General features: G+C 66.4%; 38 protein-coding genes (2 of these 38 cut by a window edge). 30 read left to right on the plus strand and 8 right to left on the minus strand.

Annotation, left to right across the window (positions count from 1 at the left end):
* Together F1640_RS16480 and F1640_RS16485 are read right to left on the minus strand one after the other, a co-directional pair.
* Window positions 1-942, minus strand: the 5' portion of a protein-coding gene (locus F1640_RS16480; protein ID WP_194920159.1) for a hypothetical protein. Its footprint begins 558 nt before the window's first position; 942 of the gene's 1,500 nt are visible here — the first part of the coding sequence; it begins with the start codon at window positions 940-942; its stop codon lies off the left edge, out of view.
* Window positions 943-1,070: 128 nt separating this feature from the next.
* Window positions 1,071-3,239, minus strand: a complete 2,169-nt coding sequence (locus tag F1640_RS16485; protein WP_194920160.1) for a primosomal protein N' — start codon at window positions 3,237-3,239, stop codon at window positions 1,071-1,073.
* Between the two features lie 126 nt (window positions 3,240-3,365).
* On the opposite strand from F1640_RS16485, the gene fsa reads away from it, so the two are divergent.
* The 20 genes from fsa to F1640_RS16585 all read left to right on the plus strand — a co-directional run bounded on the left by fsa (window position 3,366) and on the right by F1640_RS16585 (window position 42,492).
* Window positions 3,366-4,019: a fructose-6-phosphate aldolase gene (gene fsa, locus F1640_RS16490; RefSeq protein ID WP_124807997.1), complete on the plus strand. Its 654-nt coding sequence runs from the start codon at window positions 3,366-3,368 to the stop codon at window positions 4,017-4,019.
* Between the two features lie 64 nt (window positions 4,020-4,083).
* Window positions 4,084-5,901: a cobaltochelatase subunit CobT gene (gene cobT / locus F1640_RS16495; protein ID WP_194920165.1), complete on the plus strand. Its 1,818-nt coding sequence runs from the start codon at window positions 4,084-4,086 to the stop codon at window positions 5,899-5,901.
* Between the two features lie 32 nt (window positions 5,902-5,933).
* A complete protein-coding gene (locus F1640_RS16500) occupies window positions 5,934-6,638 on the plus strand; it encodes a nitroreductase (protein ID WP_194920167.1) in 705 nt (234 codons plus the stop codon).
* A 194-nt stretch (window positions 6,639-6,832) separates the two neighbouring features.
* On the plus strand, window positions 6,833-10,009 hold the full coding sequence (locus tag F1640_RS16505) for a CHAT domain-containing tetratricopeptide repeat protein (protein ID WP_194920169.1): 3,177 nt from the start codon (window positions 6,833-6,835) through the stop codon (window positions 10,007-10,009).
* 28 nt (window positions 10,010-10,037) lie between these two features.
* A complete protein-coding gene (locus F1640_RS16510) occupies window positions 10,038-12,059 on the plus strand; it encodes an adenylate/guanylate cyclase domain-containing protein (RefSeq protein ID WP_124808057.1) in 2,022 nt (673 codons plus the stop codon).
* A complete protein-coding gene (locus tag F1640_RS16515) occupies window positions 12,052-12,813 on the plus strand; it encodes a hypothetical protein (RefSeq protein ID WP_194920170.1) in 762 nt (253 codons plus the stop codon). Before F1640_RS16510 ends, F1640_RS16515 begins: the two co-directional genes overlap by 8 nt.
* Window positions 12,810-13,652, plus strand: a complete 843-nt coding sequence (locus F1640_RS16520) for a hypothetical protein (protein WP_194920172.1) — start codon at window positions 12,810-12,812, stop codon at window positions 13,650-13,652. Before F1640_RS16515 ends, F1640_RS16520 begins: the two co-directional genes overlap by 4 nt.
* A 116-nt stretch (window positions 13,653-13,768) precedes the next feature.
* Window positions 13,769-14,752, plus strand: coding sequence for a ShlB/FhaC/HecB family hemolysin secretion/activation protein (locus F1640_RS16525; protein ID WP_194920174.1), 984 nt, complete (start codon window positions 13,769-13,771; stop codon window positions 14,750-14,752).
* Between the two features lie 15 nt (window positions 14,753-14,767).
* Window positions 14,768-15,628, plus strand: coding sequence for a ShlB/FhaC/HecB family hemolysin secretion/activation protein (locus F1640_RS16530; RefSeq protein WP_194920176.1), 861 nt, complete (start codon window positions 14,768-14,770; stop codon window positions 15,626-15,628).
* Window positions 15,629-15,663: 35 nt separating this feature from the next.
* Window positions 15,664-23,883: a hypothetical protein gene (locus tag F1640_RS16535; protein WP_194920177.1), complete on the plus strand. Its 8,220-nt coding sequence runs from the start codon at window positions 15,664-15,666 to the stop codon at window positions 23,881-23,883.
* 76 nt (window positions 23,884-23,959) lie between these two features.
* Window positions 23,960-25,429: a cysteine--tRNA ligase gene (gene cysS, locus F1640_RS16540; protein WP_194920179.1), complete on the plus strand. Its 1,470-nt coding sequence runs from the start codon at window positions 23,960-23,962 to the stop codon at window positions 25,427-25,429.
* Between the two features lie 140 nt (window positions 25,430-25,569).
* The gene (locus tag F1640_RS16545) at window positions 25,570-26,508 is read left to right on the plus strand and encodes a D-2-hydroxyacid dehydrogenase (protein WP_194920181.1); all 939 of its coding nucleotides are present in this window, start codon (window positions 25,570-25,572) and stop codon (window positions 26,506-26,508) included.
* A gap of 436 nt (window positions 26,509-26,944) precedes the next feature.
* Window positions 26,945-28,609, plus strand: a complete 1,665-nt coding sequence (locus F1640_RS16550) for an acetolactate synthase large subunit (RefSeq protein ID WP_194920183.1) — start codon at window positions 26,945-26,947, stop codon at window positions 28,607-28,609.
* A 111-nt stretch (window positions 28,610-28,720) separates the two neighbouring features.
* A complete protein-coding gene (locus F1640_RS16555; RefSeq protein ID WP_124807986.1) occupies window positions 28,721-30,157 on the plus strand; it encodes an aldehyde dehydrogenase family protein in 1,437 nt (478 codons plus the stop codon).
* Between the two features lie 163 nt (window positions 30,158-30,320).
* Entirely contained in the window at window positions 30,321-31,361 is a 1,041-nt protein-coding gene (locus F1640_RS16560) for a mannose-1-phosphate guanylyltransferase (RefSeq protein WP_194920185.1), read from the plus strand.
* 50 nt (window positions 31,362-31,411) lie between these two features.
* Window positions 31,412-32,215 (plus strand): class I mannose-6-phosphate isomerase, encoded by an 804-nt coding sequence (locus tag F1640_RS16565; protein WP_255530393.1) that lies wholly within the window; start codon window positions 31,412-31,414, stop codon window positions 32,213-32,215.
* A 272-nt stretch (window positions 32,216-32,487) separates the two neighbouring features.
* On the plus strand, window positions 32,488-33,813 hold the full coding sequence (locus tag F1640_RS16570; RefSeq protein WP_255530581.1) for a cytochrome c family protein: 1,326 nt from the start codon (window positions 32,488-32,490) through the stop codon (window positions 33,811-33,813).
* Window positions 33,814-33,830: 17 nt separating this feature from the next.
* A complete protein-coding gene (locus F1640_RS16575; RefSeq protein ID WP_375336205.1) occupies window positions 33,831-35,846 on the plus strand; it encodes a heme-binding protein in 2,016 nt (671 codons plus the stop codon).
* A 98-nt stretch (window positions 35,847-35,944) separates the two neighbouring features.
* On the plus strand, window positions 35,945-37,873 hold the full coding sequence (locus tag F1640_RS16580; protein ID WP_255530582.1) for a hypothetical protein: 1,929 nt from the start codon (window positions 35,945-35,947) through the stop codon (window positions 37,871-37,873).
* Entirely contained in the window at window positions 37,873-42,492 is a 4,620-nt protein-coding gene (locus F1640_RS16585; RefSeq protein ID WP_194920190.1) for a multiheme c-type cytochrome, read from the plus strand. Before F1640_RS16580 ends, F1640_RS16585 begins: the two co-directional genes overlap by 1 nt.
* Window positions 42,493-42,582: 90 nt before the next feature.
* Here the strand turns inward: F1640_RS16585 and F1640_RS16590 are convergent, their stop codons facing one another.
* The gene (locus F1640_RS16590) at window positions 42,583-42,963 is read right to left on the minus strand and encodes a hypothetical protein (protein WP_255530394.1); all 381 of its coding nucleotides are present in this window, start codon (window positions 42,961-42,963) and stop codon (window positions 42,583-42,585) included.
* Entirely contained in the window at window positions 42,947-43,150 is a 204-nt protein-coding gene (locus F1640_RS16595) for a hypothetical protein (RefSeq protein WP_194920192.1), read from the minus strand. The genes F1640_RS16590 and F1640_RS16595 overlap by 17 nt, the downstream gene beginning before the upstream one ends.
* A gap of 95 nt (window positions 43,151-43,245) precedes the next feature.
* Between F1640_RS16595 and F1640_RS16600 the strand changes: the two genes are divergently transcribed.
* Window positions 43,246-43,923: a S24 family peptidase gene (locus tag F1640_RS16600; protein ID WP_194920194.1), complete on the plus strand. Its 678-nt coding sequence runs from the start codon at window positions 43,246-43,248 to the stop codon at window positions 43,921-43,923.
* 70 nt (window positions 43,924-43,993) lie between these two features.
* The gene (locus F1640_RS16605) at window positions 43,994-44,662 is read left to right on the plus strand and encodes an MBL fold metallo-hydrolase (protein WP_194920196.1); all 669 of its coding nucleotides are present in this window, start codon (window positions 43,994-43,996) and stop codon (window positions 44,660-44,662) included.
* 44 nt (window positions 44,663-44,706) lie between these two features.
* On the opposite strand, the gene F1640_RS16610 is transcribed toward F1640_RS16605, so the two are convergent.
* Window positions 44,707-45,096: an MAPEG family protein gene (locus F1640_RS16610; RefSeq protein WP_124807978.1), complete on the minus strand. Its 390-nt coding sequence runs from the start codon at window positions 45,094-45,096 to the stop codon at window positions 44,707-44,709.
* 214 nt (window positions 45,097-45,310) lie between these two features.
* Here F1640_RS16610 and rpmF point away from each other — a divergent pair, with 214 nt between their 5' ends.
* The 5 genes from rpmF to F1640_RS16635 all read left to right on the plus strand — a co-directional run bounded on the left by rpmF (window position 45,311) and on the right by F1640_RS16635 (window position 48,419).
* Complete coding sequence (gene rpmF, locus F1640_RS16615) at window positions 45,311-45,490, plus strand: 50S ribosomal protein L32 (RefSeq protein ID WP_124807977.1); 180 nt, start codon at window positions 45,311-45,313, stop codon at window positions 45,488-45,490.
* 27 nt (window positions 45,491-45,517) lie between these two features.
* On the plus strand, window positions 45,518-46,600 hold the full coding sequence (gene plsX, locus F1640_RS16620; protein ID WP_124807976.1) for a phosphate acyltransferase PlsX: 1,083 nt from the start codon (window positions 45,518-45,520) through the stop codon (window positions 46,598-46,600).
* Complete coding sequence (locus F1640_RS16625) at window positions 46,600-47,574, plus strand: beta-ketoacyl-ACP synthase III (RefSeq protein ID WP_190287121.1); 975 nt, start codon at window positions 46,600-46,602, stop codon at window positions 47,572-47,574. Before plsX ends, F1640_RS16625 begins: the two co-directional genes overlap by 1 nt.
* Window positions 47,575-47,682: 108 nt before the next feature.
* The gene (locus tag F1640_RS16630; protein WP_124807974.1) at window positions 47,683-47,982 is read left to right on the plus strand and encodes an integration host factor subunit alpha; all 300 of its coding nucleotides are present in this window, start codon (window positions 47,683-47,685) and stop codon (window positions 47,980-47,982) included.
* Window positions 47,979-48,419, plus strand: a complete 441-nt coding sequence (locus tag F1640_RS16635) for a MerR family transcriptional regulator (RefSeq protein WP_194920197.1) — start codon at window positions 47,979-47,981, stop codon at window positions 48,417-48,419. Before F1640_RS16630 ends, F1640_RS16635 begins: the two co-directional genes overlap by 4 nt.
* On the opposite strand, the gene F1640_RS16640 is transcribed toward F1640_RS16635, so the two are convergent.
* The gene (locus tag F1640_RS16640) at window positions 48,416-48,961 is read right to left on the minus strand and encodes a histidine phosphatase family protein (RefSeq protein ID WP_124807972.1); all 546 of its coding nucleotides are present in this window, start codon (window positions 48,959-48,961) and stop codon (window positions 48,416-48,418) included. The two genes, F1640_RS16635 and F1640_RS16640, sit on opposite strands and share 4 nt — an antisense overlap.
* On the minus strand, window positions 48,958-51,750 hold the full coding sequence (locus F1640_RS16645; protein ID WP_194920199.1) for an ATP-dependent DNA helicase: 2,793 nt from the start codon (window positions 51,748-51,750) through the stop codon (window positions 48,958-48,960). The genes F1640_RS16640 and F1640_RS16645 overlap by 4 nt, the downstream gene beginning before the upstream one ends.
* Before the next feature lie 267 nt (window positions 51,751-52,017).
* Between F1640_RS16645 and F1640_RS16650 the strand changes: the two genes are divergently transcribed.
* Together F1640_RS16650 and F1640_RS16655 are read left to right on the plus strand one after the other, a co-directional pair.
* Window positions 52,018-52,845, plus strand: a complete 828-nt coding sequence (locus tag F1640_RS16650) for a flagellin (RefSeq protein ID WP_124807970.1) — start codon at window positions 52,018-52,020, stop codon at window positions 52,843-52,845.
* A gap of 170 nt (window positions 52,846-53,015) precedes the next feature.
* Complete coding sequence (locus tag F1640_RS16655; protein ID WP_125955030.1) at window positions 53,016-54,641, plus strand: lysine--tRNA ligase; 1,626 nt, start codon at window positions 53,016-53,018, stop codon at window positions 54,639-54,641.
* A gap of 35 nt (window positions 54,642-54,676) precedes the next feature.
* Here the strand turns inward: F1640_RS16655 and F1640_RS16660 are convergent, their stop codons facing one another.
* A complete protein-coding gene (locus F1640_RS16660) occupies window positions 54,677-56,587 on the minus strand; it encodes a DUF885 family protein (RefSeq protein WP_255530395.1) in 1,911 nt (636 codons plus the stop codon).
* 994 nt (window positions 56,588-57,581) lie between these two features.
* Here F1640_RS16660 and F1640_RS16665 point away from each other — a divergent pair.
* Window positions 57,582-57,671, plus strand: partial view of a winged helix DNA-binding protein gene (locus F1640_RS16665; protein ID WP_124807966.1) — the start only. Its footprint extends 273 nt past the window's final position; 90 of the gene's 363 nt are visible here — the first part of the coding sequence; it begins with the start codon at window positions 57,582-57,584; the stop codon falls past the right edge of the window.

Consider the following 57,671-nt stretch of genomic DNA (forward strand, 5'->3'; position numbering starts at 1 on the left):
GAACCAAGCCGACGCGGAAGTGGGGTTGGCCTGCGCGATCAGGGCCAGTGGTTCGACCGCCGAAGCGGCATCGTCGCCGGCCCGGCGCATCAGGCGATAGGGGATGAGCTGCGTTTCCACCGCGTCCAGTTGCTCGATGGCCGGTTCGGGGGCGTCCGAAGCGGGCATATCGAACCTGTAGTAGGTCAGCCGTCCCGACCGGTACTTGTCGAGATCCTTGTCCAACTGGGCCAGATCGCCAAACGCCTGCTGCGCGGCCTCGGGGAGCGCCGTTCCGGTGTTGAGCAGGTTCAGGTAGGCATCCATCTGGCCTTTACGCTTCGTGCCGACCACCAGCATGTGGGTCAGCAGCCACGACCGGCCATAGCGGAAGTCCAGCTGTTCAGCGTTGCCGCTGAACGACGATTCGCCCAGAATCGACGTGATCGGCACCGGTGTGCTCATGAACAGTCCGTAGGCGCGGTACTTCGGCGGGCGGCCGATTTCGTACCCGCCCTTGGCCGGGAATTCCACGGTCGCCAGCAGTTCGGCAAAGCCTTCGGTGAACCACGCGGGATAGGCGCTGACGAAGTTGTGCAGCATGAAATAGTGCGTGTATTCGTGAAAAAGCGTGGAATCACGGTCCAGATCCAGTTCGTTGCTGGCGCCTTCCCGGTTGGAGAGGATGATGCTGCCCTCGGTGTCCGGCTTGTAGAAACCCGCGGCGGTCTTGGACCCTCCCATCAGCTTGGCGACGTTTTCCTGCGAGCGCAGGATGTATATGTCGATCGGCGGGGTATCGGGGTCGAATATCGCCTTGTAGCGATCGTTGAGAACCGTCTCGAACTTCTGCGCCTTTTGCGCGAGCACTCGCAGCGCCTTGGGATCGCCATCGCCGTACATCACGAAATGCGCTGTACGGGCGCGATACCAGGCCGCCGCGTGCGAAGGCACTGTTCCCATTAGCAGCAGTCCGGACGCCAAAACCGCCAACCTTGTGATCCCAATGCGCATTCGCCTTGTTTCCCCCGCCAAGATCGCGGCAAGTTTCACAAGGTTTCAGCCGTTTGCAACGGGCTTTTCGATCGGATTTAGACGAAGCTGTAAGGATCGATGTCCACGGCCACGCGCACGCCTTGCGGGAAGCGCAACGGGTCCAGCCAGGCACGGATCACGCGCTGCAATTCGGTGGAGCGGCGCGCGTTGACAAGCAGGCGGTAGCGATAGCGTCCGCGCAGCAGCGAAAGCGGGGCCGGGGCGGGGCCAAGGATCATCACGTCGGGGAGCTCCGGACGGGTGCCGCCGATCGCGCGCGCCGCCTCGCGCGCTTCGGCCTCTTCCTCGCTCGAGACGATGATCGCCGCCCAGCGCCCGAACGGGGGTGCGCCGGCGTCGCGGCGCGCTTCGGTCTCGGCGGCGTAGAAAGCGTCGCGGTCGCCGCTGGCCAGTGCCTCGATCACGGGCGCCTCGGGATGGCGGGTCTGGATCAGGACTTCGCCCGGCTTCTCGCCGCGCCCGGCCCGCCCGGCAACTTGCGCGATCTGCTGATAGGTGCGCTCCGCCGCGCGCAGATCACCGCCTTCCAGGCCCATGTCGGCATCGATCACCCCAACCAGCGTCAGGTCGGGGAAGTGATAGCCCTTGGTCACGAGCTGCGTGCCGACGATCACGTCGATCGCCTTGTTCGATGCCTGCTCCACGAATTCGGCGGCCTTGGCAGGACTTGTCAACGTGTCTGAAGTTACCAGTGCAACCCGCGCCTGGGGAAGGATTTCCGCCACCTCGTCGGCGATGCGTTCCACGCCCGGCCCGCAGGCGACAAGGCAGTCCGGCTCGCCGCATTCGGGGCATTTGTCGGGCGTCGGCACTTCGTGCCCGCAGTGGTGGCAGGCCAGCCGGCGCGACAGGCGGTGCTCTACCAGCCAGGCGGAACAGTTCGGGCACTGGAAGCGATAGCCGCAGTTGCGGCACAGCGTGAGCGGGGCGTAGCCGCGCCGGTTGAGGAACAGCAGCGACTGTTCGCCCTTTTCCAGCCGGTCCTTCAGCGCTTCCACCAGCGCAGGCGCAAGCCAGTGGCCGCGCGGCGGCTGCTGTTCGCGCAGATCGACCACTGCGATATCGGGCAGCGACGCTCCGCCGAATCGATCGGGCAGCACCACCCGCTCGTAGCGGCCGGCTTCGGCCATCTGCAGGCTTTCGAGCGCGGGGGTGGCGCTGGCGAGGATCACCGGCACGCTTTCGAACCGGGCGCGCATCACCGCCACGTCGCGCGCGTTGTAGCGCACACCATCGTCCTGCTTGAACGAGATTTCGTGCGCCTCGTCGACGACGATCAGTCCAAGTCGCGCAAAGGGCAGGAACAGCGCGGAGCGCGCGCCCACCACAACGCGCGCGTCACCCCCCGCGATGGCGCGCCAGGCGCGACGGCGCTCGGAGGACTTGAGCGAGGAATGCCAGGTGACTGGCGCGGCGCCGAAGCGCGCCTCGAAGCGCTTGAGGAAACTTTCGGTCAGCGCGATTTCGGGCAGCAGCACCAGCACTTGCTGCCGCTTGCCGATCGCGCGGGCGATGGCTTCGAAATAGGTTTCGGTCTTGCCCGAACCGGTCACGCCATCGAGCAGAAACGGACGGAAGGCATGCTCTTCCACCGCCGCGACGAACTTGGCTGCCGCCTCGCGCTGCTGGTCCGAAAGATCCGGCACGGCATGGCGCGGATCGGGCGCGGGGTAGGCGCGGTCGCTGTCCACCAGCACGGATTCGAGCAGCCCGGCATTGACCATCCCGCGCAGGACGCCGTCGGAAACGCCGGCGATCTCCGACAGTTCGCGGATCGTCGCCTGCTGGTCGATCAGCAGGTCCAGCGCCTGCGCGCGTTGCGGAGTGAGCCGTCCAGTCGGTTCCCGCCCGGTCAGGCGGTATTCGGTGACGGTGCCGCCGCCCCGCAGCGCTGCCGTGCTCGAGAGCGCCATGCGCGCAACCGAAGCGATCGGAGCGAGGTAATAGTCGGCGCACCATTCGATCAGCCGGCGGAGCGGCGCAGGCAGGGGCGGCACCGGCAGCACGGCGAGAAGCGGCCGCAGCTTCGAATCGGGAACCTCGGTGCCGGGCAGCCGCTCTGCCTCCCACACCACGCCGATGATCTGGCGCGGGCCGAGCGGCGCGACCACTACCGAGCCCGGCTCCACCGCCATGCCATCGGGCACGCGGTAGTCCAGCGGGCCGAGGGCGGCGTTGAAGACGAGGCAGCGGACGCGGTTCATTCGTGGATGGTTATATGGGGCGGATCGTGCACGGGCAAAGGGGCGCAGCCTCTGGCATGGGGATACACTTGCGCCCGCCACGCGCTATAGGCGTGAGGGAATCACTTTCCGGTCAGGACCACACCCATGAAGTTCTTCGTCGATACTGCCGATACCGCCGAAATCGCCGACCTCGCCGCCACCGGCCTGCTCGACGGCGTGACCACGAATCCTTCGTTGATTGCCAAATCCGGCAGGGATTTCATAGAGGTTACGAAGGAAATCTGCGGTCTTGTCGAAGGCCCGGTCTCGGCCGAAGTGGTCGCGCTCGATCACGAAGGCATGATGCGCGAGGCGGAAATCCTGCGGAAGATCGCCGACAACGTGTGCATCAAGGTGCCGCTGACGATCGACGGGTTGAAGACCTGCAAGAAGCTGACCGGCGATGGCACGATGGTCAACGTCACGCTGTGCTTCTCGGCCAACCAGGCCCTGCTTGCGGCCAAGGCCGGGGCGAGCTTCATCTCGCCCTTCGTCGGCCGGCATGACGATAACGGCTTCGACGGCATGGAACTGATCCGCGATATCCGCCTGATCTACGACAACTACGCCTTCGCCACCGAGATTCTCGTCGCCTCGATCCGCCATGGCGTGCATGTGCTGGAATCCGCCAAGATCGGCGCGGACGTGATCACCGCCCCGCCCGCGGTCATCAAGGGCCTGTTCAAGCACGTGCTGACCGACAAGGGCATCGAAGGCTTCCTTGCCGACTGGGCAAAGACCGGCCAGAAGATCGGCTGAACCGGGAAATGACGCCGCGCGCCTGCCGGGATGGGCGCGCGGCCACTGAAAGAACGCAAAGACCTTGGCCGAAGAAACGCCCCTCGATCAGTTCCGCTCCGTCCTTGCCGGCACCGCCCGCGTGGTGTCGGACGATCCGGAAGTGGACGTCGCTTGGACGGCGGATGCGCCCAGCCAGTCCGGCGCGCATTTCCGCCTGCCTATGCCGGGTCGATCGCTGCCCGCCGCGCAGGTGGCCGAGGCGCGGGGTTTCGCCGATGCCATGGCGTTGCGGCTGCGCCATCACGATCCCGTGCTGCATCAGCGCGGCGCGCCGAACGAGGCGGTAGCGCGGGCGTGCTACGACGCGGTCGAGCAGGTCCGGTATGAGGCGCTGGGGTCGGACGGCTATGCCGGGATGCGCGGCAATCTGGACGCCGCGCTGGCCATGCGGATGGCGTCCGATCCCATCGCGCGCGCGGCCAAGCCCGATGATGTGCCCTTGCAGGCAGCGGTCGCGCTGTTGCTGCGCGAACGGCTGACCGGCCAGCCGATTCCCGCCAGCGCGCAGCTCGGTACCTCGATGGTGCGCAGCTGGATCGAACAGCGCGTGGGCGGCGACTTCGATGCGCTGGCCGCCGCGCTCGAAGACCAGAAAGCGTTCCAGCATCTCACGCTGGACATGCTCCAGCATCTCGAACTGACCCAGGCCGCCAATCCCGACCAGCCCGAGACCGAGGAGGACGAGGGCGAGGATCAGGAAAACGATCGCGAGGACGAGCAGGACAATTCGGAGAGCGACGCCGAGAGCCAGCCGGTCGAGGCCGCGGGCGAGACGACGGAGGGCGACGAGGAAACCGATACCGAGCAGGACATCGAAAGTCCCGAGGACGCGGCCGACGCCGACATGGCCGACGAGGGCGAGGAAGGCATGCTGCCGACGCGCCCGAACCGGCCGTGGACCGACCTGCCCGATGATTTCGACTACAAGGCCTTCACCACCGTCTACGACGAAGTGGTCTCCGCGACGGACCTGTGCGACGAGGAGGAGCTGACCCGCCTGCGCGCCTACCTCGACACCCAGCTCAAGGGGTTGCAGGGCGTCGTCACACGGCTTGCCAACCGGCTTCAGCGCCGGCTGATGGCCCAGCAGAACCGTTCGTGGGATTTCGACCAGGAAGAAGGCTTGCTCGATGCCGCGCGGCTGGCGCGCGTCGTGATCTCGCCGGGGCAGTCGCTGTCCTACAAGGTGGAGCGCGATGTCGAGTTCAAGGATACCGTCGTCACCCTGCTGATCGACAATTCCGGCTCGATGCGCGGGCGGCCGATCTCGATCGCGGCGATCAGCGCAGACATCATGGCGCGCACGCTGGAACGCTGCGGGGTGAAGACGGAGATTCTCGGCTTCACCACCCGCGCCTGGAAGGGCGGGCAATCGCGCGAGGCGTGGCTGGCCGCCGGGCGGCAGGCGAATCCCGGCCGTCTCAACGATTTGCGGCATATTATTTACAAGAAGGCTGATGAACCGTGGCGGCGGGCCCGGCGCAACCTTGGCCTGATGATGCGTGAAGGGCTGCTCAAGGAAAACATCGACGGCGAAGCGCTGCTGTGGGCGCATGCCCGTCTGCTGGCACGGCCCGAGGACCGGCGCGTGCTGATGGTCATTTCGGACGGCGCGCCGGTCGACGATTCGACGCTGTCGGTGAACAGCGCGGGCTATCTCGAGCAGCATCTGCGCAAGGTGATCGACTGGATCGAAAAGCAGTCGCCGGTGCAGCTCGTCGCCATTGGCATCGGCCATGACGTGACGCGCTATTATCGCCGCGCGGTGACGATCATGGATGCCGAACAGCTTGGCGGCACGATGGTGGAACAACTGGCCGACCTGTTCGAGGACGATTGACGGGCTCGTTTTAATCGATCAGTTAAATACCTATGAGCACGCCATCCCGCCCCGCTACCCCCGCTCGCACGGTGTCCGAGGCCGTCGCCACCCGCCGATCCATCCGTCGCTTTCTTCCCGATCCGGTCGAACGGGCGGTGCTGGAACGCGTGCTGGAAAAGGCGCAGCGCGCGCCGTCGGGCGGGAACGTGCAACCCTGGAACGCGCTGGTGCTGACAGGCGAGCCGCTGCAACGCCTGTTCGCGCATGTGGCGGCGGTGATCCCTCAAGGCCGTGCGGCCCATGCCCCGGAATACGATATCTATCCGCCGGAACTGTCCGGCCCCTACGAAGCGCGCCGTTTCGGCGTGGGCGAGGCGCTCTATGCCGCGCTGGGCATCGCGCGCGAGGACAAGCGCGGGCGGCTGACGCAGTTCATGGACAACTTCCGCGCGTTCGGCGCGCCGGTGCTGATGCTGATCCACACGCCGCGCACGATGGGGCCGCCGCAGTGGTCGGACATCGGCATGTGGTTGCAGACGGTGATGCTGCTGCTGCGCGAAGAAGGACTCGATTCGTGCGCGCAAGAGGCCTGGGCGGTCTATCAGCGGCAGATTCGCGAATGCGTGGCGATTCCGCAGGATGACATCTTCTTCTGCGGCCTTGCCATCGGGCATGGCGATGCCGATGCTGTCGTCAACCGGTTCCCGGTGCCGCGCGCGCCGCTCGCGGAAGTCCTGACCTTCGAGGGTTTCTGACGGACGCCGCGCCGGAACGTTCCGGTCCGTCGTGTTCATACAATCGCGCCGTCTTTATGCCCGCTACTACGCGAGGCTGTTGGCACCGGCTGGGAAATCCTTCTATGGTGTGCCAGCAAGCATAATTACAAAGCGGGGTCGCGCTTATCTGGCGTGGAGCGACGGCGGCAGCCGTCCGGCCATGGGGAGCGCATATGCGGTATCATTCGGCAGGAGCGGCGACTGGCGCCGTACGCGGAGTCAAGGCGGCGCTGAAGGCGCTGTTGCTGGGCGTGGCAGGTTGCGGCCTGTTTGCTGGCGGCACGGCCCAGGCACAGGGCGACTCCTTGTTGCTCAGGGACAGCTTCCCGCTGGGAAGCGGCGGCGGAAGCGCGCTGTGCCAGGTACAGTCACGCACCGGGGATAGCGCCAACGCCGGCGCGTTCGACCGGACGTGGGCGATCGTGTGCCGCGATTCGGCGCTGCCCGTCGGCTATGTCTTCGCGCTGCGGAACAATGCGGGCGATCCCGCCGTGCGGCTGGCGGAGCGGCGCCGCGCCTCGGTCGATTGCACGGGCGCCCTGCCGGCCGCGCCGGCTTCCTGGTCGCGCGAGGACTGCCGCTGGCGCTCGCCCGAACTCGGTTACGAAGTCTTGCGTGCCGATCGCGGCAAGGTGACCTATATCGTAGAAGGTTTCTCGGCGTATCACGGCGCGCTTTCGCTGGCGGTCCGGTCGATCATGGCGGACAAGGCGCTGGACGAACCGATCGAGGTCGCCACGACGTCGATCGACGATTCCGAAGCCTATGCCCGCATCCAGGCGCTCACGCTCGATCCCGCCACGGCCCTGGCCGAAGGCTATCGCCGGAACAATTCGGGCGACTATGCCGATGCTGCCGCCTATTTCGAAACGCTGGACCAGCGGCAGGCGTCGCAAGGCGATGTGCCGATCGATCGTGTCGAGTTCCTCGTGAACGCGGCGCTGCAACGCTCCAACCTTGGCCAGTTCGCCGAAGCGGAGGCGCTGTTCACGCGCGCTGACGCCATGCCGGCAGGCACCGCTGCGGTCGAGCGCCTGCGCCGCAATTATGAAGCGATCCACCTGCTCAACCGCGAGAAATACGCCGAAGCGCTCGACCGGCTGGGCGTGCCCTTGCGGACGATCGGAGCGACCGGCGCGGACGCGCTGCGCGAGCGGATGGAACTGACGCCATCGGTGGCGCGACGGGTGAATTCCTCCGACAATTCCGCCAGCGCGATCGGCATGGTCGACGACCTCAAGCTGACCGAGGACGAACGCTCCCTGATTCTCGATGCGCAGGCTTTGCACCTGAAGGGATCGGCGCTGCGTCTGCTCGGGCGCAACGACGATGCGCGGCAAGCGCTGCGGCAGGGGCTGGAGCGCGCCATCGCGATCCGCAATGGCCGTGTGGTCTCGATCGTGCGGATGCGTTCGCAGATGATGACCGAGCTGGCCGCGATCGACGAGAGCGAGGGGAAGCTTGCCTCAGCCGAGGCGCTGCTGCGCGGGGCGATGGACATCGTCGGCGTCCAGTACCCCGATACGCGCAGCCTGGCCGTCACGCAGGCCCGGCTCGCGTCCTTCCTCACGCGCCACGGCAAGCAGGACGAGGCGCTGAAGCTTTATCACGATGTCGTGGCCCGCTCGATCGAGCGGCGCAACGGCCTGTCCGGTCTCTCGCGCCAGATGTCGCCCTATCTCGACATGCTGGTCGCGCGCATGGGCACCGATCCGGCGGCGAGCGGTGATTTCCTCGCCGCGTCGCAGATCATTGTCCGCCCCGGCGTGGCCGAAACCCAGGCGGTGCTGTCGCGCGAGCTGTCGGCGGGCAGCGACGATGCCGCGCGGCTGTTCCGCCAGTCGGTCAGCCTTGGCCGCTCGATCGAACGCGCGCGGATGCAGTTCGCCGCGCTGCAGAGGCTGGAGGACGCCGCGTCCCGCAAGGACGAAATCGCGCAGGCGCAGCAGATGATCCAGGATCTGGAGGCGCAGGAGCAGACCACCGTCGTCCAGCTTGCCGCGTTCGCGCGCTATCGCGTGGTGTCTCAGCGCGCCATTCCCGAAGCCGAGCTCAAGGCGGGGCTGGCACCGGGTGAAGCCTATGTGAAGATGGCCGCGCTGGGGCCGGACGTGTTCGTGTACTTCGCCACCAAGGACAAGGCGGTCGCCTATCGCGTGCCGATGACTGGCGGCGAGATCCAGGCGGCGGTTGCGCGGATGCGCGATTCGATCTCCAAGTTCGATGGCCGCCAGTACGTGACCAATCCGTTCGACGTGAAGGACGCGCGCGGCGTCTATCGCGCGCTGTTCGATCCTGTCGCTGCCGACATGGCCTCGGTGCATCACCTGATCTTCGAGCCGGACGGGGCGCTGCTCAGTCTGCCGGCGAACCTGCTCATCACCGATGACGCCTCGCTCGCCGCCTATCAGAAGCAGGCGGACAATCCCGCGGGCGATCCGTTCGACATGCGCGGGGTGGCATGGCTTGGGCGTGACCGCATCGTGTCCACGTCGGTTTCGGCGCGGTCCTTCATGGAGTCGCGCAAACAGCCGCTGTCGAAGGCGCATTCGGCCTATCTCGGGCTGGGGCACAATGCCACGGTGTCCGGGGCAGGGGCCATCCAGGTGGCGCGGATGCGCGGCATGGAGGCGGAGATGGACCGCAGCGGCTGCGACTGGCCGCTGGCCGCGTGGAACCGGCCGATTTCGCAGGAGGAACTGGTCAGCGCGCAGAAGGTGCTGCGCAACGAAGGCACCGATCTGATGATCGGCGCGGCGTTCTCCGACACCGCGATCAAGGCGCGGCGCGATCTGGCCGATTTCCGGATCCTGCATTTCGCCACGCACGGGCTGGTTACGCCTCCGCGGGACGATTGCCCGACCCGGCCCGCGCTGCTCACGTCGTTCGGCCCGACCGGCTCCGACGGGCTGCTCAGCTTCTCGGAGATCTTCGATCTCAAGCTTGATGCCGATCTGGTGATCCTGTCCGCTTGCGACACGGCCGGGCAGGCCGACATCAGCGTGACGCGTGAAACCGGCCTGGCGACCGGCGGCGGATCGGCGCTGGAAGGGCTGGTGCGCGCGTTCATCGGTGCCGGCGGACGCGCCGTGCTGGCCAGCCATTGGCCCGCCCCCGATGACTTCATGGCCACGACCCGCCTGATCGGCGGGCTGTTCGAGGCGGTGCCGGGCGAAAGCTCGGGCGAGGCGCTGCTGAAAGCCCAGCGCAAGCTGATGGACGATGTCGATACCTCGCACCCCTATTACTGGGCGGGCTTCGCGGTGATCGGCGATGCGGCGCGGCCATTGCTGCGCGATGCGGCGCCGGCGGGTGCCGGTTCCGGAACCGCCGCCGGAAGAGTCCGGTAAGCGGATGCCGGAGGCGAAATCGGCCTTGATGGACGTGTCTGACTGGGGCCGCCGCTTTCGGCGCGGCGTGGCGCAGCTTGGCCGCCAGCGTGTGGCCGTGGCGGTGCTGCTGCTGGCGACGGCGCTGTTCGCGGCGTTGTTCAGTTGGCAAATTCCGCTGCTGCGCGATGCGGAAAGCGCGCTCTACGATATTCGGGCGGCCAACTTCGCGCCGCGCGTCGACCCTGACAAGCGCATCGCCATGGTCGTCTATACCGCCGATACCAACCGCGCCACGGGTCAGATATCGCCGGTCGATCGCACCATCCTTGCCAAAGCGCTCGCCCAGATCGACCGCATCGGGGTGAAAGGCGTGGGCATCGACATCCTGTTCGATTCGCCGCAGGACGATGACCCACTGCTCCAGTCGACGCTGAAAGGCATGAAGACACCGGTCTTCCTGGCCTATGCCGACAACCGGACCAATCGCGACGCGATCACCTATGAACAGGAGCAGGACCTGCGCCGCTTCATCTCGGCGGCGCAGACCGCAAACGTGAAGCCGGCAAGCATCCTGCTGGAAACCGACAACGATGGTGTCGCGCGGGCGTGGCCCATGCAGTATCCCGGCCTGCCGCCGCTGCTTTCGGTGGCGATGACGCAGCATGTGGCGGGGGATGCCGATCCGCGCTTTGCGACGTACATGGGGCCGATCCGTTTCCGGTCCCCGACGGCGAGCGATCGCCCGGTATTCGACAAGATCCCGATCGACCTGCTGGCCGATCCGGAAACCGCGCCGCTGGTCGCCGATGCGATCAAGGGGCGCTACATTCTGATCGGCGGCGATTTCTCGGACTTCGACCAGTTCGACACACCCTTCACCCGCACCGGCAACCCGGTGACCGGCGAAACCCGCATGATCGGCGTGGAAGTCCACGCCAGCATGCTGGCGCAACTGCTCGACAAGGCGCTGACGCTGCCGCCGCCGGTGGCCATCAAGGTGCTGGCGGCGCTGCTGGCGGTGGGCCTCGGCGCGGTGACCGCGGCGGTGCGCACGCGCACCTGGCTGCTGGCGCTGGCGGTGATCGGACAATTCGGCCTGTTCCTGGGGCTGCCGTTCCTGATCGAGCGGGCGGGGATGGATACGCTGCGGATGCCCGCGATGGGCTGGCTCGTTGGCTGGCTGATCGCCTATACCGCGATCAGCGCGGCGCTGCGCGCCATCAACGCCGCACAGCGTGAATTCGCGCAAGGGGCGCTGGGCAAGTATCTGCCGCGCTCGGTCGCTTCGGAAATCATGCGCAATCCCGAACGGCTGTCGCTGCACGGCGAAAAGCGCGAGATATTCTGCCTGTTCAGCGATCTCGAAGGGTTCACCAAACTGACTCACGCGGTCGAACCCGAAGTGATCGCCCGGCTGCTCAACGATTATCTCGACCGCCTGAGCGCGGTGGTCCTGCAATATGGTGGCACGCTGGACAAGTTCGTCGGCGATGCCGTGGTGGCGTTCTGGGGCGCGCCGATCGCCTATCCCGACGATGGCGAGCGCGCCGTCCGCGCGGCCTACGCGATGTATCTGGCTGGCGAGGAATTTCGCAAGAACGTGCCCGAAGGCGTGCCCCGGATCGGCCGCACCCGCGTGGGGCTGCATTATGGTGAGGCGATCGTCGGCAACTTCGGAGGGGAAGGCCGCATCCAGTACACCGCGCTGGGCGATGCGATGAACACCGCCGCGCGGCTGGAAGGCGCCAACAAGCCACTGGACACCACCGTGCTGGTCAGCCGGGCGGCGATGGAGCGATCCGGGCTCGACTGGTTCCGCCCGATGGGAACGATCACGCTGCGCGGTCGCGCCACGCCGGTCGACGTGTTCGAACCGCTGCCCGACATGCCCGCGGCGGAACGCGCCGCGGTGGCCGATCTGATAACCGCGCACGACGCCGGGGACAGCGACCGTGTGCTTGGACTCACAGACAAGCTGCTGGAAATGGCGCATTCAGACGATGCAGTGCTCAATCTCCTCCAGAGATTGCAGCATACGCATAAGGGAGAAAGTTATGTCCTTGGCTGACACGAAGACGCGCAAGGCCGTCGTCGCGGGGCTGATGGCTGCGGGATGCCTGTTTTCGGCCGGTTCCGCGCTGGCCCAGGCGATCGTCGTGCGATCGACCGGGCCTTCCGCCGCCGAATATCCGCAAGGGCGCAAACTGCCCGCCAACGCCAGTGTCACGCTGCGCGCGGGCGATCGGCTGACGGTGCTCGACAAGGCCGGCACGCGGGTACTGTCCGGTCCTGGTTCCTTCGCGCTCAACGGCGCGATCAACCGCGACGAAACGGCGGGCAGCGCGCTTGCCAGCCTGACCGTGCGGACCCCCGGCGCCCGTGTGCGGACGGGGGCGGTGCGCGGCGCGCCACTGGCGGCATCGACCGCGGAAGCGAACGCGCCCGATAGCGTGTGGTATGTCGATGTCAGCAAGGGCGGCACGTTCTGCGTGGCCGATCCGACCGCGGTGGTCCTCTGGCGACCCAATCGCGCGAGCGAAGGCGCGGGCAAGCTGCTCTCCGCCGATGGTTCGATGGCCGACGTCGCCTGGAAGGCCGGCAGCGCGCTGAAGCTTTGGCCGGTGGCATCGGTGCCGGTGGTGGACGGGCAGAGCTATACCTTCAGCAACCCGGTCGGCCCGACCGTGAACATCCGGCTGAAACTGCTGGCGAGTGTCCCATCCGAGGACATGGCCGTGGCATCGGTGTTTGCGGACAACGGCTGCAACGCGCAACTTGACGTCATCGCCAATTCCGCCGCACCGCAGGCGTCGGGCGGATGAAGGGGGCAGGCACGATGGGCAGGCTGAGAACAGGCAGGCTGAAAACAGGCAGGCTGAAAACAGGCAGGCTGAAATCCGCGATCGCGGCCACTGTGCTGGCGCTGGGGCTTTCGGTGTCCGGCATGGCGCTGGCGCAGGTGGTCGTGGTGCGATCGACCGGTCCTTCGGCGGTCAGCTATCCGCCGGGGAAGCGGCTGCCCGCCGGCGCGACCGTGACCTTGCGCGCCGGCGACGTGGTGACCGTGCTGGATCGCGCGGGAACGCGGGTGCTGCGCGGGGCGGGCAGTTTCGCGATGAACACGCTGGCCAGCCGTGATGCCGGCTCGGCGGCGCTGCTGGCGCGCTCGCTCAGCAATCCGGTGTCGGTGCGTGCCGGTGCGGTGCGCGGCGGATTGCCGGCGCAGGGCGGTGAAGGCGGGCAAGCAGCGGAACCCATCCCGGTCAGCATCTGGCTGGCCGATATCGACCAGGGCGGGCGGGTATGTCTGCCGCGCGGCAGCGATCTTTATCTGTGGCGCAAGGCGTCCGAAGCCCGGCGGTTTGTCTGGCTGGGGGAAAGCGCCGGCGGCGGTACCGTGCGGGTCGCCCTGCCGAGCCGGACGGCCGGGGTCGCCTGGCCGCGGGCGCAGGTGGAATTGTTCGATGGGCACAGTTACCGGGTTGCGGAAGAAGGCGATCCGAACAAGGGTGTGGACTTCGAGGTGGTGATGCTGGACCCGGAAGCGGTGCCGGCTGACGCCGCCTCGCTGGGAACGCTCCTGCTCGACAACGGGTGCAAGGCCCAGTTCGATTGGCTGGCCGCCAGTCTCGAACAGCTTGACGGGGCTGCACAAGGATAGGCAGGGGATTGCACCTGCATTGAAAACCACGGCATGGGCGGCACGAGGCCGGATCACGCCACTGTTTGACAACCGATAATCATAACAGGGTCGCGCCTGATGGAGTTACGGATCGGATGCCCGATTACGTCGCAGCGCGCCCGTTCGGGAGCGAGCCTGTTTCCGCTGCTGTCCGCCGGCCTGCCGCCGGAGGCAGAGTTCTGTCGGCCGCGCTGGCCGCGGCGCTTCTCGTTCCCGCCGGGCAGGCACTGGCACAGGCGGTGCCGCCGCCCGCGCCCGTCGGCGCGCAGCCGCCCACGCGCGAGGAAATCGAACGTGGCGTAGCCGAAGGCACGCTGAACAAGAGCGGGCCGGTCGCGGTCGACACGTCGGCGGTCGAGCGCGCGCCGTGTCCGCTGTCTTCGCCCGATTTCGCCGGCATCCGCCTCAAGCTGTCGAGCGTGACGTTCGCGGGCATGGACAAGCTCCCGGGCGTGGACCTGTCCGACAGCTACCGCGAATACGTCGGCACCGACCAGCCGGTTTCGATCATTTGCGACATCCGCGATCGCGCCGCCACCAAGCTGCGCGGCGCCGGCTATCTGGCGGCGGTGCAGGTGCCGCCGCAGAAGATCACCGATGGCAACGTCAGGCTGGACGTGCTGCTGGCGCATCTTTCGCGCATCCAGATCAAGGGTGATGCGGGTGCGTCCGAAGGCGCGCTGCTGCGCTACCTCAACAAGCTGACTGCCGAGCCGGTGTTCAACACCTATCAGGCGGAACGCTACCTGTTGCTGGCCAAGGACGTGCCGGGGCTGGACGTGCGGCTGGCGCTGCGCCCGGTGGATGGCGCGCCGGGCGAGGTGATCGGCGAAGTCTCGGTCCGGCGCACGCCGGTCTATGCCGATTTCTCGGTCCAGAATTTCGGCTCGAAGGCGGTCGGCCGGTTCAATGGCCTGTTGCGGGCGCAGTTCAACGGGCTGACGGGGCTGGGCGATACCACCACGGTCAGCTTCTTCGCCACGCCCGAGTTCCGCGAACAGAAAGTGCTGCAGATCGGGCACGAGATGCGGCTGGGCGGCGAAGGCTTCACGCTGCGCGGGGATTTCACCTATGCCTAGACCAATCCCACCACCGTGGGGGCCAGCCAGTTCCATTCGCGCACGCTGGTCGCCTCGCTGGAGGCGCGCTATCCGTTCGTGCGTCGGCAGGCGTTCAACCTGTCGGCTTCGGGCGGGCTGGATCTGATCAACCAGCAGGTCGATTTCGGGGCGATCCGCTTCAACGAGGACCGGCTGAGAGTTGCCTTCGTGCGGCTCGACCTGAACGGGCTTTCACGCCAGAGCCTGCTCGGCCGCGATGGCTTCACCCCCTATGAACCGCACTGGAACTGGGGGCTGTCGGTCGAGGCGCGGCACGGCCTGTCGATCCTCGACGCCACGAAGAGCTGCGCCGGCCTGTCGCTGGCGGCTTGCGGCGCGGTCACGCCCAGCCGGTTCAGCGGCGATCCCGAAGGGTCGCTGATCCGCGCTTCGGGCGAATTCGATTATCGCCCGGTCCGCAATGTCACGATCGCGGTGGCGCCGCGCGCGCAATACGCGTTCGACAACCTGCTGTCCTACGAACAGTTCTCCGGCGGCAACTACACTGTCGGGCGCGGGTATGATCCGGGGGCGGCCATCGGCGACAGCGGCATCGGGCTGCGCACGGAACTGCGCATCGGTTCGCAGTTCCCCAAGGAACCCGGCAAGCCGGCGTTCCAGCCCTATGCCTTCTTCGATGCGGCGTGGATCTGGAACCGCGACAAGGTGGCCGGGGTGCCCGATCCGCAACGGCTGTTCTCGGCCGGCGCCGGCGTGCGCGCCACGCTGTTCGACGCGGTGCGGGTCGATGGCGTGGTGGCGGTGCCGCTGCGCGATACGGTGCTGCAGAAGGTCAAGGGTGATGTCCGCTTCCTGATCAATCTTTCGATCCAGCTCGCCCCGTGGCGGCTGTGAAGGGGGCGTTCCAGATGCGAACGGAAGGCAAGGCCATGGTTCAATCGGCACTCCACGCGGGGCGCAACGCTCCGGCTTCCCGCAAGGCCGGCACGCGCCGGGTTCTTCAGAAGCTGCTCGCCGGCGCATCGACCGGCGCGGCGGCGCTGATCATCAACGCCATTCCGCTGGCCGGGCCGGCCTGGGCTCAAGCCGTCAATGGCGCGCCCACGGTCGTATTCGGGGCCAACGCGCCGGTCCGTGCGGCCGGCAGCGACACGATCACCGTGAACGCGCACGACGCGCTGGTGGACTGGACGGCGACCGACGCGGGCGGGGTGTTCCTGCCCACCGGCAACACGCTGACCTTCAATGCCGATACCAGCGTTTCCGGTGCCTATACCGTGCTCAACCGTGTGAGTTCGTCCGCGGCGGGGGCATCGCCGTTGCAGATCAACGGCACGGTCAATTCCGGCGATGCCGGCCGCATCTGGTTCTATAACCCGACCGGCTGGGTGGTCGGCTCCTCCGGCGCGTTCAACGTCGGCAGCCTGCTGCTGACGGCCAGCCCGGTGACGATCAATACCGGCAATCCCGATGGGCAGAAGTTCGCGGGAGCGAACGGCGCGATCACCCTGGGGCAGGCGCCGAACGCTGGCGCTTCGATCACGGTGCAGAATGGCGCGCAGATCACCACGGTGGCGCCGGGCAGCTATGTGGCGCTGGTTGCGCCGCGCGTGGTGCAGGGCGGCACGGTCAGCGCCAACGGGGCGGTCGCCTATGTCGGGGCCGAAGCCGCGACGCTGACGGTGAACAACGGCCTGTTCAACATCACGGTCGATACCGGCACCACCGATGCCAACGGCGTGGTCCATACCGGCACCACCACCGGTGCGGCCGCTACCTTCAGCGATCCCTACCACGGGATCTATCTGGTCACCGTGCCCAAGAACGATGTGACCACGATGCTGGTGTCGGGTTCGCTGGGCTATGCGCCCGCCGTTGCCGCCAACAGCGAAATCGATGGCACGATCACGCTGTCCGCCGGTTACAACGTGTCGGGCGGAAACGTGAACTTCCCCGCGACTCCGGCGGCAGCGGGCGGGCGGATATCCGTCTCCGGGCTCACCACGTCCAACCAGGTCCTCGCGACGGCCAGCGACCGCATTGATGTCGATGCCACCGCCTCGTCCACGAACTTCCAGTCCACTCAGCTCGTCGCCCTGCGCGCGCGCAACGCGGTCGGGCTTTCGGCCGCGGCGGGCCACCAGATCAGCACCGGCGGCATTCTGGAGATCGACGCCACGACCGGCCCGGTTGGCGGCTCGGCGACCATAACCCTCACCGGCGGGGGGCGTCTGGCGGTCGGCAGCGATCTCAACGTGGATGTTTCGGGCAAGGGTGGCATCGAATTCGATCCCCAGAATCCGCAGCAATTCCTGGCGGGCAGCACCGGCAAGGACGCCAGTGGCGGCTCGATCACCACCACGATCACCAATGGCCAGCTTGCCGTGACCGGCCAGGCGCTTCTGGCTGCCAACGCCTATGGTGGCGCGGGAGCGTTGAACTTCGGCCGTTCCGACGCCGGGACCATCAGTTTCACGCAGAGCGGCGTCAATTCCAGCGTGGAGATCGGCCCGGATGGCGATCGGCAGTGGCTGCGGTTGCAAGCGCTGGGCAGGCCTGACAGCCCGTCTAGCTATTACATCTATACGCTTCCGGTCGCGGGCGCGGGGTCGAGCGCGGGCAACGTTTCGCTGAACGTGGCGGATGGCATCTTCGCGGCCGGCGCCACGTTCCTGGAAGCCGGCTCCAGCACCGCGCTGGGAAGCGACAACGTCCTCTACGATGCCCGCACCGGAAGCGTTTCCGCCAGCTTCGCCAACGGCAGTTTCAGCCTGGGCGGACTCAGCCTGTCTAACGATGCCTCGGCCAGCAAATCCGCTGCCGTCGGCGATGTCTCGCTCGCGCTGGACGCAGCGCATCTGACATTCGATGATGCTTCGAACTACGGCCTGTCGCTGTACAGTTCCTTGTCGGCGACGGCAGGCGCCGTCAACCCGCAGACCGGCCAGCCCATAGGCCCGAACACGCTGCGGCTGTCTCTGACCAACGGTTCCACGCTGGATACGCCGCAGGGCATCTCGCTCTACACAAATAGCACGTCGCCGTTCGCGGGCGCATCGCGCACCGGTGACATCGTGGTGAACGTCAGCGGCGCGAGCACGATCGATTCGTCTTACTTTTCGGCCAGCGCTCGTGCGAGCGGGACGAGCAGCGCCGCCACGGATGCCGTTTCGGGCAACATCTCCATCACGGCCAGCGGTGGCAGCGCCATTGCTCTCTCTGGCGCGCTCAGCGCATCCACCGAAGCAACCGGCGCGGAGGATCTGGACGGCGCCGGCAACGGCACCGCGGGCGACATCACGTTGCAGATCGAGGATTCGTCGCTTTCGACGGATTCCCTTTCGCTTACGTCCTCCGGCTATGCGGGGTACAACTATGGCGGAGGTGCGCGGTCGGGCCTCGGCACCGGCGGGCATGTGTCCCTCTCGCTCGATGGCTTCAACGCTTCGCTGACGGCGGGATCGGTCACGCTTGACAGCCTTGGCACCGCCGTGCGCAATCTCGGTTTCGCGGCCTTGTCCGGCGGCACGGTTTCGGCATTCGCTGCTCCGCCTTCCTCCGGCCATCCGCACGGGGGCGAAGGCGTTGGCGGGACGACCGAATTCACGATCAACGACGGCACCGCGACGATCGATACATTGACCATCTCGGCCAACGGCTTTGGCGGGCAGGGCGACAGCTATGGCTTCACCACCCCGGTCGATGGCGGGGCGGGTACGGGCGGCACCGCTTCGCTCACCGTCAACGGCGGCACGTCCAGCATTGCCAGCCTCACGATCGAGGCGAGCGGACGCGGCGGGGCGGGTTCGTATCAGGACTCCTATGCCGGGATCGACGCTGGCAACGGCGGCGCCGGCGTGGGCGGCAATGCCAGCCTGACGCTCAACGGCGGCTCGCTCGCCAGCAATGCGGTCGTGCTGCGGGCCGAAGGCAATACCGACTATTTCGATGGCTATTCCACCGAAAGCTATGGCCAGGGCGGAACGGTGGATACCGCGCCCGGCAAGGGCGGCACGGGTGGCTATGGTCAGGGTGGCACGGTATCGCTGCTGGTGAACGGGGGCGAACTGATCGACCTGCCGGACGATCCAGACAACCCAACGAACCTGGAAGTTACCCTTTCCGCAGCCGGCCAGGGCGGACAGGGCGGAAACATCTATCAATACGGCAGCGGTGGATCGTCCGCGAACGCCGGTCTGATCACCGGCGATGGCGGCGCGGCGCAGGGCGGCACGGTCGAACTGACGATCACGTCGGGCAAGTTCGATGCCACGCGTACCTTGCTGGACAGTTCAGCTCGCGGCGGCCTGCCGGGCGACTACTCATCGTCTTACTACGGTTCGGGCGGCTCGGGTGGTTCCGGCGGTATTCCCGGCGGCGGCGGACGGGGCGGCGATGGTGTTGGCGGCACGGCGACTTTCACTATCGCAAACGATTTCACGGGCACCACAGAAAGCGGCACGGTCCAGAGCATCGAGGTCAACGCCGATGGCTATGGCGAAAGCGGTGCCAGCGCCTTCACCGGCGGTGCCGGTGGTGGCGCCGGCGGCGCGGGCACGGGCGGCACGGCGCGCATCGAGGTGAACGCCGGCACCGTCACGCTGCGCAGTCCGCGCCTGTCCGCAAGCGGTTTCGGTGGGGATGGTGGCAATAGCAGCAAGGGATTCGACGGCGGCACCGGCGGCGATGCGACCGGCGGGCGGGCAGAACTGGTGATCAACACCGATGGCACGTCGACCTCTGTCGCCAACCTGTCGGCCAACGTGCAGGCCTCGGCCGGCTATGGTGGCCGGGGCGGCAACGGCGATGCCGCGGCCGCGACCATCGTCGCCGGCAACGGCGGCGCGGGTGGCTCGGCTACCGGCGGTACGATCTCGATCGAGGCCGGCACGCTTTCCAGCCTGACGCTGACGTCGGGTGAAGGCAGCTATGCGCTGCTGTCCAACGCCTATGGCGGCCAGGGCGGAGATGGCGGCAACAGTGCTGTGTTCAACGCGGATTCGGTCGGCAACGGCGGAAAAGGCGGCGACGCGACAGGCGGCTCGCTGGCCATCAGCGCGTCTGCAGGCGGGCTGATCAACCTGAACTTCGCGGATTTCGAATCGTCCGGTTTTGGCGGCAGCGGCGGCGGCGCGCTGTTTATCGACAATAACTTCGGCCGCGGCCCGTCGATCGGCGGCGCCGGTGGCGCCGGCAAGGGCGGCGCAATATCGCTTCAGGCCTCCGATGAGGGTTCGCTGATCCGTTCGGACCGGATCATTCTGACGGCTGACGGGGAAGGCGGCGACGGCGGTTCGTCGCAGGGCAACGATCTGACGACCGGGGCAGGTGTCAAGGGCGCGAACGGCGGTTCAGCGACCGGCGGTTCGATCCTGATCGGCGCCGTGGACAGCGGCACGATCGATTTTGCTGAGGAAACGCGCGCCACCTTCCAGGCCAACGCGATCTCGGGCATCGGCAGCGCGGGCACGTCGGGGGTTAATGGCAACGGCGGGGCCGGCGGCCGTGGTGGTGACGGCGGCGAAGCGTATGGTGGCTCGATCTCCATCACCGGGAATACGGGCGGCACGCTGCACCTGGGATTGTATGGCCAGACCGATTTCATCGCGACCGGCTTCGGCTCCGGCGGTGGCAACGGCGGCAATGGAGCGAACAACAGCGCGATCGGCGGCCGTGGTGGCGATGGCGGCGAGGGCGGAACCGGTTATGCCGGTGTCGGCGGCAATGTGGATATCACCATTGCCGGTACGACACTCGATTTCGGGGATGTTAGCTTCGATTTGACAGGCACCACGCGGTGGCTGGGCTTCGGCGGGTCTCCCGGAGCGGGCGGACCGGGATCGAATCCCCCGCCACCGGCGCAGCCGATTCCGCCGGGGGTCAGCGGTATTAACCCTGGTTCGAGCAACGTTGGGCCGACGGGGGGGCATGTGCATATTGCCGCCGGGCAGGATAGCCAGGGCAATTTCAGCACGTTCTCCGCTGGCAACACGACGATCGATGTTACAAGCGCCCTGGTGCAGGACAACTCTTCGTTTCTGTTCAACTACGGTGCCGGCGGCGTTTCCATTGAAAACCATGGCGCCGCCGAAACCGGCACCATGAACTTCGATTCGCTGACCGTGAACGCGGACGGCTATGGAGCAAACTATTACCCACAAGTCTCGATCCTGTCGGATGGGAGCGTTATTGGCGTTGCGCAAGACCTCCAGATCAATAGCGCGGGTTCGGTCGATTTTCTCGCATATAATAACGGCCTTGTTCGCGCTGGCAACGTTTCGCTCTATAGTAGTGGGTCTAGTTATGGTGGCGTGAACGTGTATTCGTTCGGCTGCGAGGCCGTGACCTGCACGGTCCTTCAGGCGGACGGGTCGATCTATTCCAACAATTTTTACTCCATGTTCCTCTCCGATCATGCGGGGATCGACGCGGGCACCACGATCGACATATACGCCAGCGGCGGCATCGGTGGCGGCACCGGAAGTGCCTATACCGCAGGCGGCGCGATCAGCCTGACCTCGCGCGGCGACATCTTCGTCCGCAACGCCTCGGGCGAGAGCGTGAAGGTGAACGCGGGCACGCCCTTCGGCTTTTCCAACCCCGCCGACGTGATCCTGGGCGAGGAAGACGGCGGTGGCTCTATCGTCGCGTCTGATTTCGTCGACATCCGCGCCGGGCGGGACATCCGGATGCCGGCTGGCAACAGCGTGACCGCCGGCTCCACCATATACATGGGCAGCGGCGCCGATATCCGGATCGCCGAGAACAACAGCCTGCTGGCGAACACCGGCACGTCCGGGCAGAAGCGCCAGGTGGGCGGCGCGCTTCGCGGGCTGGTCAGCGGTACGCCGGGCATCACGCTTTCGGCCGGAACCAATTTCCCGCCGCCAACCGACCCGCCGTCGGTGCCGGCAACGACGCTGTTCGTCGGCGCCGGCACGTCGGTTGACGCCGGAGGCGGTGATATCCGGCTGGAAGGGCAAACGATCGATGCGCGGGGCGCGTCCTTCTTCGGCGGCAACTTCTCGGCCGACGTGCTCTCCCCGTCCGCGCCCGCAAGCGCTCCCGAACCGGGCGCTTGCGCAACCGGCTCGATCTGCCTGGGCAACGTCAACGTGGCCAATGCCATCGCGATCGGTCTGGGCGAAGGCGGCGCGCCTCTCGGCTTCCTGGGCGAAGGCACGCTCAACGGTAGCACGCTCGACATCCGTACCAGTGGCACACTGGCGTTCGACGGCGGCTCCGCCGACATCGCTGACACGATAGACTTGCAATCGACCGGCGCGGGTATCGTCCTCACCGGCGCGAACCTGACCGCCGGATCGCTGAACCTGTCGGGCGCGACCGATCTATCGGGCAACGGGATCGTGCAGGCCACGGCCGGGGACATCGGGCTGGGCTTTGGCGGAAACATTGCTGCCGGCAGCCTGATCGCGACCGGCACGCTGACCGGCTACCATGCGGCGCCGACGGCCCGTTTCGTGACGCCGGGCGCCTTCACCGTGCTCGATACGCTGTCGATCGGCGGGAATGCGGCGATCACGGCTACCGGCCCGATCGCGATCGGCTCCACTGTGCTGTCCAACGGCGATGTCGATCTCCTGTCCAGCGGCAGCGTGCGGCTTGGCGCCACGACCGGCGTGCGCAACATCACCATCAGCGGTACGGCGCTTGATCTCGGCACGATTTCCGGGACGGGTGCGGTCAATCTGACGGCGACCGGCGGCCTCACCGGCGCGGGCATCAGCGCGGGCACGACGCTGGTGGGCACCGCCCACGACCTTGACGTGACCAGCCTTTCCGCCGGTGGAAACCTGACGCTGACGGTGGTGAATACGGCGAAGATCGGCAGCGCAACATCTGGCGGAAACATCCTGATCGATCCGATCTCGCTGACCTTCGGCACGATGCAGGCGACCGGTTCGATCACCCTGATCGGTGGCGACATCCGTGGCGGCATCATCGATGCGGGCTCGGCGCTGGACGTGACGGCGCAAGGGCTGATCGCGGTCAGCCAGCGTGCGGTGGGGCAGACCATCACGTTCCGGTCGGCCGACCTCGATCTGGGCACGCAGGGCGTGCTTGGCACAGCGGCGCGCACCACCGCGATCACGCTGATCAACAACGGCCAGTCGGGCATGTTGCTGGGCGACGGGCTGACCGGCCAGACCGGCTATCGCCTGTCCAACGCGGAGTTCGGCAACATCCATTCGGGCGGCGATCTGACGATCAATGCCGGACCTTCGCTCCAGGTCGGCACGCTTACCGGCACGGCCGGCAGCACCGTTGCGGCCAACGGCGTGTCCACGGATGGCCAGATCGGCGCGACCGGCACCTTACGGCTGATTACGGCGGGTACGGCCTCGTTCGGTGGCGCCGTGACGATGAACGGCATGGCCGGCAATACGCTGGCGATCGACGCCAGCGGTGGCACGTTCATCGACGCGGCAACGGGCTCGATCCGCCTGCTCGAAGGGCAGGGCCGTGGGGGCACGCTGTCTGTTTCGGGCGCGAGCCTTGTCGCGGTGACGGGCGCGGCGCGCGCAGCCATTGCGGACCTCACCGATCTCGGTGCGATCAGCAAGCGGCTGGACGCCAACGACGGCGTAGCCGCCGGCCGCACCGTGATCGAGGCGGGCGCGCTGGATGTTGGCGTGGGCCAGCGGTTCCTGGTCCAGAACACGGCGGCCGGCACCGCCTATGACGACCGGCGCGGGCTGGTGGTCGATGCGCTGACCATCCGCGCGGGCGGGACGCAGGCGCCCATGCAGATCGCGATCAACGGCATCGTCGGCGGTCAGACTGGCCTTGCCGCCATTCCGCGGATTTCCGTGAATGGCGCCTTTGCGACCGGCTCCACCGTGAACGGGTGCCTGCTGGCCAATCCGGGATCGTGCGACAGCACGCCGAAGCGGGTCGACGATGGCGACGTGCGCAACGTGATCGTCACCTATCTCGATCCGCCTCCGGGCACCAACACGGTGCCCACGGCCGACAGCTTCACGCAGAGCCCGCTGGTGCAGATCAACGAGATCACCCCTCCGGGCTTCGCGCCGCTGATCGACGAACCGGTGACCGGCACGGGCAACGATGACCTGCTGGGCGACGGCCAGTGTCGCGAAGAGGGCGGAAACTGCGCGCGGCCTTGAATGACGGGGCTTGAGCGGAGTGGCCTGAACGGAGACGCTTGACCGGATGGCGGGGGGCGGGGCAAGGGCATGGCCCATGCAACCCACCCCGCCATCCGCCCCGCTCACGCTGTTCAACAGCCTGACCCGCAGCCTTGAGCAATTCCAGCCGGTCCACCCCGGCGAGGCACGGGTCTATTCGTGCGGGCCGACGGTCTACAACTACCCGCACATTGGCAACATGCGCGCCTATGTCTTCGCCGACGTGCTGGGGCGGACGCTGAGCTACAAGGGCTACAGGCTCACCCACGTCATCAACATCACCGATGTCGGCCACCTGACCGACGATGCGGATGCGGGCGAGGACAAGATGGAGAAGATGGCGCGCGCCAGCGCCCAATCCATCTGGGACATCGCGAAGCATTATACCGAAGCCTACTGGGCCGACATTCGCGCGCTCAACATCCGCCAGCCGGCGCACTGGTCGATAGCCACGGACTATGTGCCGCAGATGATCGCGTTCGCCGAAGGCATCGCGGACAAGCACTGCTACGAACTGCCGAGCGGCCTGTACTTCGATGTTTCGACCGTGGCCGACTATGGCCGGCTGGCCCGCGCCGCCACGGAAGAGGGCGAAGGCCGCATCGAACAGGTCGACGGCAAGCGCCACCAGGCCGATTTCGCCATCTGGCGCAGGACGCCGCCGGGTGAAAAGCGGCAGATGGAATGGGATTCGCCGTGGGGACGCGGCGCGCCGGGCTGGCATCTTGAATGCTCGGTGATGTCGGGCAAGCTGCTGGGCTTCCCGTTCGACATCCACACCGGCGGCATCGATCACCGCGAAATCCACCATCCTAACGAGATCGCGCAGAACCAGGCGTTCTGCTGCACCAACGGGCTCGACGTGCCGGCCAATTCCGGCGCGAAGGTGTGGATGCACAACAACTTCCTGGTCGAACGGTCCGGCAAGATGTCCAAGTCGTCGGGCGAGTTCCTGCGGCTGCAACTGCTGATAGACCGGGGCTATCACCCGCTCGCCTACCGGATGCTGTGCCTGCAGGCGCACTATCGCAGCGAACTGGAGTTCTCGTGGGAGGGGCTGGCCGCCGCGTTGACCCGGCTCAAGCGGATGCTGATGGCGGTGGGGCAACTGAAAGAGCGCGCACCCGGTGGTCCGGCCGCGGCGCCGGGGCCGAAGTTCGCGCCGTTGCTCGAACGCTTCGATGCCGCCGTGTCCGACGATCTCAACACGCCCATCGCGCTGACCGTGCTGGACGAGGTGATCGCGCTGAAGAAAGTCGATCCGGCGGAGAAGCTGGCTGCGATCGCCGCGATGGACGCGGTACTCGGGCTGGACCTGCTCACGCTCGACCGCGCCGCCTTGCGGCTGCGGCCGAAGGGCGCGGAGATTGCCGAAGTCGAGATCGAGACCGTACTGGCCGAACGCAAGGCTGCGCGCGCCGACAAGGACTTCGCGAAGTCCGACGCGCTGCGCGATGAACTGGCGACGCGGGGCGTCGAGGCGATGGACGGCGATCCGCTGGGCTGGGAGTGGAAGCTCGGCTGATGCGGGCGGTGCAACGCGTCCGGCGATAACGGCGGCACCCCACCATGCGTTCAGGCAGCGCCGGCCGTCTGAATCAGTTTCATTGACGAACTCTCCGCGTTACGCTGTCATCAGACAACACCGGGGAGAGAACCGCGTCAATGACCGTGCTCGTGATGAACGCCCTCGCGGCGCCGCTTGTGGAAGGGCATTTGCCCGCCGGTATCGAGCCGCGCTATTTCCGCCACACGGACGAACTGATGGATCTGGCGCCCGAGGCGGAGATCGGCTGGTTCGATCTGCACGACAAGGGCGACATGGCCGAGGCTATCCGCCGCGCGGGCAAGCTGCGCTGGCTCAATTCGATCTATGCCGGCGTCGATGGTTTCCCGCTCGATGTCATGGCGCAGCGCGGGGTGACGTTCACCAACGGCGCCGGGATCAACGCGATCACCATCGCCGAATACGTGATCCTGGGGATGCTCTCGATCGCCAAGGGCTATCGCGAGGTGGTGCGCGCGCAGGACCGGCACGACTGGCTGATGGATTCGCCGGGCAAGATGGAACTGGCCGGCAGCCGGGCGCTGCTGCTGGGCTATGGCGCGATCGGCCAGAAGGTGGCGCACCTGCTGAGCGCGTTCGACGTGGACGTGACCGTGGTGCGGCGCACGCCGGGGGAAGGCGTGCTGACGCCGGATGCCTGGCGCGCGCGGCTGGGGGAATTCGAATGGGTGATCCTGGCCGTTCCCGCCACGGGGGAAACGGATGGCATGATCGGGGCGGCCGAACTGGCGGCGATGAAGCCGAGCGCGACGCTGGTCAACGTGGCGCGCGGGTCGGTGGTCGATCAGCCCGCGCTGGTGGCCGCACTGGCCGAAAAGCGCATCGGCGCGGCCTTTCTCGACGTGACCACGCCCGAGCCGCTGCCGCAGGACCATCCGCTGTGGTCGCTGCCCAACGCGCATGTCACCATGCATCTTTCGGGCCGCGCGCAGGACCGGATGTTCCAACGTTCCGTGCAGCGCTTCCTGGGTAACATGCCGCGCTTCCTGGCGGGCGAACCGCTGACGCACGTGGTCGATCTGGCGCGGGGATATTAGGGTCAGGACCCATTACTGGCGCGATCGAGGCGTCCAAATGGCGAACATATCGGGCCGGAAGGCGCGCGGCTAAGACTGGACGTCTTTGCAAGCGCCGTTCGGTTCGAGATGGAAGCCATTTGGACGTCCCTGCGGGATTTGACCAAAATGGCCCGCTGCGGCGCCGAGACGGCTTGAAATATCGACATATTCCTGCGCCCTCTCTCCTTGCAACAGGCCATTTTGCTTCAAACCTCGACCGCGCCAGTAATGGGTCCTGACCCTAAGGGCGCGTCTCCGCGCATTGCCGGGTGACTTCGCGCCTGCCGTTTGTTAGGCCTGACGCCAAGGGACAGGCGCGGAAGCCAGAACGACAACGCCAGCCTGTCCGGGGTCGTATCCGAGTTGGGGAAAGGTCCGCGTCTGGCTGCGCGCGCCTGCTGGGAGCGACCGTTGCATGGCCGAAGGAACTGGCAAGAAAGCGTCCGATCTTTTCGTCGAATGCCTTGAGGAAGAAGGCTGCGAGTACATTTTCGGCGTGCCGGGCGAGGAGAACCTCGACCTGCTCGATTCGCTCTCCCGCTCTGACAGGATCAAGCTGATCCTGACCCGGCACGAACAGGGCGCGGGGTTCATGGCGGCCACCTATGGCCGTCATACCGGCAAGACTGGCGTGTGCATCGCCACGCTGGGGCCGGGCGCCACCAATTTCGTGACGGCCGCCGCCTATGCCACGCTGGGCGGCATGCCCATCCTGATGATTACCGGCCAGAAGCCGATCAAGAAATCCAAGCAGGGCCGCTTCCAGATCCTCGACGTGGTGTCGATGATGCAGCCGATCACCAAGTTCACGCACCAGATGGCGTCTTCCGACAACATCCCCAGCCGCATTCGCGAGGCCTACCGGCTGGCCGAGGAGGAAAAGCCCGGCGCGACGCATATCGAATTGCCCGAGGACATTGCCGACGAATACACCGATTCACGGCCGCTGAAGCGCAGCCTGGTCCGCCGGCCCAACGCGGATGCCAAGTCGGTGCGGCAGGCGGTGCAGGCGCTGGAGGCGGCGAAATCGCCCGTGCTGGTGATCGGTGCCGGCGCCAACCGCACGATGACCAGCCGGATGTTGCTGCAATTCATCGAAAAGACGGGCATCCCGTTCCTGACCACCCAGCTCGGCAAGGGTGTGATCGATGAACGCCACCCCCGGTTCCTGGGATGCGCGGCGCTTTCCGCCGGGGACTTCGTCCACCGCGCGATCGAGGCGTCGGACTGCATCGTCAATCTGGGGCACGACGTGATCGAGAAGCCGCCGTTCTTCATGAAGAACGAAGGCGGGCCGACCGTGATCCACGTCTCCACCAAGACGGCCGAAGTCGATCCTGTCTACTTCCCGCATATCGAAGTGATCGGCGATATCGCCAACGCGGTCTGGCAGATGAAGGAGGACATCGTGCCTTCCGGCAGCTGGACGTTCGATCACATGCTGGCCTTCCGCAAGGCGGAGGTCGCGCATACCGACAAGCTCGCGGGGGACGCGCGGTTCCCGATCTTCCCGCCGCATCTGGTGCAGCAGGTGCGCGCCACGATGCCGGATGACGGGATCATCTGCCTCGACAACGGCGTGTACAAGATCTGGTTTGCCCGCGGCTATACCGCGTGCCGGCCGAACACGGTGCTGCTTGATAACGCGCTGGCCACGATGGGCGCGGGGCTGCCATCGGCGATGATGAGCGCGATGCTCTATCCCGATCGCAAGGTCATGGCGATCTGCGGCGATGGCGGGTTCATGATGAACAGCCAGGAGATGGAAACGGCCGTTCGCCTGGGCCTCAACCTCACCGTGCTGATCCTCAACGACAGCGCCTATGGCATGATCCGCTGGAAGCAGGCGAACATGGGCTTCAAGGACTTCGGGCTGACTTACAACAACCCGGATTTCGTGAAATATGCCGAAAGCTACGGCGCCAGCGGGCATCGCGTGCAAAGCGCAGCGCACCTTGTCGAACTGCTGGCGCATTGTCGGGATACGCCGGGCGTCCACCTGATCGACTGCCCGGTCGACTATTCGGAAAACGACCAGATCCTGAACAAGGACATCAAGGAACTGTCGAAGGCGCTTTAGGCGCAACCTGTTCCCCTCCCGCTCGCGGGAGGGGCTGGGGGTGGGTATACTCCCGCTCCTGAGAAGGCCCACCCCGGCCCCTCCCGCCAGCGGGAGGGGGGAGTTCGAGATATGGTGCAGTTGAAGGACGTTTATCCGCTCTACCTCAACAACAAGGCGGTGCAGCCCAACGCCGACTTGGAGGTGACCGACAAGTTCACCGGCGAGGTCGCGTTCCGCACCGCGCTGGCCACGCCGGACGTGATCGACGAAGCCATCGCCGGCGCGGTGCGCGCGGCCGAGCCGCTGACGAAACTGGCGAGCTTCGAGCGGCGCGACGTGCTGGACCATTGTGTCGGCCGCTTCCGCGAACGGTTCGACGAACTGTCCTATGCCCTGTGCGTCGAAGCGGGCAAGCCGATCGCCGACGCAGAAGGCGAAGTCGGTCGCCTGATCGACACCTTCCGCATCGCGGCGGAAGAGGCCACGCGCAACTATGGCGAGATTCAGCCGCTCGATATCTCGCCGCGCAGCAAGGGCTACATGGGCATGTGGAAGCGCGTGCCGATCGGGCCGTGCAGCTTCATCAGTCCCTTCAACTTCCCGCTGAACCTGGCCGCGCACAAGATCGCGCCGGCGATCGCGGTCGGCTGCCCGTTCGTGATGAAGCCCGCGTCGATGACGCCGCTGGGCGCGATCATCATCGGCGAAGTGCTGGCCGAATGCGACGTGCTGCCCGAAGGCGCGTTCTCGATCCTGCCGGCCAGCCGCGCCGGATCGGACCTGTTCACCACGGACGAGCGGCTGAAGCTGTTGTCGTTCACCGGCTCACCCGGCGTGGGCTGGGACCTGAAGGCAAAGGCCGGCAAGAAGAAGGTGGTGCTCGAACTGGGCGGCAACGCGGCCGTGATCGTCGACAAGGACGCCGATCTCGACCACGCGCTCGCCCGCATCATCTTCGGCGGCTACTACCAGTCGGGGCAAAGCTGCATCCACGTGCAGCGCGTGATCATCCACGCCGACATCTACGACACGTTCCGCGACATGCTGGCGGCGAAAGTGAAGACGCTGGTGGCTGGTGATCCAAAGCTGCGCGAGACGTTCATCGGCCCGATGATCTCGGCGAAGGAGGCGCAGCGGCTCAAGGGCTGGATCGACAACGCCGTGGCCGGCGGCGCCAGGTTGCTGGCGGGCGGCGGGTGCGAAGGCAACATGCTGGAAGCGACCCTGCTGGAAGACGCCCCGCGCGACAGCGACGTCTATCGTGAGGAAGCATTCGGTCCGGTGGTGATCCTGTCGAAGTTTACCGACTGGGATGCGGCGCTCGATGAAGTCAACGACAGCAAGTTCGGGCTTCAGGCGGGTCTGTTCACCAGCGATCTGCACAAGGTGCTGGAAGCGTGGGACAGGCTTGAAGTAGGCGGTATCGTCGTCAACGACGTTTCGAGCTACCGCGTCGACAACATGCCCTATGGCGGTGTGCGGGATTCAGGGCTGGGCCGCGAAGGCATCCGTTTCGCGATGGAAGACATGACCGAAATTCGTAACATGGTTATTCGGCGGGTGTAGTTCGTCTTTATTTCGGCACTGCTGCCCGCGTTCGCGCGGGGTTTCCTAACATGGGGCATGCTTATCGGCTACATTGGTTCTTTTAGCCTTGTAACCTTGCCGGGAAAAAGTTTGTCATGGCGTTGGGGTTATGGCAGAGCGGCGGCAGGTAAGACGGGGTATCATGAAGACCATAATTCCTGTTGTTTTGTGCGGCGGCAGCGGCACGCGGCTGTGGCCCCGTTCGCGCAAGGCGATGCCCAAGCCGTTCCTTCCCCTGGTTGGCGACACCACGCTGTTTCAGGCGACTTTGCTGCGCTGTCCACCGGATGCGGGCTTTGGCGATCCGGTGATCGTCACCGGCACCGCGCACCTCGGGCACGTGGAATCGCAGCTGCCCGATCCGGATCGGACGGCCATCATCGTCGAGCCCGAAGGCAAGAACACCGCCGCCGCCATTGCTCTGGCCGCGCTGCGCCTTCCCGAAGACGCGATCATGCTGGTCTGCCCCAGCGATCATCACATCGGCGATCTCGCGGCGTTTCAGGCGTCGGCACGGGCTGCGGCCGCGCTCGCGGCGGATGACTGGCTGGTTTCGTTCGGGATCGCGCCGACCGCGCCGGAAACCGGCTTCGGTTATCTCAAGCATGGCGAAACGATCGGTGATACCGGCGGCTCCAGGGTCGAACGCTTTGTCGAAAAGCCCGATCTTGACCGTGCCCGCCAGTTTCTGGCCGATGGCGGCTATTCGTGGAATGGCGGCATCTTCGCCTTCCGCGCCGGGGCGTTCCTAGCCGAGCTGGCAGCGCATCGCCCCGCGCTTGCCGCCGCCGTGCGCGAAGCGGTGGAGAAGGGCGTGGAGGAAGGGCATCGCTTCCATCCCGATGCGGCCGCCTTCGCCGCGATCGAAGGCGAATCGGTAGACTACGCGGTGATGGAGAACACCGTTCGTGCGGCCATGGTGCCGGCGGTGATGACCTGGTCCGATATCGGCAACTGGCAGGCGTTGCACGAGGCGCTGGAGCGCGATGGTGCGGGCAACGCGATCAAGGGGCGGGTGGAACTGAAGGATTGTGCCAACGTTCTGGTGCAGACCGATGGCCCGCGCGTGTCCGTGGTCGGCGCCACAAACCTGATCGTGGTGGTCGACAAGGACGAAGTGCTGGTCTGCACGCCGGAAGGCGCGCAACTCGTCGGTAAGCTGTCGGGCGCGGCAAACCAGTAGCGCTCGCGGGATGGCCCGCAGGGGTTGCGGCACGCGTTGAGGTCCGGTTGATGAAGCTCACCACCCGATCCGTCGAGAAGCCTTGGGGGCGTGACACCCTGCCGGCCCCATTCCCACCGCCGCATGGCGGCGCGCGCATTGGCGAAATCTGGTTCGTGCCGCCGCCCGAACTGCCCTCGCTGCTGGTCAAGTACATCTTCACGTCCGAAAAGCTTTCAGTGCAGGTCCACCCTTCCGATGCGCAAGCGGCCGCCATGGGCGAATCCGATGGCGGCAAGGAGGAGTGCTGGCTGGTGATTGATGCCGAGCCGGGCGCAACGCTGGGAGTCGGTTTCCGCGAAACGGTCGATAGGGAAACCCTGCGCGCCGCCGCGCTGGACGGGTCTATCGAGGATATGCTGGTGTGGCATCCCGTGCAGGCGGGCGATTTCTTCTACATTCCAGCAGGTACCGTCCACGCCATTGGCGCGGGGGTCAGCCTGATCGAAATCCAGCAGAACAGCGACATCACCTATCGCCTCTACGACTACGGCCGCCCGCGCGAGTTGCATCTGGACCGGGGGATGGCCGTGGCGCGGGGCGCGCCGCTCGATCCAGCGCTGCGGCGCGTGATTCCGCCGGAAGGCACCGTGGAGCTGGCCAGCGGGCCATACTTCACCGCGCATCGCGTCGATGGCGTCCCGGATGCCGCGCTGGCCGATGCCTATGCCGGGCCGTGCCTGATCGTGCCGCGTCGTGGCGAGGCGGTGGTTGAAGGGGAAGCCGTGCGGCCCGGCGAATGCGCCAGCGCCCCCGGTATCGGCGCGGTGCGCTTCGATCCCGCAGGGCAGACGATCGTCATTCGTCCTGCCTGAGCAGTCGCGCGGCAAAAAACGCCTTCAATGCCAGAGCCAAAGCGAAATCAGGGCTTGAACCCGAAGGGGTGTCTCGCCTAGTCTGCAGTCGCGGGGTCGCATTGCAGCACTACCGGTTCGCGTGGAGTGAAGAGGCAAAAGCTTCCACTCCTTTCCGCTACCGGCAGGAACGAGGGGCAATGCTGGGCAATTCGATCCATCCGAAGCGGCTTTCGACCGCTTTCCGGTCCGTCCCGCGATTGGGTTATCTGGCTGCGATTCTGTGCGTCTTGATGGCGTGCGCTGCGCTGTCGGCTGCCCTGTTCGTTCCCGCCGCGCCTCTGCAGGCCCAGAACGCGGGTGGCTCGCTCCGCGCGCATCAGGGCGTGGCAAGCTGTGCCGGCTCAACCTGCCATGGCCGCAGCGTCGCCGATGGCACCCCGGTGCGGCAGGACGAATTGCTGCGCTGGCAGGAAGAATCCTCGCCCACCGGTGCGCATAGCCGGGCTTATCGCGCCATCGTGGAGCCGCGCGGGCAGGCGATCGTCCGCCGCATGGGGCTGGACGCCGCCGGTGTGCAGCGCGAATGCCTGGGCTGTCATGCGACGCCCGGTGCCGTGCGCGTGGCCGATGGTGTCGATTGCGAAGCCTGCCATGGCAATGCCGGCGGCTGGCTCTCCACCCACTATACTGTCGGCGCCAGCCACGGGCGCAACGTTGCGCAGGGGATGACCGACCTGACCAGCCCGTGCGTGCGCGCGCAAGTATGCCTCGATTGCCACTTGTCCGGGGACGGCAAGGGCCAGTTCATCGCCCACCGCATCATGGCGGCGGGCCACCCGCGCATCTCGTTCGAACTGGACCTGTTCTCGACGCTCCAGGCCCACCACAACGAGGATTCGGACTATGCCCAGCGCAAGGGGGGCAAGACCAACGGGATGCGGATGTGGGCCGTGGGGCAGGCGGAAGCGGTCAAGCGCTCACTCGAACTGTTCAGCCAGCCGGGCAAGGCCAGTGACGGCCTCTTCCCCGAATTCACGTTCTTCGATTGCCATTCGTGCCACCGCCGCATCTATGACAGCGACGAGGCGACGGTGACGGCGATGCCCAATCCCGGCCGCCCGATTCACGCGGGGATGCCGCCTTACAACGACGAGAACATGATCATGCTGCTGGCGGCGGCGCGGGTGATCGCGCCCGATCTGGCCACCACGTTCGATGCGCGCAGCAAGGCGTTCCACCGCGCGATGGGCGAAGGCCGGCCGCAGACGGTGCAGGCGGCGCAGGCCTTGCGGCAGGCGGCGGACACGCTTTCGACCCGTTTCGCCGGCGCCTCATTCACCCGCGAACAGACCTTCGCGGTGATGGACGCCATCGCCAGCGACGCGGTGTCGGAACGCTTCACCGATTACGAAGGCGCGGTGCAGTCGGTCATGGCGATCGACACGCTGCTCAACGGCCTGGTCAATCAGGGCGCGGTTTCGGGCGGGTCCGCCAACGGCCTGCGCGTGCAGATCAACCAGGCCTATGCGGCGGTGCGGGATCCCAACGGCTTCCAGCCGATCGCTTTCCGCCGCGCGTTGGGCGGGGCCATTCGCAGCATCCGGAGCCTGCGCTGATGCCGGAGTCTGCACGGATGAAGGTAATGCTGGCCCTGCGACAGGCGGCTGCGCCCGGTGTGATCGCCAACCGGGCGGTAGCGACTCTGGCATCGTTTTCGCTCGCGCTGGCCGGTTGCGGGGGAGGCGGCGGTTCTTCGCCCGCGCCTTCGCCCACGGCGACACCCACCAGCAGCGCGCGCGTCTATGCCACGCCCGCGCAGGAAGCGCTGACGCCGGACGACGTGAAGAAGATCATCGCGCAAGCGGTGGGAGAGGCGCGCGCGCTCAACTATCCGGCGATCGTCGCGGTGGTCGACCGGGTCGGCAACGTGCTCGCGGTGTTCCGGATGAACGGCGCGCTGACGCGGATGGACACCAGCCGCCGCACCGCCACCGGGGAAATCAGCCCGCGTGAAGTCGATGCGCAGGGGCTGACCGTGGAAGCGACGATGGGCGCGATCGCCAAGGCGATCACCGGCGCCTATCTGTCGAGCGGCGGCAATGCCTTTTCCACGCGCACGGCCAGCATGATCGTGCAGGAACATTTCCCGCCCGCGCCGAACACGCCGGGGCTGGAAAGCGGCCCGCTGTTCGGGGTGCAGTTCAGCCAGTTGCCCTGTTCCGACCTCAACACGCGCTATATTACCAACAACCTGGGCGCAGCAGCGTTCATCGGGCCGAAGCGGTCGCCGCTGGGCCTCGCCGCCGATCCGGGCGGGTTCCCGCTCTACAAGAACGGCGTGGTGGTCGGCGGGATCGGCGTCATGGCCGATGGCGATTATGGCTATGACCCGAACGTCGCCGACGTGGACGGCGATCCCGAGGAATACATGGCGCTGGCCGGCATCCAGGGCTTTGCCCCGCCGGACAGCATCGTCGCCAACATGATTCCGGTCGATGGCTCGACCTTGCGCTTTTCGGACGCGCGGGTGGAAGGGCTGCACGCGCTCCAGACCGATTTCAACGCGATCAACAACACCGTGGGCACGCTGGTTCCGGTGAACGGATACTATCCCGGCGGCGTGGTGCTGGCGGGAACGGCCTATGGCACCGAAGCCAGCGGCTACCGCTATGCCACGTCGGGCGAGTTCGCGAACGCCGATGCCTTTGTGCTGACGGACGGATCGGGCAACGATCGCTACCCCATTCGCGGCGGCACCGATGGCGCGGACGTTACCCAGCCGCTTACCGCCGCCGAAGTGCGCGCGGTGCTGGAAGAAGCGTTCAAGGTGATGAGCCGCGCCCGCGCGCAGATTCGCCGCCCCCTCGACAGCCGCGCGCAGGTCACGATCTCCATGGTCGATACCTATGGGGCGCCGCTCGGCGTGGTGCGCGGGCCAGACGCGCCGATCTTCGGCACCGATGTCTCGCTCCAGAAGGCTCGCACCGCCGCGTTTTTCTCCGGGCCGAATGCCGCCGCGCAGTTGACCGGCGATCTTGACGCCGAAATTCCGGCATTCGTCCAGCGCGTGCGCGATTTTCTGGGCGATCAGACCGCGCTGACCGGCAAGGTCGCCTTTGCCGACCGTTCGGGCGGCAACCTTTCGCGCCCGTTCTTCCCCGATGGCGAAGTGGGGCGGCCCAATGGCCCGCTCTCGCGCCCGATCACCGATTTCAGCCCGTTCGCTACCGGCCTGCAGATCGCGCTGGTCAAGGCGAACCTGATCCAGCACGCGGTCTTCGTCGAAGGCTCCCTGAAGGCGCAGGATGTGGTGCAGCAATGTACGGCCGTTCCCGACGCACCCAACGGCAAGAAGCGGCTGGCCAACGGCATCCAGATCTTTCCCGGCTCGGTCCCGATCTATCGCGGTCGCCAGCTGGTCGGCGCAATCGGTATTTCCGGTGACGGCATCGATCAGGACGACATGATCGCGTTTCTGGGCGCCAACAACGGCGGGCTGCGTGTGGGCACGATCGGCAACGCGCCCAAGGACATGCGGGCCGATACGATCGTGGTCAACGTGGGGCAGGGCGTGCGGCTGCGTTACGTGAATTGCCCGTTCGCGCCGTTCCTCGACAGCAACGAACAGAACGTCTGCGAGGGCCTGTGATCGAAACCGCCGCCCTGTTCCTGCCTGTGCTTACCGCCACCACACCGCTGCCGGCGGCGGCTGTCGCGCCCGGCGCCCTGGTTCCGGCCGTGGCGCTGATGCAGTCGGCGCCCGCGCCTGCCGACACGGCCAGCGGCAGCGCGCCTCCACCTGCGCCGGAGGCGGCATCACCACCCGCGTTGCCCGGCGGCGCAACCGAAGCGGACGACGCCCTGATCGACGGACGCCGCCGCCCCGGCTTCAACAAGGAACTGCCCGACAAGGTCGACCAGACCAACCCCGGCGCGGTTTCCGCCCCGCCGCCCGAAGCCTATTACGACAAGTACGATGGCGAAGGCCCCGTGGGCGCGCTTGGCCTCGATGTCGGCGTGCCGGATCGCTGGCGCATCATGGGGTCGCTCTGCCCCAAGAAGGACCCGCAGACCGGCGCGCGCGATCGCGCGCTGTTCACGCTGTTCCCCAAGCTGGAATACGTCTGCCATTCCACGCTCGATCCCTTCCACCATTCGCTGCTGAAGGGCGATCATCCGCTATCGAAAGGCCAGCGTCCGGGCTTCCTCAAGGGCGATGACTGGTTCTTCATCGCCAATGCCGTGTCCGATACGGTGATCGAGCCGCGCACCTTCCCGATTCCCGTCGGCAACCAGACCACCACGCGGCCAAATTCGATCGACGTGTTCGGGCAGAGCAACAGCCTGGTGCTGTCGCAGACCTTCATCGCGGGCTTTTCGCTGCTCAAGGGCATGACCGCGTTCAAGCCGCCGGTCATCGAATACCGCGTGGCCGTGGGCGCCAACATCACCCATGTCGAAGTGCCCGAACGCCGCGTGCTCTATGTGGAACCCTCGAAAGGCACCACGCGCACCACCGGCTTCGTCGGCCTGCAGGAAGCCTTCATCGATTATCACATCGGCCGGTTCGATACGAAGCGCTACGATTTCGTCTCGCTGCGCGCCGGCATCCAGCCGTTTCAGTCGGACTTTCGCGGCTTCCTGTTCAACGACAACCAGCTCGGCGTGCGCCTGTTCGGCAACCGCGACAACAACCGCTGGCAGTTCAACCTCGCCGCGTTCTGGCGGATCGAGAAGGACACCAATTCCGGGCTGAACGACGTGACGCAGCCGCTGCGCCGCGACTGGATCTTCACTGGCAACATCTACCGCCAGGATTTCCCGTTCGTCGGGCTGACCAGCCAGGTCTCGCTCACCTACAACATGAACCGGGAAAACCGCTACAAGTCGGACAAGAACGGCTTTCCCGCGCGCCCCGCGCTGCTCGGCGATATCCGCCCGCGCCAGTACGACGTGGTCTACATCGGTTATGCGGCGGACGGCCACGTCGGCCGGATGAACCTGACCGCGCAGGCCTATGCCGCGCTGGGGGAGGATCGCAACAGCTTCATCACCAGCCGCCCGGCCGTCATCAAGGCGTTCATGGCGGCGGCCGAAGCCAGCTACGACATCAACTGGATGCGCTTCCGCCTTTCCGGCCTGTGGGCCAGCGGCGACAGCAATCCCTATGACGGCACCGAAGGCGGCTTCGACGCCATCTTCGAGAACCCGCAGTTCGCCGGGGCCGATACCAGCTACTGGATTCGCCAGTCGATCCCGTTCGCGGGCGGTGGCCGCGCGGTGTCGCTCAACGGCCGCAACGGCATTCTCAATTCGCTGCGCACGTCGAAGGAACTGGGCCAGTCGAACTTCCTCAATCCCGGCACGGTGCTGGCCGGGGTGGGGGGGGATTTCGATCTGCTGCCCACGCTGCGCGTCTCCGCCAACGTGAACCACCTGTGGTTCCAGAACACCCGCATCCTGCAGGTCTTGCGCAACGAGGGCTCGATTCCCAACAGCATCGGCTGGGATACCTCCGTTTCCGCGATCTGGCGGCCCAACGCCTCGCAGAACCTGGTGTTCCGCCTGTCGGGCGCCGTGCTGCACGCCGGCAGCGGTTTCCGTGACCTCTTCGCGCAGGAAGGTGGCGGCAGCCGCTACTACTCCGTCCTCGCCAACGCGACACTGGCCTTCTGATGACCCAGCCTTCCGCCTTCCGCCGTCCTGCCGCCCTATTTCGCCGGCTTCGCGCCCTGCCGCTGGCATGGCTGCTCGCGGCCTTCGCCGTCCTGGCCGTGCCCAGCGCGCTGTGGGCTTCGGGTGAGGAAATGCCGCAGAAGGTCAAGTATGTCCGCGCGCCCGCGGCCCCGCGCGGCCAGCCGGGCGATACGGCGGAGGAGCAATGGGCCTTCGTCGACCAGAAAAACGCCGGTTGCGTCAGCTGCCACACCGCCAGCGATCACAAGACCATGCACGCCAGCCCGGCGGTGGTGCTCTCCTGCGTCGATTGCCATGGCGGCAACAACCAGGTCGTCGCGGACCGGAGCTGGAACCGGGGCAGCATGGAATACGTGGGCGCGATGAAGGACGCCCACGTCCTGCCGCGCTTCCCGGTGGCGTGGGGCTGGCCTTCCTCGGCCAATCCCAAGCGCTCCTACGCGCTGCTGGCCAAGGAAAGCCCGGAATTCATCCGCTTCGTGAACCCGTCGGACTATCGCGTCGCCCGCGATTCCTGCGGGGCCTGCCACATGAACATCATCGAGGCGTCGGAACGTTCGCTGATGTCCACCGGCGCGATGCTGTGGGGCGGCGCGGCCTATAACAACGGCATCGTCCCCTTCAAGAACTACATGTTCGGGGAAAGCTTCACCCGCCAGGGCGAACCCGCGCTGCTCAAGTCCGCGTCGAAGGAAATCGGGCCGGACGGGAAGCCGATGTGGGGCACCGTCACCCCGCAGGAAAAGGCGCGCGGCGCGCTGCCCGTGCTCTATCCGCTGCCGCGCTGGCACACGATCCCGCCGGCGGACGTGTTCCGCGTGTTCGAGGATGGCGGTCGCACGATCAACCCGCAGTTCCCCGAAATCGGCCTGCCCAACTCGACCGGTCTGATCCAGCGGCTCGACGAGCCGGGCCGCCCCGATCTCAAGCAGTCGAACCGCGGCCCCGCCACGGGCCTGCGCGTCGCCATTCCGGTGCTGAACATCCACAAGACGCGCCTGAACGACCCGTTCCTGTTCCAGATGGGCACCAACGATCAGCCGGGCGATTACCGCTCCTCGGGCTGCGCCTCGTGCCACGTCATCTACGCCAACGATCGCGAGCCGCGCCACAGCCTGAACTATGGCAAGTGCGGGCGCGACGGGCAGACGATCACTGCCGATCCCACGATCAACTCGCTGCGCGAAGGCCAGCACCGTGCCGGCAAGTACGGCAGCTATGACGCGGCGAAGCAAGAGCACAAGACGCGCGTGCGCGGCACCGTGCTGGGCGGGCAGGGCGGCTATCTGCCCGGCGATGCCAGCGATGCCGCCGGCTCGAAGGATCTTGCCGGCGATTGCGCGCGCGCCATCGCTTCGGCCGAACAGCTCACGTTCTCGCCCGCTGCCGGCGTCGCGCCGCACGGATCGATGGACACGCACGCGATGGGCCAGGTCGAAGCCCACGCGACGGCGGGCCTGGACAAGGCGGGCCATGCCCTGCCCCCTGCCGCTGGCGGTCATGACGATGGCCCGGTGGCGATGCAGGACCGCGAGCGCGGGCATCCGCTGGTCCACGCCTTCACCCGCGCCATCCCCACGGCGCAGTGCATGAACTGCCACATGCACCAGCCCAACATCTTCCTGAACACCTACCTCGGCTACATCATGTGGGACTACGAATCCGATGCGGATTCGATGTGGCCGGGGCCGGAGAACCGCGCGCCGAAGCCGGCGGGCATGTCTGACGCGGACTACCAGCGCATCTTCAAGAAGCAGTTCCACCCGAACATGGCCGAAGCGCGCGAGATTCTCGATCGCAATCCGGAAGCGGCTTCTACCCATGGCCTGTGGCGCGACGTGGAGTTCCTGCGCAACGTCTATGACCTGAACCCGCAGCTCAAGAACACGCAGTTCGCGGACTACCACGGCCACGGCTGGAACTTCCGCGCGATCCTGAAGCGCGACCGGCGCGGCAACCTGCTGGACGATGAAGGCGATATGTCGAGCTATGGCACCGACAAGGCGCACATCGTCAATCCGGACGATCCGGAAAAGTGGCGCAAGAGCGGTGCCAATGGGACCATGGAGGGCAAGTTCGTCGAGCCGGGTCCCGACAATCCCGGCAAGGCGGTCCACATGATGGACATCCACGCCCAGCTCGGCATGCAGTGCGCCGATTGCCACTTCTCGCAGGACAGCCACGGCAACGGCATGATCATGGGCGAAGTGGCCAACGCGGTGGAGATCGGCTGCAAGGACTGCCACGGCACGCCCGACGCCTATCCCACGCTGATGACGTCTAACCTCGCCGCGCCGCCCAAGGGCAACAACCTCAGCCTGCTGCGCAACGCCGACGGCCAGCGCCGGTTCGAATGGATGAAGGCGGCCGACGGGCGCCGCGTGCTGATCCAGCGCTCGATCATCGATCCCAACCTGTCCTGGCGGGTCAGCCTGGTGAAGGATTCGGTCGACGCGCGCTTTGCCGGCAAGGTCGATGATCTGGGCAAGCCGATCTTCAATCCCAAGGCGGCGCGGGCCAAGCTGATGGCGAAGTCCGCCGCGCAGGATGGCGTGTACAAGTTCGGCACCGGCGTTCCCAAGGAACAGCGCGCCCACCGCGATGACGATATGGCGTGCTTCACCTGCCACTTGTCGTGGACCACGTCGTGCGCCGGCTGCCACCTGCCGATCGAGGCGAACTGGAAGTCCACCACGCACAAGTACGAAGAGGACTACACCCGCAACTACGCGACCTATAACCCGCAGGTCGCGCGCGACGACATGTTCCAGCTCGGCAAGCACCAGCGCAACAAGACCTCGGGTTCCGATCCGGTGCAGTTCGACAAGGACGGCAACCCCGTCAGCGGCAAGGCGATCACCGCGCCGATCCGCTCGTCCTCGGCGCTGATCCTGTCGTCCACCAACATCAACCGCGAACGGATCTACGTGCAGCAGCCGCCGATCTCGGCGATCGGCTATTCCTCGCAGGCGTTCGCGCCGCACTTCCCGCACACCGTCCGCAAGAACGAGACCAAGCAGTGCACCGACTGCCACCTCAGCCAGCAGGACGATAACAACGCGATCATGGCGCAGCTGCTGCTGCTCGGCACCAACTACGTGAACTTCGTCGGCATGAACGCCTGGTTCGGGCTGGACGGCGGGTTCGAGGCGGTGCGCGTCACCGAATGGGACGAACCGCAGGCGGTGATCGGCAGCTATCTCCACCGCTATGCCTATCCGGACTACTGGAAGCAGCACGTCGAGAAGAACGGCCGCGAGCTGAAGGACTGGACGCGCGGCGGCGTGATCGACGGCAAGCTCTCCGAAGAGACCAAGGGACGCGAACAGTTCACCAACGTCACCAAGGGCACCTCGGACGCGGTCCGCTGCCTGCAGATGCGCGGCGAATACATGTTCGTGGCCGAAGGGAAGGGCGGCTTCCGCGCCTATGATATCGCCTCGGTCAGCAACAAGGGCTTCTCGGAACGGATCACCACCGCGCCGTTCTCGCCGCTGGGGCATGACACGCATGTGGATACGAAGAACGCCACCTGCATGGCGCTGCCCACTAACCAGGCGATCGCGCCCACGCGCAACACGCCGGAACTGCGCCATCTGAACCAGGAGCAGCCGTTCTCGCCGATCTACCATTACGCCTTCGTCACCGATGCGGTGGAAGGGCTGATCGCGGTCAACGTCGATACGCTGGCCGATGGCGAGTTCCGCAACAACTTCTTCCGCCGCGCGCTGACGTTCAATCCGGACGGAGTCCTGACGGGCGCGCGGCACATCACGCTTGCAGGTGACTATGCCTATATCGTCACCGACAAGGCGCTGGTCACCGTCCACCTCCCCAAGCCCTGGTCGCCGGGCAAGCCCTGCGAGGCGAGCGAGGAGAAGGGCGGTGAGACCTGCCTCGATCCACGCGTCACCTCGGTCGTGCCGCTCAAGGACCCGCGCGCCACGGCGGTGCAGTTCCGCTACCTGTGGGTGACGACGGCCAACGGGCTTGAGCTGATGGACGTGACAAACCTGGCGCAGCCGGTGCCGGTGCCGCAGGCCACTGTTCCGCTGGCCGATGCCCGCCGCGTCTATGTCGCCCGCACCTATGCCTATGTCGCGGCCAAAGCGCAGGGGCTGGTGATCGTGGACGTGACCGCGCCCACGCGCCCGGCGATCCAGCAAGCGTTCACCGCCGACGGGCAGTTGAACGATGCCGAGGATGTGATCGTCGCCTCCACCAACGCCTCGTTGTTCGCCTATGTCGCGGACGGGCGGAACGGGATGAAGGTGGTGCAGCTTACTTCACCGTCTAGCCAGCCGAACTTCTACGGCTTCTCGCCCGAACCCCGGCCGGAACTGATCGCGTGGGCGCACACGCCCAGCCCGGCCCTGGCGCTCTCTAAGGGGCTGGATCGCGATCGCGGCGTGGATGAAACCGGCGGGCAGATCGCCATCTTCGGCCGGCTGGGATCGCGTCCGTTCAACCGTGCTGAGATGGAGGAACTGTTCCTCAACGATCGCAGGGAACCGTTCCGGGTCTCGAACGCTGTCGACATGAATCTCTGGGTAGGGGCGACAACTGCACCGCAGCTGATGGCCCGCACCGACCGCTAGTCTGCGCTTCTGACGGTTTGTGGAGAGGAATGGCCGCGCACCGGGGTTTACCCGGGCGCGGCCCCTTGAGCGTTCAGGCTCCGATCGGTTTCACGATGCTTCCAGCAACAGGATGTCGATGTCCAGCTCCAGCCGCGGGGCGGGCAGCAGGGTGTGGTCTGCCCGCGCCACGCTGGCGTCGGCCACCAGATGGCCGGGGATGTGAAACGGGTGATCGGGCAGCACTGCGATCAGGTGTTCGCCGTCCTCGATCGCCACGGTTTCGTCGAAGCGCAGCGTGAAGCTGTGGCGCGCGCCGGAAAAGGTCACGCTGGCCCACGGCGTTTCGCGTTGGCTGACGAGGATGGCGCGTGCGCCCGCCAGGGCGCTGAGGGCGTGCCATAGCCGCTCGCCGGCGGTGCGGTGGTGGCGGGCCGGGCGAGAGGCGCGCGGCGCGTCCCGAAACAGGGCATGATCAACCAGCATGGGCATCGCTCGCGAAGGCCTCCGGCTTGTAGTTGTTCATGAAATGTTCTACGCGGGAGATCATTTCGGGGCGGGGCTCGCGTCCGTTGCGCATGTCCATGACCAGGCGGGGGTCGTGCGCGGCCATGCGGCCGAACCGGGTCACCGGCATCCCGGTGCGGAGCAGGAATTTTTCGATCTTGCGGATGAGCACGGTGCAATCTCCCTCGCGAATCCATTTAGGATTTTTCTTATGTTGACGGACAAATCCTACAAGTCTAGGAAAAATCCTTCGACAATGGTGGGCACATGACCGGAACCGATCTTCAGGCCCGTGCACGGGCGCGTCTGCTGGAGCTTGCCGGCGGGCGCGGCGTTAGCCTTTCGGCGCTCTCGGGCCTGCTGGGGCGCAATCCGGCCTATCTCCAGCAGTTCGTGCGCAAGGGCAGTCCGCGCAAGCTGGAGGAGGACGACCGCCGCGTTCTCGCCAATTTCTTCGGCGTGTCGGAAAGCGAGCTCGGCGCGCCGGCCCATGCGGCTTCGGGAAGCGCGGTCGCGGTGGGCGGCGTCGCCCGCGCGCTGGTCGATTGGGCGGATATTCCGCGCCTGCCGCTGGGGGCCTCGGCCGGTCCCGGAGCGCTGGCGCGGGACGAAGCGCCATCGGGCCAACTGCGCTTCTCGGCCCGTTGGCTCAAGGCCCAGGGGCTCGATCCCGTCGCGCTGTCGGTGATCGCGGTGGAAGGCGATTCGATGGAGCCGACCTTGCGCGACGGGGACGAGATTCTCGTCGATCGCACGCCGCGCGCGTTGCGTGCCGGTATCCACGTCATCCGCCTTGACGACATGTTGCTGGTCAAGCGCCTCGAACCCGGCCCGGCCGGCACGATGCGTGTGATCAGCGACAACCCGGCCTATCCGGCCAGCGAACGCGCGATGGGTGAGGTCGACGTGGTTGGACGCGTGGTGTGGAAGGGCGGGCGCCTGTAGCGCGCCGATTATGGCACGGTGGATGGCTCGTCCCTTGCCAAGCGCCACGCGACCCGCCATTTCCCTTTGCATGACCGAAACCGCCGCGCAGCCGCCGATGAAGGTGGCCATCATCCCCGTCACGCCGCTGGAACAGAACTGCACGCTGGTGTGGTGTACCCGCACCATGAAGGCCGCGTTCATCGATGCCGGCGGTGATCCTGAGCGCTTGAAGGCGGCGATCGCCAAGGCGGGCGTTACTATCGAGAAATTGCTCGTCACCCATGGCCACATCGATCACTGCGGCGTGACCGGCATTCTCGCAAAAGACCTGGGCGTGCCGATCGAGGGGCCGCACGAGGCGGACCGCTTCTGGATTTCGCGCCTGGACGAGGACGGCAAGCGCTGGGGCATCCCCGGAGAGCCGTTCGAGCCGGACCGCTGGTTGCAGGATGGCGAAAAGGTCACGATCGGCGAACTGGAGCTGGACGTGATCCATTGCCCCGGCCACACCCCCGGCCACGTCGTGTTCTATCACGCGCCCTCGCGGTTCGCGATCGTGGGCGACGTGCTGTTCCAGGGCTCGATTGGCCGCACCGATTTCCCGATGGGCAACCATCAGGATCTGATCGATTCGATCACGCAAAAGCTGTGGCCGCTCGGCTCCGACGTCACGTTCGTGCCCGGTCACGGGCCGACCAGCACGTTCGCGCGCGAGCGCCAGACCAATTCCTACGTCAGCGATTACGTGCTGGGATAAGCAATGGGCCGGCCGGGCTACGCGCGCGGCCGGCCCGTAATCGATCAGGCGTCCAGCACGATCGAAACGGCCCAGACGGCAAGGCATAGTTGCGTCAGCATCGTGGTCAGCGTGCCCACACCGCGCAGGAAGCCCAGCGGGCCGCCGTCCATGCCGATGCCGTGCGCCACGCGGCCCAGGATAAAGATCGCGGCGGCGCCCAGCAGGAAGGGGTTGCCGGCGCGCGCCAGCTCGATCCCGCCCACCATCACCAGCACCACCGGTGCGTTTTCAATGAAGTTCAGTTGTGCGCGCATCCGGCGGATCAACGCTTCGTTGCCACCGTCGCCCACGCTGATGCCGGTGGCGCGGCGCACCATGCCGACCCGAATGGTAAGCCAGATATTCAGCAGCGCGGCGGCGGCGGCCGTGCTCAATGTGACAGGCAGGATCATCCTCTCGTCCACTCCCCTTGTTGTCCGCACGATTGCTAGCCCTGTTGCGCTTGCAAAGCACGAGAAATTCCGTATAGGCGCGCCTTCGCCCGCGATAGGGGCGACTCCCAACTTGCCGTTCCGCCGCATACGCGCGCAGGGGTTGTGCGGAAGGCTTGTTTTCCCTATCGCGCCCGTAACAAACAGTTTCGCAAGATCAGGAACAGGTGCCGAAATGGCCGTCCCCAAAAGAAAGACCTCGCCGTCCCGTCGCGGCATGCGCCGCAGCCACGATGCGCTGAAGGCGGAAGCATTCCACGAATGCTCGAACTGTGGTGAACTGAAGCGTCCGCACATGCTGTGCAACGCCTGCGGTCACTACAACGGCCGCGAAGTCATCGCCGTCGGGCTCTGATCCCATCAATTGGGGGGTATTCGCACAATGAGCCTGCCGCGTATCGCTGTTGATGCGATGGGCGGCGATGAGGGCGTGCGCGTGATGGTCGAAGGCGCGGCGCTGGCCCGTCGTCGCCATGATCGCTTCAAGTTCCTGTTGGTCGGGGACGAAGAACGCATCAAGCAGGCTCTCGAAAACCACCCCAATCTGCGCGCGGCGACGGAAATCCTCCATGCGCCCGATGTCGTCTCGGGCGATGAGAAGCCGACTCAGGCACTCCGCCGCGCGAAGACGACGTCGATGGGGCTCGCTATCGACGCCGTGAAGCGCGGCGATGCCGGCGCCGCCGTCAGCGCGGGCAACACCGGCGCGCTTATGGCGATGGCCAAGCTTTCGCTGCGCACCATGCCGGGAATCGACCGGCCCGCGCTTGCGGCGCTGCTGCCCACGATGGGCGAGCACGATCTCGTCATGCTTGATCTTGGCGCGAACACCGAATGCGACGCGCGCAATCTAGTCCAGTTCGCGATCATGGGCGCGGCCTATTCGCGCATCGTCACCGGCCTGCCGGCGCCGCGCGTGCGCCTGCTCAATATCGGCACGGAAGAGACCAAGGGCACAGAGGAACTCCAGGCCGCCGCGCAGCAGCTCAAGGAAGCCAACGCCAGCCTCGCGATGTCGTTCGATGGCTATACCGAGGCGGACAAGCTTTCGCGCGGGGACGTGGATGTGGTCGTGACCGACGGCTTCTCGGGCAACATCGCGCTCAAGGCGGTGGAAGGCGCGGCCCGCTTCGTGGCGGACCTGCTCAAGCGCAGCTTTGCCAGTTCGCTGCGGTCCAAGGTGGGCTTCCTGATCTCCCGCCCGGCCACAGAGCTGCTCAAGCATCATCTTGACCCGAACAACCACAACGGGGCCGTGTTCCTGGGCCTCAACGGGATTGTCGTGAAAAGCCATGGCGGCGCTTCGGCGCTGGGCGTGGCCAATGCCGTGGCGGTCACCGCTCGGTTGCTGGAGGAAAATCTGACCGAGCGTATCGCGGCCGACCTTGCCAGCGTCGGTGCTGAAACCATCCGTTCCTCCAGCCGCCGCAAGACCGCCGCCGCGCAAGACGAGACGGCGGCGTGATGATTCGATCGGTGATTACGGGCAGCGGTTCGGCGCTGCCGCAACGGTCGGTCTCCAACGCCGAACTGGCAAAGATGGTCGATACGACCGACGAATGGATCGTCGAGCGCACGGGCATTCGCAACCGCTACATCGCCGGGGAAGGCGAAACCACATCGAGCCTGGCGACCGATGCCGCCCGTCGTGCGCTGGAAGCGGCCGGCGTCGATGCCTCGCGCGTCGACCTGATCGTGCTCGCCACGGCAACGCCGGACCAGACGTTTCCCGCCACGGCCACGATCGTCCAGCACAACCTGGGCTGCAACGGCGGCATCGCGTTCGACGTGGCGGCGGTCTGTTCGGGCTTTCTCTACGCGATGGCCACGGCCGACAGCATGATCCGCACGGGGATGGCTAAGTGCGCGCTGGTGATCGGCGCCGAAACCTTCACGCGCATCCTTGATTGGGAAGACCGCACCACCTGCGTCCTGTTCGGCGATGGCGCCGGCGCGCTGGTGCTGGAAGCGCGCACGGTGGCCGATGATGACCGGCAGGCGCCTGGGATCATTGCCTCGCGGCTTCACGCCGATGGCCAGCACAACCAGTTGCTCTATGTGGATGGCGGCCCGTCGACCACCGGCACGGTCGGCAAGGTGCGGATGAAGGGGCGCGAGGTGTTCCGCCATGCCGTCGTCAATCTTGCTTCGGTGCTGGAAGAGGTACTGGCGGCATCGGGTTACGCGCCGTCCGACATCGACTGGGTGGTGCCGCACCAGGCGAATTTCCGTATTCTCGACGCGACCGCGCGCAAGCTGGGGCTGCCGGCGGAAAAGGTCGTGGTCACGGTGGATCGCCATGCCAATACCAGCGCCGCCTCGGTGCCGCTCGCCTATGACACGGCGGCGCGCGATGGCAGGATCAAGCCTGGCGACCTTGTGATGCTGGAGGCAATGGGCGGCGGTTTCACCTGGGGTGCCTGCCTCGCGCGCGTCTGATCGCGGAGATTTCATCCGAATTCCCTTCAACCCCAAGGCATTGCATTGCCATGCAGACGTTTTGCATTATGGTGTGACGGAGGGGTTTGCATTGGGGGAACCAAACGGATGCGATCGATAGGCACTTTGACCCGGGCTGATCTGGCGGAAAGCATCAACCGGCGCGTCGGATTGTCGCGCGCGGATTCGCTGGACATGGTGGAATCGATCCTGACGCACATGAGCGACGCGCTGGCCACGGGCGAGAACGTCAAGATTTCAGGCTTCGGGACTTTCCTGCTGCGCGACAAGACCGAACGGATCGGGCGCAATCCCAAGACCGGTATCGAAGTGCCGATCACGCCGCGCCGGGTGCTGACCTTCCGTGCCAGCCAGATGCTCAAGGATCGCATCTGCGCCGGTGGATGAGCGGCCGGGGCGTCTCTGTTTTCCAGGACGGCAAGGATCCTGGCGCGCTCCGCACCATCGGTGAGGTGGCCAGGGGGCTGGGCATACGGCCCCATGTCCTGCGGTACTGGGAAGAACAGTTTCCCATGCTGCGCCCGCTGACGCGGGCTGGTGGGCGGCGATATTACCGCGCGGAGGATGTGGCGCTCGTTTCCGAGATCGACCGTTTGCTGCACCGCGAAGGCTATACCATCCGCGGGGCGCGGCAGGCGCTCGGGGGCAAGGCGCGTGGATCGCGGCCTGTCGCGGTTCCGTTCGTGTCCGATCCGGCGCCGGCCAGCAGCGATGAGCTTGCGCGGGCAGAGGATGTCCTTTCGGCTCTGCGCGTGCTGTACGGCCGTCTGGAAGCGGTGCGCGATGGGCTTGCCGGCGCGCTCGCGGAAGCCGAAGCCGTTTAGTCGATCAAGACCGGTCCCAGCGCGGGGTCGAGATCGCGCGGGCGGGTAAGCGCCACCAGCCGCGCGCAGTTTTCGTCAATGTCCGACCAGCGGTCGATATCCAGTTCCAGCACAGCGAAGGTCGCGGTGGGGAACTTCTGTTCCACCACGTCGCGCAACGGGCTGCTGCCGTCGTCGGGCACCAGATCGAAGATCAGGTCTTCCAGGCTGGGATTGTGCCCTACCATCAGGATGCTGGCGGGATCGCCTTCCACTTCGCGCAGCAGGTCCATCAGCGTGGCCGAACTGGCCAGGTAGATGCGCCGGTCCCATTCCACCGGAAAGCCGTGGCCCCACGCCGTGCTCGCCTGCTCGATCGTTTCGGCCACGCGCACGGCGGGCGACGCCAGCAGCCGGTCGAAGCGCCAGCCGCCATCGCGGATGAAGCGCCCCATCACTTGCGCGCCCTTGATGCCGCGATCGTTCAATGGCCGGTCGAAATCGCGCGCGCGCGCGTCGGACCAGTCTGATTTGGCGTGACGGAAAAGCGCAAGCGTCTTCACGAAAAATCCCCGGCAGATCCGGCGCTGGCGCCGGCGTTGGCGATGGTTGCCGAAGCTCCAGAAACACCGCCCGCCACGCTTTGTAAAGCCACATCGAGCGTGACGCGGCGAACGGGCGTGCCGGGCGGAAAGGCGCCCAGCAGGCGCGACGGGAAGGCGGAGGACAGCACCACGAAAAAGCCCCTGTCGTCGGCCGAACGGATCAGCCGCCCGAAGGCCTGCGCCAGCCGCGCACGGATGATGCGGTCGTCATATGCCTGCCCCCCGCCGGCCAGACGGCGCGCGCGGTGAAGGATGGACGGCTTGGGCCAGGGCACCTGTTCCATCATCACCAGCCGCAGCGAATGACCCGGCACGTCCACCCCGTCGCGCAGCGCGTCGGTGCCCAGCAGCGAGGCGCGTGGATCGTCGCGGAAGATGTCGACCAGCGTGCCCGTATCGATCGGATCGACATGCTGGGCATAGAGCGGCAGCCCGGCGCGGGCGAGGCGGTCGGCGATACGGCCATATACCGCGCGCAGCCGCCGGACCGCCGTGAACAGGCCCAGCGCGCCACCGCCCGATGCCTCTATCAGCCGGGCATAGGCGCCGGCCAGCGCGGGAATATCCCCCTTGGGCACGTCGGTCACGATCAGCACTTCGGCCTGGCTGGCATAATCGAACGGGCTTTCCGCCGAGAACAGGCGCGGGGTCATGTCGAGCCAGGGCGCGCCGCTGCGGCGGATCGCGCTGTCCCAGTCGCCGTTGTCGGGTGAATCCCCCCGACCGCCACCGGCCCGGTCGCGCAAGGTCGCGCTGGTCATCATCACCCCGTGCGCGGGCGCCAGCACGGTGTTGGCGAACGGCTTCATCGGATCGAGATAGTGGCGATAGAGGCCGATGTCCCACTCGCGCCCGTCGGAGCGTTCCACCGCCAGCCAGTCGACGAAATCGGGATTAGCGGGGCCGCCGAGGCGGCTGAGCAGGGCGATCCACCCGGCGACCAGATCGGTCCGCCAGCCGATGGCGCCGCGCGCGCCCTCGATCCGTGCGCGCGCCGGCCCGTCGAGCCAGTCGGGGCCGTCCTCCACGATCGCTTCCAGCCGCAACGCCAGCCGGGCGAGGGGCTGCCGCAGCGCCTCGAGTGCTTCCTGCGCGCGGCCGGCAACCTCGATGAAGGCGCCATCCATCTGCGCGATTTCGGTTTCCAGGCCATAGCCGGCTTCCTGCCCGCCGCTTTCATCGCGGGCATGGACCACCGCGCGCGTCGCGGCGAGCAGGGCTTCGAGCGGGCCGATCGGCGCGTTTTCCTGCAGCCGCGCCAGCCATCCGTCGGAGGGCAGCGCCTCCGCCGCCTCGCGCGCCTGCGCAATCGCCCGCGCGCCTTCCTCGTCATAGCTCGCCACGTCGGCCAGCCGCGCGGAAAGCCCGCGCCGCCGCCCGCGCGATTTGCCTTCGGGGCCGATCACCCAGCGGCGCAGCTCGATCGTCTCCGCACCGGTGAGTGCGGCGGAGAACGTCGAATCCGCGGCTTCGAACACATGGTGCCCTTCGTCGAACACGATCCGCGTGGGGCGCTGGGCGGCATCGCGGCCCCGCGCGGCGTTGACCATGACCAGCGCGTGGTTGGCGATCACCAGTTCGGCATCGGCGGAGGCGCGCACCGCGCGCTCGATGAAGCATTTGCGGTAGTGCGGGCAGCCGGCATAGACGCATTCGCCACGCTGGTCGGTCAGCGCGCTGATCCCGCGCTTGCGGAACAGCGTGCCCAGCCAGCCGGGCAGGTCCCCGCCGATCATGTCGCCGTCCTGGCTATAGGCGGCCCAGCGCGCGACAAGTTGCGCCAGGATCGCCGCGCGCCCGGCGAAGCCGCCCTGCAGCGCGTCTTCCAGGTTCAGCAGGCACAGGTAGTTCTCGCGTCCCTTGCGCACCACCACCGGCGCCTTGCCATGGCGCTCAGCCGGGAACGCGCGCCGGCTTTCGCGCCGCAATTGCCGTTGCAGGGCCTTGGTATACGTCGAAACCCACACGGTGCCGCCCGATTTCTCCGCCCATAGCGAGGCGGGGGCGAGATAGCCGAAGGTCTTGCCGGTGCCGGTCCCGGCTTGCGCCAGCAGCATGTGCGGCTGGCCCGCACCGGTGCCGCGCGACGGGCGCGGCGCGAACATCCCGGCGGCCTCGCGCGCATAGGCGCGCTGGGCGGGGCGCGCTTCGGCGTCGCGCCCGGTTAGCACGGCCAACCGCTGTTCCACGTCCTCCCCGGACAGCGTTACCTGCGCCGGCTGCGGGCGTTCGGCCGTTTCTTCCCATTCGGGCAGGCGCGTGAACAGCCAGCGTTCGGCGCGTTCGGGCCGCCGGATGCGGGGAGCGAGCAGCGTTGCCCAGGGCCAGCGCATCCGCACCAGCGATTGCAGCGCCGTCCAGGCGCCTTCGCGCTCGGCCCAGTCCGGGCTTTCGCACGCCGCCAGCAGGGCCTCCGCCGCTTCCTGCAACAGCAGCGGCACGGCATCGTCGCTGGCGGGTTCGGCAAGGTTCAGGGCGTGGGCGAGCCCCTTGGGCGTGGGCACCACGAATCGCGCCGGGTGAACGAAGGCATAGAGTTCGAGCAGGTCCAGCCCGGACAGGTCCGGATAGCCCAGCCGGCTTACCACCAGCGGGGCGTTGAGCAGCAGCAGCGGCGTATCCGCCGCGGCCATGATCGCATCGCCCTTGCCCACCGTGCGCGTGGACGGGCTGCCCGTCAGCGCGGCATCGCGCAGCCAGCAGCCGCCATGGCTGGCATGGAGCGCGGGAAGGGTGAGGGCGGCCATGCGTTGCGCATAGAACGGAACTGGAACGCGGGGCAAGCCATGGCCTGTCGCGTTTCCCGATGCGCCGCTGCCTGAAACGGCGAAGATTGGGGATTATCAAGCTAAAACAATCATATGATTGGCAGAGATCATGCTGAAGCGATCTTTGCCCGCGGTCTACGTACTGACACGGATGCCCTGAAACCCCCCGCTTCCACACCGGTCTTTGCCCCGGGACCAGCAGGTCCGCGCCGGATCGTTCCGGCAGACAGAGTGGAGGTACTTGTCATGACCGTTATCAATACGAACATCAACGCGATACGCGCGGCGAACGCATCCAACAGCGCGACCAAGACCCTGGGCCTTTCGATGGAGCGCCTGTCCACCGGCATGCGCATCAACAGCGCCAAGGATGACGCGGCCGGCCTTGCCATCACCACGTCCATGACCTCGCAGATCAAGGGCATGAGCCAGGGCATCCGCAACGCCAACGATGGCATCTCGCTGGCGCAGACCGCCGAAGGCGCGCTGGGCGAAGTGACCAACATGCTCCAGCGCATCCGTGAACTGGCGAACCAGTCGGCTTCGGGCACCTATCAGGACACCACCGACCGCGTTTACATGCAGACCGAAGTGACCGCGCTGACCGAGCAGATCGGCAGCGTCTTCAGCACGGTCAAGTTCAACGGCAACGCGCTGTTCAGCACCACGGCCGGCACCGACGTGTCGATCGACATCCAGGCGGGGGCCAACAGCGGCGATACCGTGACGCTGACCAGCACGGCCATCGACGGCACGAACCTGGCCGCGGCGGCGCTCGACGTCACCACGGCGGCCAAGGCCGTGACCACGATGAGCAACGTGGAAGCCGCGCTTTCGGATGTCAGCGCGACGCGCGCCTCGCTGGGCGCGGGTCAGAACCGGCTGGAATCGGTGGTGAACAACCTCACCAGCAACGTGACCAATTTGTCGGAAGCGCGTTCGCGGATTCAAGACACCGATTATTCGGCCGAAACCACGGCGCTGGCGAAGTCGCAGATCCTCAGCCAGGCATCGACCGCCATGATCGCACAGGCCAACCAGGCCCAGCAGACCGTCCTGACGCTGCTGCGCTAAAGGCTCTCCCCCGCGTCTCGCGCCGCAGCGCGGCCGCCCCGCACCCTGGCGGGGCGGCCGTTCCTTTTTGGGTTGCGCGGCGCGGTGCCCTTCGCATGATCGTGCCACGTCGTCAGCGGCGCCAGCTTTTCCTTGCGCAAGCGGGGCAGGCGGGCGAAAGGACGCCCGCTATGACCGACACCGAAACCCGTCCGCCGTCCGTGCTCGAAGCCGCGCAGGTCTCCAAGGCCTGGCCGTTCGAGGAAGCCCGCAAGATCGTGAAGCGATATCCGGGCGGCAAACGCGATGCCGCCGGAAATCTGGCGCCCGTGCTGTTCGAGACGGGCTATGGCCCCTCGGGCCTGCCGCACATCGGCACGTTCCAGGAAGTGCTGCGCACCACGCTGGTCCGCCGCGCCTATGAAGCGCTCACGGGCGGCCATCCCACGCGCCTCGTCGCCTTTTCCGACGACATGGACGGGCTGCGCAAGGTGCCCGACAACGTGCCCAACAAGGGGCTTCTGGCCGCCTATATCGGACACCCGCTGTCGCGCATCCCCGATCCGTTCGCCACGCACGAAAGCTTCGCGCACCACAACAACGCGATGCTGCGCGCGTTTCTGGACCGCTTCGGCTTCGACTACGAATTCGTCTCGGCCAGCGACCGCTACAATGCCGGCGGTTTCGACGATGCGCTGAAGAACGTGCTGCGCCATTACGACGCGATCATGGGCATCATGCTGCCCACGCTGCGTGAGGAACGGCGCAAGACCTATTCGCCGGTCCTGCCGGTTTCGCCGACCAATCATCAGGTGCTGCAGGTGCCGGTTGACGTGGTCGATGCGGAAGCGGGCGTGATCCGGTTCGAGGACGTGACCGGCGAGATGGTCGAACAGTCGATCTTGGGCGGGCGCTCCAAGCTGCAATGGAAGGTCGACTGGGCGATGCGCTGGGTGGCGCTCGGCGTCGATTACGAGATGTGCGGCAAGGACCTGACCGACAGCGTCACGCAGTCGGGCCGGATCGCGCAAGTGCTGGGTGGGCGCCGTCCCGAAGGACTGATCTACGAACTCTTCCTCGACGAGAAGGGGGAGAAGATCTCCAAGTCCAAGGGCAACGGGCTGACGATCGAGCAGTGGCTTGACTACGGCAGCGAGGAAAGCCTGGGCTTCTACCTGTTCCGCGAGCCAAAGAGCGCGAAGTCTCTGCACGTTGGCATCATCCCGCGCGCGGTGGACGAATACTGGCAGTTCCGCGAGAAGCTGCCCGCGCAGCCGATCGAACAGCAACTGGGCAACCCGGTGTGGCACCTGCTGCGCGCCAACGGCGATGCCGCCGGGGCGGGCGAGAAGCTGCCGGTCACTTATGGCCTGCTGCTCAATCTGGTGGGCGTGCTCGGCGCGGGTGCGACGCGCGAACAGGTCTGGTCCTATCTTGCCAACTATGTGGAGGATGCCGATCCCGCTGCGCATCCCGCGCTCGATACGCTGGTGACCTGCGCGCTCGCCTACAACCGCGATTTCATCGCGCCCACGTTGCAGCGGCGCAAGCCGGAGAACGGCGAGATCGCGGCGCTGACCGCGCTGGACGAGGAACTTGCCGCCGCCAGCGCCGACACCACGGCCGAGGAACTGCAGAACATCGTCTACGAGATCGGCAAGGACCCGCATTACGGCTTCGAGAGCCTGCGCGACTGGTTCAAGGCGCTTTACGAGACGCTGCTCGGCTCCAGCCAGGGGCCGCGCATGGGCAGCTTCATCGCGCTCTATGGCATCGAGAACACGCGCAAGCTGATTGCCGAGGCGCTGGAAGGCTGAGCGCGCACTTTGGAGCCGACGCGCCGCCCTCTCGACTATCCCCGCTGCCCCGCGATCCAGCGGTCGACCTTCGCTTCCAGAACCGGCATGGGCAGCGCGCCGCTGCCCAGCACCTGATCGTGAAACGCGCGAATGTCGAAGCGCGGGCCGAGTTCCGCTTCGGCCTTGCGGCGCAGGCGCTGGATGGTGAGCGCGCCGATTTTGTAGGATAGCGCCTGCCCCGGATTGGCGATGTAGCGTTCGACCTCGGCGGTCGCATCGCTGCGACCCATGCCCGAATTGGCCAGCATGTAGTCGATCGCCTGTTCGCGCGTCCACCGCTTGGCGTGGATGCCGGTGTCCACCACCAGCCGCATGGCGCGCAGCATCTCGTCGTCCAGCGTGCCCCAGTGCTGCATCGGGTCCTTGTAGAACCCCATTTCGTAACCCAGCGTCTCGGCATAGAGCGCCCAGCCTTCTACATAGGCGGTATTGCCCCCGAAACGCTGGAAATCGGGCAGGCTGGCGTTCTCCTGGGCCAGGCTGATCTGGAAATGATGCCCCGGCGCGCCTTCGTGGAGGTAAAGCGTGGTGATGCCCGTCAGGAAGCGGCTTTTGAGGTCGTAGGTGTTGTAGAAGAACACGCCCGGCCGGCTGCCGTCCGGCGCGCCCTGGCTATAGCTGCCGCCGGCTTCGTAGCGCGCGCGATAGGCGGGGTAGGGCTGGATCAGCAGCGGCGTGCGCGGCAGGTGCAGGAAATAGCGCGGCGCCTGCGCTTCGACTTTGCGGCCCACGGCGCGAAAGCCCTCGGCAAGCTGCGCGTCGGTCCGCGGATGGTATCGGGGGTTCACCCGCAATTCGTCGAAGAACGCCTTGAGCGGACCGGCATAGCCCAGTTCCGTCTTCACCCCTTCCATCTCGCGCTGGATGCGCGCCACTTCACCAAGGCCCAGATCGTGCACCGCATCGGGATCGAGCGGCAGGGTCGTGTGATTGCGGATGAGCAGCCGATAGAGCCTGTCTCCGCCCTTCATCGCCCACAATCCGGCATCCTCGCGCGCGACGGGATAGTATTCCTCCGCAAGGAAAGCCCGAAGTTTGTGATAAGCGGGGTACACCGATTGACTGATTGTCTGCCGGAAGGCGGCGGCGATGCGCCGTTTGGCGCCGGTGCCGTATCGCGCGGGATACTGCGCGACGGGCGAATAGAACGGGGATCGCTGGACCGGCTGCGCCAGGATCGTATCGATCTGCGCGATCATGTTGCGCACGGTCAGGCGGGATTCGATCGCGCCGCCCGCCATGCCTTCGCGGAACCGGGCGATCGCATGGTCGAAGACCTGCGGCAGCGCCCGGTCACGCGCCAGAAGCGCGTCGAAATCGGCGGGCGTTTCTAGCGGGACAGGCGTTTCGGACGAAGCAAGGCCTGGAAACTCGACGTGAAAGCCGCCGAAGTGGTTGAACGGTCGAACCGCGGTGAGCGCCTCCACCTGCGGAGCCAGCGCATCGCGTTCCTGGAGCTTGGCATCGCGGAACACGTCGTAGGAAATGCGGTGCGCGTCATCGAGCTGATTGCGATCGATCCTGTCCAGCCTGGCCAGCGTGGCATCGTTGGTTTCGCGCAGGCGATGGACGAGTTCCGGCGTGAACAGCAGCAGGAAGCGATCGAGCGGAATCTGTTCGCCCTGTTCCAGCGCACCGAGCGGGTCGAGCGCCTGTTCCGCCCGGCTGTCGTCCATGAACAACCGGTCGAGCGCCAGGGCTGCTTCGCTTTGCCGGACGAAGCCGGCCTTCGCGGTGGCTTGCGGGACGGGCCGATCTGCCAGTGAGGAGGTCTGCGGGGCGCTTGCCGCTGCCGTCAACCCCAGGGCAAGGACCAATGCGGTGCCGCGAAGCAGGCGCCAGCTTGCAGCCCCGCTTGCCGAAACCATCGGGTTTGCCGTGCCCGCCCCCCGGATCAGCCCCATGCGCGTGTCCGGTACCACTTGGTGAGGACGTACTTGGTGCCTTTGAGCACCGGCCGGCCGGCATGAAGGCTGTTGGGGTTGGGAGTGCCATCCACGGCCATGTTGTTCCACACCAGCAACGCGCCGCGTTGGGGGGAATCGACAGGTCGACCTTTGGAAAATCGGTCGAGCCGCCTTCCTCGACGGCGTTGAGATAGGCCATGGCGGTCCAGCTTCGCTGACCCCCACGCCCCATCTCCCGATCCCAGAACGGCTGGTCCGGATTAAAATGGTCAAAATGGGGACAAAATTCCTGTCCGGGGGTGTAACGCTGCCCCTGAATCGTCTCTCCGGTGTCGGGGTCGAGCCCCACCAGGTCATCGATTCTGCGCTGCAACATCAGGGTGAACGGGTCCCACGGATCGACGTCGCCGGAGTAGCTGGTGCGGCCCCCGCTGCGGTTGCCATCGTAGGTAAGCGATGGGCGCGCGACGTCGTCAATGGTCGCGATCAGCCGCTGGCATTCCGCTTCGGAAAGGAAGTTGGAAACTCCATATATTTCAAGGCCTTCAACCGGAAGGCGATAGGCCGCGGGATCGGCATCCAGACGGGCGCGAACGGTCTGGCCGATACGCTTGAGAAGGGCGGCGTCCGGATGCGGACGGGACTTGCGAGACAGGGAGATCATGGGCGCCGCTTTCATGACCCAAGGCGGGACGGGGAGCAAGAGGCGTGGGCGCCTTGTGACGGATGTCACACCCCGCGTTCAGGGGCGATTTAAGGTTAATGCGGTTTTGATCCGATCCGGTGGAGAGCCGTTGCCAGTCAGGGCAAATACTGTGAATATTGGCGTAGGAAGAAGTCGTTAAATAAATACCGGGAAGTAGGAATCGAAGTCCTAACTTTGCGGAAGGGTCGAATTGGAATGCTATGCCTAATAGCGGGCAAGGAATTCTATGTTCTTCTTTCGCTAATTTGGGATGACCTACTTTTGATATAGGGAGGTCGTATTCCATTGGAAGCCCTGATCGATACTGAGGCCGAAGCTTATCGGCTCGCTCAAGCCCTGTATAACTTGCGCCGTAAGCGCGATTCCGCCCTGGGG

The sequence above is a fragment of the Novosphingobium sp. NBM11 genome, from assembly GCF_015390225.1.
In the GTDB taxonomy this organism is placed as follows: Bacteria; Pseudomonadota; Alphaproteobacteria; order Sphingomonadales; family Sphingomonadaceae; genus Novosphingobium.

Coding starts and splice junctions, on each gene's coding strand:
- F1640_RS16545 (WP_194920181.1), top strand. CDS start 25,570: ATGACCGTGCTCGTGATGAACGCCCTCGCGGCGCCGCTTGTGGAAGGG.
- F1640_RS16585 (WP_194920190.1), top strand. CDS start 37,873: ATGACCCAGCCTTCCGCCTTCCGCCGTCCTGCCGCCCTATTTCGCCGG.
- F1640_RS16505 (WP_194920169.1), top strand. CDS start 6,833: ATGCGGTATCATTCGGCAGGAGCGGCGACTGGCGCCGTACGCGGAGTC.
- F1640_RS16575 (WP_375336205.1), top strand. CDS start 33,831: ATGAAGGTAATGCTGGCCCTGCGACAGGCGGCTGCGCCCGGTGTGATC.
- F1640_RS16560 (WP_194920185.1), top strand. CDS start 30,321: ATGAAGACCATAATTCCTGTTGTTTTGTGCGGCGGCAGCGGCACGCGG.
- F1640_RS16535 (WP_194920177.1), top strand. CDS start 15,664: ATGGTTCAATCGGCACTCCACGCGGGGCGCAACGCTCCGGCTTCCCGC.
- F1640_RS16655 (WP_125955030.1), top strand. CDS start 53,016: ATGACCGACACCGAAACCCGTCCGCCGTCCGTGCTCGAAGCCGCGCAG.
- fsa (WP_124807997.1), top strand. CDS start 3,366: ATGAAGTTCTTCGTCGATACTGCCGATACCGCCGAAATCGCCGACCTC.
- F1640_RS16570 (WP_255530581.1), top strand. CDS start 32,488: ATGGCGTGCGCTGCGCTGTCGGCTGCCCTGTTCGTTCCCGCCGCGCCT.
- F1640_RS16500 (WP_194920167.1), top strand. CDS start 5,934: ATGAGCACGCCATCCCGCCCCGCTACCCCCGCTCGCACGGTGTCCGAG.
- F1640_RS16600 (WP_194920194.1), top strand. CDS start 43,246: ATGACCGGAACCGATCTTCAGGCCCGTGCACGGGCGCGTCTGCTGGAG.
- F1640_RS16630 (WP_124807974.1), top strand. CDS start 47,683: ATGCGATCGATAGGCACTTTGACCCGGGCTGATCTGGCGGAAAGCATC.
- cysS (WP_194920179.1), top strand. CDS start 23,960: ATGCAACCCACCCCGCCATCCGCCCCGCTCACGCTGTTCAACAGCCTG.
- F1640_RS16625 (WP_190287121.1), top strand. CDS start 46,600: ATGATTCGATCGGTGATTACGGGCAGCGGTTCGGCGCTGCCGCAACGG.
- F1640_RS16610 (WP_124807978.1), bottom strand. CDS start 45,096: ATGATCCTGCCTGTCACATTGAGCACGGCCGCCGCCGCCGCGCTGCTG.
- rpmF (WP_124807977.1), top strand. CDS start 45,311: ATGGCCGTCCCCAAAAGAAAGACCTCGCCGTCCCGTCGCGGCATGCGC.
- F1640_RS16605 (WP_194920196.1), top strand. CDS start 43,994: ATGACCGAAACCGCCGCGCAGCCGCCGATGAAGGTGGCCATCATCCCC.
- F1640_RS16510 (WP_124808057.1), top strand. CDS start 10,038: ATGGACGTGTCTGACTGGGGCCGCCGCTTTCGGCGCGGCGTGGCGCAG.
- F1640_RS16590 (WP_255530394.1), bottom strand. CDS start 42,963: ATGCCCATGCTGGTTGATCATGCCCTGTTTCGGGACGCGCCGCGCGCC.
- F1640_RS16660 (WP_255530395.1), bottom strand. CDS start 56,587: ATGGGGCTGATCCGGGGGGCGGGCACGGCAAACCCGATGGTTTCGGCA.
- plsX (WP_124807976.1), top strand. CDS start 45,518: ATGAGCCTGCCGCGTATCGCTGTTGATGCGATGGGCGGCGATGAGGGC.
- F1640_RS16555 (WP_124807986.1), top strand. CDS start 28,721: ATGGTGCAGTTGAAGGACGTTTATCCGCTCTACCTCAACAACAAGGCG.
- F1640_RS16650 (WP_124807970.1), top strand. CDS start 52,018: ATGACCGTTATCAATACGAACATCAACGCGATACGCGCGGCGAACGCA.
- F1640_RS16485 (WP_194920160.1), bottom strand. CDS start 3,239: ATGAACCGCGTCCGCTGCCTCGTCTTCAACGCCGCCCTCGGCCCGCTG.
- F1640_RS16580 (WP_255530582.1), top strand. CDS start 35,945: ATGCAGTCGGCGCCCGCGCCTGCCGACACGGCCAGCGGCAGCGCGCCT.
- F1640_RS16645 (WP_194920199.1), bottom strand. CDS start 51,750: ATGGCCGCCCTCACCCTTCCCGCGCTCCATGCCAGCCATGGCGGCTGC.
- F1640_RS16565 (WP_255530393.1), top strand. CDS start 31,412: ATGAAGCTCACCACCCGATCCGTCGAGAAGCCTTGGGGGCGTGACACC.
- F1640_RS16635 (WP_194920197.1), top strand. CDS start 47,979: ATGAGCGGCCGGGGCGTCTCTGTTTTCCAGGACGGCAAGGATCCTGGC.
- F1640_RS16520 (WP_194920172.1), top strand. CDS start 12,810: ATGAAGGGGGCAGGCACGATGGGCAGGCTGAGAACAGGCAGGCTGAAA.
- F1640_RS16550 (WP_194920183.1), top strand. CDS start 26,945: ATGGCCGAAGGAACTGGCAAGAAAGCGTCCGATCTTTTCGTCGAATGC.
- F1640_RS16525 (WP_194920174.1), top strand. CDS start 13,769: ATGCCCGATTACGTCGCAGCGCGCCCGTTCGGGAGCGAGCCTGTTTCC.